Source organism: Rhizobium sp. BK312, assembly GCF_014193605.1.
In the GTDB taxonomy this organism is placed as follows: domain Bacteria; phylum Pseudomonadota; class Alphaproteobacteria; order Rhizobiales; family Rhizobiaceae; genus Rhizobium.
The window spans coordinates 612650-668987 of sequence record NZ_JACHZP010000003.1; the positions used below are offsets into that span (position 1 = coordinate 612650).

Consider the following 56338-nt stretch of genomic DNA (forward strand, 5'->3'; position numbering starts at 1 on the left):
GCTCTCGGCATGGTTATCCGCGGCGAGACTTATCATTTCGATATCGTTGCCAATGAATCCTCGCGGGCGCTGATGGATCTGGCCGTCAGCGAATCCCTCGCGATCGGCAATGGTATTCTTACCGTCGAGAACGATGAGCAGGCATGGGCGCGTGTGCGCCGTTCGGACAAGGACAAGGGCGGTTTTACCGCCCGTGCGGCGCTGACCATGATCGCGCTGAAAGAGAAGTTGGGTGCATAATACATGAGCAATCAGGATAACGAGCGACCGGCCAAGCCCGCCAATCAGCGAGGTGCCGCACGTCTGGCGGCGGTTCAGGCGCTCTATCAGATGGATATCGGCGGAACCGGCGTTCTGGAGGTGGTGGCTGAATACGAGGCGCACCGCTTGGGGCAGGAGTTGGATGGCGAGACCTATCTGAAGGCCGACGCATCCTGGTTTCGTTCCATCGTGGCGGGCGTCGTGCGCGAGCAGACGCGGCTCGATCCTCTGATCGGCTCGGCCCTTCAGGACGACTGGGCACTGTCGCGTCTCGACAGCACAGTGCGCGCCATCCTGCGCGCCGGCACCTTCGAGCTTATCGACCGCAAGGACGTCCCGGTCCCGGTCATCGTCACCGAATATGTCGAGATCGCGCATGCCTTCTTCGAGGAGGATGAGCCGAAGCTCGTGAATGCCGTGCTCGACCGAATCGCCAAGCAGGTTCGCGGCGAAGCGAAGAAATAAAACCGCGCCGGACGCTCGGATCACGGCATAACGCATTTTCGTTTCCTTCGTTCGCGCCTGATTTCATCTTCGAATATTCTTTTGAACCTTCTGCGGGTGTTTTACCCGCGGACGGTCTTGACGCGACGTTTTCCCACCATCAATCTCGCAACTGCACATCAGCCGATCTCCTGGAGGAGGGGACCGACCGTTGTTGCAGGCGGCCGGGGGAGGAGTGAACCGCCGGCTTTTTTGGAGGGAAAAAGCGAAATGTCGATTCTTTTAGGAGTAATCGCATGCGGACTGCTCTCGGTGATTTACGCCGTATGGGCAACCCGGTCGGTGCTCGCTGCCGATCAGGGCAATGCCCGCATGCAGGAGATTGCCGGGTATATTCGTGAAGGAGCGCAAGCCTATCTGGCGCGCCAATATAGAACCATCGCCATCGTCGGGATCATCGTTTTCATCGCGGCCTGGCTCCTCTTGTCGGCCGAAGCCGCTTTCGGCTTCCTGATCGGCGCAATCCTCTCAGGCGCCGCAGGTTTCATCGGCATGCATGTCTCCGTGCGCGCCAATGTCCGCACCGCGCAAGCCTCGTCGCAGAGCCTGTCCGCAGGCCTGGATATCGCCTTCAAGTCGGGTGCCATCACCGGCATGCTGGTTGCAGGTCTCGCTTTGCTCGGCGTTTCCATCTACTTCTACGTCCTGACCGGTATCCTCGGTCATGAAGCCGGTTCGCGTGACGTGATCGATGCGCTCGTCGCCCTTGGTTTCGGCGCCTCGCTGATCTCGATCTTCGCCCGTCTCGGCGGCGGTATCTTCACCAAGGGTGCGGATGTCGGCGGCGACCTGGTCGGCAAGGTCGAGGCCGGTATTCCGGAAGACGATCCGCGCAATCCCGCCACCATCGCCGACAATGTCGGCGACAATGTCGGCGATTGCGCCGGCATGGCGGCTGACCTGTTCGAGACTTATGCGGTTTCGGTTGTCGCGACCATGGTTCTCGCCTCGATCTTCTTCGCCGGCTCGCCGCTCCTTGGTTCGGCCATGATCTATCCGCTGGCAATCTGCGGCGCCTGCATCATCACCTCGATCATCGGCACCTTCTTTGTGAAGCTCGGTGTCAATGGCTCGATCATGGGTGCCCTCTACAAGGGGCTTATCGCAACCGGTGTCTTGTCGATCGTCGGTCTGGCCGCAGCGACGTCATTGACCATCGGTTGGGGTTCTGTCGGCACGGTGGCCGGCTTCGACGTCACCGGGACAAAGCTGTTCGCTTGCGGCATCGTCGGCCTGATCGTTACGGCGCTGATCGTCGTCATCACCGAATACTACACCGGCACGAACAAGCGGCCGGTCAATTCCATCGCCCAGGCGTCGGTCACCGGTCACGGCACCAACGTTATCCAGGGCCTTGCCGTCTCGCTGGAATCGACGGCACTGCCGGCGATCGTCATCGTTGGCGGCATCATCGCTACTTACCAGCTTGGCGGTCTATTCGGCACGGGTATTGCGGTTACCGCCATGCTCGGCCTTGCCGGCATGATCGTCGCTCTCGATGCCTTCGGCCCGGTTACGGACAATGCCGGCGGCATCGCGGAAATGTCGCATCTTCCGCCGGAGGTGCGCAAATCCACCGACGCACTGGACGCGGTCGGCAATACCACCAAGGCCGTTACCAAGGGTTACGCCATCGGCTCGGCCGGCCTCGGCGCGCTCGTGCTGTTCGCTGCCTATTCGAACGACCTGCAGTATTTCGCGGCTCACGGTGACAAATATCCGTACTTCGCCAATATCGGCACGATCTCGTTCGAGCTTTCGAACCCCTATGTCGTTGCCGGTCTGCTGTTCGGCGGCCTCATTCCCTATCTCTTCGGCGGGATTGCAATGACGGCCGTCGGCCGTGCCGCCGGTTCGATCGTGGAGGAGGTGCGCCGGCAGTTTCGTGAGAAACCCGGCATCATGCAGGGCACGGAGCGTCCCGATTACGGCCGCGCCGTCGACCTTCTGACCAAGGCCGCCATTCGGGAAATGATCATCCCGTCGCTGCTGCCGGTTCTGGCGCCGGTTGTCGTCTATTTTGGTGTCCTGCTGCTTTCCGGCTCCAAGGCATCGGCCTTTGCCGCTCTCGGCGCTTCCTTGCTCGGCGTAATTATCAACGGCCTCTTCGTCGCCATTTCGATGACGTCGGGCGGCGGTGCTTGGGACAACGCCAAGAAGAGCTTCGAGGACGGTTTCGTCGACAAGGACGGCACGCGTCATATGAAGGGCTCGGAAGCCCACAAGGCTTCAGTCACGGGTGACACAGTCGGTGATCCCTACAAGGACACGGCAGGCCCTGCAGTCAATCCGGCGATTAAGATCACAAATATCGTGGCCTTGCTTCTGCTTGCTATTCTCGCCGGCTAAGCAAACTGAATGCAAAAGAAAACCCGCGAGACGCCATGGCTCGCGGGTTTTTCGTTGAAGCGGTATCCCGGCTTATTGGCCCGGGTTGAGGTTGTTGAGGAAGTTCCTCGCGCCGTTGACGCCGCTGCCGCTGCCCTGGAGGATCTGCTGCAGGAAGGTGATGTCGCGGCCGCCGGTTGGGGTCGTGCGGCTGATCATGTCGAAGACCCTGCCGTCCTTAAGCGTATAGTTGGCTTCCTGCTTCACCACGCCGTCCTTGTCGAAATAGATCGCAAGAATGTTCTGGTCTACCAGCTTCGGCTTCATGAAGGCGGCGGCACGCGTGCGCTTCTGGGAGATATAATAGAAGACTTCACCGTCAAAGGTCGCTGTGGTCGAGGGCGTACCGAGCGAAAGCAGAACCTGCTCGCGGCTCGAACCGACCGGCGCAAGCGCCAGCGACTGCGGATCGAAGATGTAGCCGTTGTTCATGACCTCGCTGGTCTTGCAACCGGAAAGGCCCATGGTCGCAATCACCAGGGCGATGGCGGCAGTGCTGCTGAAAGTAATGTCAGACTTGAAATACCGTCTGGTCAACGACATCTCATCTCCCCTAATGAATCAATCCGATGGCCGGACGGCCGGTATGACCTTGCTGTACACATCATTGTGTCCTTTCCGCGATGGCAAAAGGCACAATCATGTTGTTCGGCACTCTTCGTCACCGATCATGCACAACGTGACGACGGTAAGGGCTGGAGCCTCGAAGCGGGCACAAACGGCATTGCAATTCGCGCCTGCTTCGGTAAACCAGCTTTTGCGTGGATGCAACAAGGCCAAGCAAAAACGGGGCGCTCCGAGGGAGCCAATTCCGGGAATTTTCATGATTTTTGGGCTCTTCCGCAAAAGAAATCACAATCAGATCATCGTCGTCAGGCAGTACGAAACCTTGACCTCCGTGGCGCGGCAGCCGGTTTTTTATACCGATTACAACGTGCCGGATACGGTGATGGGGCGTTTCGAGTTACTGTCTGTCATGATGATCCTGTTCTTTCGCCGCACGCGGTCTTCGGCGACAAGCGGTCAGGAACTAGCGCAGGAAATTGTGGATGCTTTCTTCGAGGACATCGATTATTCGATCCGCGAGCTTGGTATAGGCGACAATAGCGTGCCAAAGCGCATGAAGAAGCTGGCCGGCATGTTCTATGGACGCCTCGAAAGCTATGCGAGCGCCATGGATGTCGATGATCGCGCCGCGCTCGCCGTGGCGTTACAGCGCAACATCTATCCCAGGGCGAATGAGGCCGCGGCTTCCATGAGTGCATTGGCCGATTGGATGATGATCGCGGAAGCGCATCTGGCGACCGTCACGGAAGATCAGATCGCCACGGGCTCGGCGACGCTGCCAGTGCCAGACAAAGTCGGTCAACAAGCCGGTTAGGAGATAAAAATGAAAAGACACGACTCCGATGAAACGCCGTTTTCCTATCCCGTGAAGGTAGGGCATATCTCGGCCAATCCGGTGGATGTGCACATCGAGGCTGATGACCGCGAACTGGTTGGGCTCGCAGCCCTTTGGGATGTTCTCTCGGTCAGCAAGCTCGAAGCCGATCTCAAGATTTCGCGCTGGAAGCGCGACGGCGTGCGCATCAAGGGCAACGTGAAGGCAAAGATCGTTCAGGCTTGCGTTGTCACACTCGAGCCGGTCGAATCTGATATCGATGAGGACTTCGAGCATATTTTCGTGCCCGAGGATTCCAAACTGGCGCGCGCGCCTTCTGTGGATGCCGGAGAAATGATACTTGATCCCGATGGTCCGGATCTTCCGGAGACCTTCACCGGCGATACGATAGACGCTGGTGCGGCCGTTGCGGAATTTGCCGCTCTCGCCATAGATCCTTATCCGCGCAAGCCTGGCGTCGAGTTCGAGGCGCATATTGAAGATACCGGTGAAGACGACAGAAAGCCTTCGCCCTTTGCCGTTCTGAAAGATTGGAAAAAGGAATAGGCCCCGGTGCCGTTCGAGCACAATTCAGTTGTCACCGGGGGAGAAAACGGTATTTTGACGCCAAATTCGCCCGTCGCGGCGGAGAAAAAGGACTAGGGACGCGTGATCAGAATTTCTCTTGACCTAATGGGTGGCGACTTCGGCCCTGAGGTTGTTGTTCCCGGCGCGGCCAAGGCGCTGGATAGGCATCCCGATATCACGTTCGTGATGTACGGACAGAAGGAACGCTGCGAGGCGGTCCTCGCCAAATATCCCAAGCTTCGCGAGAAATCGGTCTTTCACGAATGCGAAGTTGCCATCAGTATGGATGAGAAGCCGAGCCAAGCGCTTCGCCGCGGTCGCTACGTCTCCAGCATGTGGCGCTCGATCGAGGCGGTAAAGACGGGCGACGCCGATGTCGTCGTATCCGCCGGAAACACCGGCGCGCTGATGGCGATGGCGAAATTCTGCCTCCGCACCATGGCCAATATCGAACGCCCGGCAATTGCGGCGATCTGGCCGACGCTGCGCGGCGAAAGCATCGTGCTCGATGTCGGCGCTACGATCGGCGCCGATGCCCAGCAATTGCTCGATTTCGCCCTGATGGGTGGCGCCATGGCACGCGCGCTCTTTGAGATTGAACGGCCGACGGTCGGCCTGCTGAATGTCGGCGTCGAGGAAATCAAGGGTCAGGAAGAGGTCAAGGACGCCGGGCGCCTGATCCGCGAAGCCAATCTCGAATCGCTTGAATATTACGGCTTCGTCGAAGGCGACGATATCGGCAAAGGCACCGTCGATGTCGTCGTCACGGAAGGGTTTTCCGGCAATATCGCGCTGAAGGCGGCCGAAGGCACGGCAAAGCAGATCGGCGCCTATCTGCGCGCCGCGATGTCGCGCACGCTGCTTGCACGTATCGGCTATGTATTAGCCAAGGGCGCCTTCGATCTGCTGCGCGAGAAGCTCGATCCCAGCAAGGTCAATGGCGGCGTATTCCTCGGCCTCAACGGTATCGTCATCAAGAGCCATGGCGGAGCCAATGCAGAAGCCTTCGCAGCCGCCATTGATGTCGGCTATGATATGGCCAAGAATGGGCTCACGCAGAAAATCGAAAACGATTTGAAGAGATATCATGCCAAACGGCTGCCCCCTATCGGGCCGGAAGCGGCATGAGAGACGGGGTACAAGCAGAATGATCCGTTCAGTTGTTCGCGGTTTTGGGGCGGCGCTCCCGAAACGCGTCATGACCAATGCCGAGATGGAGCAGGTCGTCGATACCAGCGACGACTGGATCGTCCAGCGCTCGGGCATTCGTCAGCGCTATATCGCCGGCGAAGGTGAAACCACGGCTTCTCTCGGCGAGCAGGCGGCGCGTGCTGCCCTTGCCAATGCCGGCATGACGCCGGATGATCTCGATCTGATCATCGTTGCCACCTCGACGCCGGATAATACTTTTCCCGCGACGGCGGTGAATATCCAGAACCGGCTCGGCATGCATCATGGCTTTGCCTTCGATGTTCAGGCCGTCTGCACCGGCTTCGTCTATGCCGTAACCACGGCCGACGCCTATATTCGCGGCGGGCTTGCCAAGCGCGTGCTCGTCATCGGCGCCGAGACATTTTCCCGCATCCTCAATTGGACCGATCGTACGACCTGCGTTCTCTTCGGCGACGGTGCCGGTGCGCTGATCCTGGAAGCCGGCGAGGGGACTGGCGCCAATAGCGATCGCGGCGTGCTGACGGCAAGCCTGCGCTCCGACGGTTCGCACAAGGACAAGCTCTATGTCGATGGCGGGCCGTCCACGACGGGAACGGTCGGTGTCCTGCATATGGCAGGCCGCGAAGTGTTCAAGCACGCCGTCGGCATGATTACCGACGTCATCCAGGCCGCATTCGATGCGACGGGTACCACGCCCGACGATCTCGATTGGCTCGTGCCGCATCAGGCCAATCGCCGCATCATCGATGGCTCCGCCAAGAAGCTCGGAATTGCTCCCGAGAAGGTTGTGGTCACTGTGGATCTTCACGGCAACACGTCGGCGGCATCCATCCCGCTTGCGCTTGCCGTGGCCGCTGGTGACGGACGGATCAAGAAAGGCGATCTGGTGATGCTGGAGGCCATGGGAGGCGGCTTCACCTGGGGCGCGGTCCTGCTGCGCTGGTAGCGCCGCATCTCTAAAAGCCGTTCCGAACAAGAGCTTGACCGTTCGGCGCAACGGCAATAGTCTCGCAAAACTTGAAGAAGATTACGCAGCAAAATGGGCGGGGAGCTATGACGGGCAAGACAGTGACGCGCGCAGACCTGGCGGAGTCGGTATTCCGGAAAGTCGGTCTCTCCAGAACGGAGTCGGCGGAACTCGTCGAGACTGTGATCGATGAAATTTGCAACGCCATCGTGCGTGGAGAAACGGTAAAGCTCTCCTCGTTCGCGACATTCCAGGTGCGCGACAAGAATGAGCGCATCGGCCGCAATCCGAAGACCGGTGAAGAAGTGCCGATTTCTCCGCGGCGTGTCATGACCTTCAAGGCGTCGAACGTTCTGAAGACCCGTATCCTCAAGGCTCATACGAGCCGCAAGGCAAAGACCAAGCCGGCAAATCCCGCCTCCTGATCATCCTCGCGATTTCGATTTCGGCTGGCCACATGCCTTGTGACGCCGTCGTTTTAGGCCGATCTGCTTGCCGATTTGTCGCAAGCTTGTGTAACGGCTGAATATCTGACTTGAATTTCCTCCGCCAAACCGTTGAAATATGGTGAGTCGTATCGTCGAGCGATACGAACGCCGAAATCCGCTTATGTGTGATCCGGCTAAACGGCACCGCATGTGCAGTGTGGGAGTATGATGATGGACAAGAGCCCGGATGCGTTCCGCACGATCAGCGAAGTCGCGGAAGACCTTGATCTGCCGCAGCATGTCCTACGGTTCTGGGAAACTCGGTTTCCGCAGATAAAGCCGATGAAGCGGGGCGGCGGCAGGCGCTATTATCGCCCCGAGGATGTCGACCTGTTGAATGGCATCCGCCATCTGCTCTACGATCACGGCTATACGATCAAGGGCGTCCAGAAGCTCCTGAAGACCAATGGCAACAAGTTCGTCATCGCCGTCGGGCATGGCGATCTCGCCAGTGTGGAAGCGCTTGCCGCTGCGCAAGAGCCCGCCGCCGTCGAGCCTCGCGTTGCCTCCGCCAATTCCGAGGAAGATCAGATCGTCGGCCGCGCCAAGGCGCCGATCAGCCGCCGCTTCTTCAATTTCGTCAGCGGGGACGACGGCGTGCCGGATGTTTCCATCGGAAAATCGAGCGTCGGCAAGGAAGATCGCGCTTTGCTTCAGGAGACGCTTTACGATCTTCTGGAATGCAAGCGCCTTCTTGACCAGGTGCGATGAGGCTGGCAGCCACGCTGGATTGCTGCTGAAGCATATTGCCTCTTCCAAATGACATTCGAGAACTGTGGCGATGGAGTTCATGCACGTATTGGATGCGCGCAAGCCGGTGGTTTTCTTATCGCGAAGGCTGAGTGACATTATTGTCACATCACTCACCCTTCTGCGCCGTGAAAATTAGTTCGTAAACCTTATTAACTTGATGAGTGGAGATCACAGGTCCAGTTTGACGGCGAAGCTTATGGCTTCGCCCTGTTTTGAGGGAACAGTCAGGCCATGGAGGGGCACGTTGTTGTCTGCCGGGAGACTCCATCTCTGACGAATAGTCGAATGGAGATATCATGAACATCAAGAGCCTTCTTCTTGGCTCCGCCGCTGCTGTCGCCGCAGCAGGCGCTGGCCATGCCGCAGACGCCATTGTAGCCGCTCAACCCGAACCGCTTGAATATGTCCGCATCTGCGATGGATACGGCACAGGTTATTTCTATATTCCCGGCACGGAAACCTGCCTGAAGATCGGCGGCAAGGTTCGCACCGAAGGCGAGTGGTATGACGCCTATAATCCGCGCAGCAGGGTCGGCACCCTTTGGCACGAGCGTGTCGAGCTCAATGTCGACACCGCGACCGACACCGAATACGGTCCGCTGAAGACCAACACCATTTTCCGCTGGGAGTGGAACGATGGGGGCGCAACCAACTCCAAGTTGCTGTTCGCCAATATCAGCCTCGGCGGCTTCACGGTCGGTAAGCTCGACTCTCAATACAATCTTTACGTGGGCTATGCCGGCGACGTCATCAACGACGACGTGATTTATGACGGCCCATACGAGCTCAATCAGTTGACCTATAAATACGAGCCAGACAATGGCTTCTCGGCTGTGATCTCCCTGGAAGATTCCAATTCCACCTCCGACGGCGAGGCCTCTTACGGCGCCGGCTGGTGGACGGATGACAAATCCAACCACTATGCTCCCGACGTCGTTGCCGGCCTTGGTTACAAGGCAGGCAACTGGGGCATCAAGGTTGTCGGCGGCTATGACTCGATCGTCGAGGAAGGTGCCATCAAGGCTCGTCTTGACGCCAAATTCGGTGGCGTCGAAGCCTTCCTGATGGGGGGCTGGAATACGGACGGCGACAAGCTGAACAAATATGCCGGCACCAACCAGGATATCTCGGCCTGCACGAAATCGAACGGCACCGTCAATGCCGCCAAATGTGGCTGGGGTGACTGGGCTGTTTGGGGCGGCGTCGGCGTTCCGGTCAACGACAAGCTTAAGTGGAACCTCCAGCTTGCCTATACCGAGTCCAAGATGTTCGAGGCGACCACGAACCTCAAGATCTATCCGGTGAAGGATTTCCTGGTCGAGCCGGAACTCACCTATGTGCATTACGACTACATCAAGGATGACACGGTCGCCGGCATCCTTCGTTTCGAGCGGAACTTCTGATCGAAAGCGTTCCCCGGCTTGGATAGTCTGCGGGTTTGCTAATCGGATACGGGCCTCGTCATCCAGCGAGGCCTTTTCATTTTGTGCTAACCCGCTATCCCGCTGTTAAGCACGATACGATCTCTGCGTGCAGTTTTACCATCATTCGGCGGATTTTCATCTTATGCTTGGTAGGGTCGGCTTGCTAAAGCTTACCTTTGGCTGTATTTCGCTTTCCTTAGGGTTGTATCTAAAATTGCCGGAGGGAACATGCGCATACGTGCCACAATGGCGGCGAGCCTCGTCGCTATATCGACCATTCTATCGAGCTGTCAGACACCGCAGGAATCGGCGATGAATGCGGAAATGACCTGCCAGTCGCAAGGGTTCCGTCCGGGAACGCAGCGTTACAATCGCTGTGTCGGCGCGACTTATCAATCCAATCGCGCCCAGGCGCAACAGGCTGAAAACCAGGCCGCCGCTTTGGCTGCCGCCGGCATCATCGGCGGCGTTCTCGTCGGCGCCGCCGTCAGCGACAATCACCACCATCGCGGCTATTATGGTCGTCCTTACTATCGCCGCTGTTATCGCTGCTGGTAAGTGTGGTCCTTATCCGCGCCATGCAATGCTCCGTCGGCTCGCGCTGACGGAGTTTTCACGTCCGGGTCACAGCGAGGCCGTTAGTCTGGCGGGCTCATTTCCTGGCGGTTGACGAGCTTCACGCTTCGGTCCGGCTGGACGATGTACGTTTCGAGCACATCCTGGCCCCACTGGTTGGTGAAATGGTGCTGGAATTGCGAGCCGGGGGGTGAAAGTGTCAGCTTCATATGCGGTTGGCCGCCGTAGGTGATGCTGCCTGGAATGGGCTGCACCGTGTCCGTTGTGTTGCACGCGGCAAGCAGCGGTGCGCATATGATGAGAGCTAAGAGGGGCTTCATTGCCTTGACTTTCCGCGCACTTCCCACCTTGCGCAATCTGTCGCGCAACAAAGGCGGAAGGGCATCTATGAGTGTGGCTTCAAATCACTATATAGACATAATGACGGCGTGCTCGGCAGCAAGGTTTGCATGCAGATTTACTTCGCAGCGCCGCCGAATTTCGAAGGAGTCGCATATGTTTACGATTGCCAGATCGATAACTGCCGCTGGCTTTGGTCTTTTACTGGCGGCTGGCGCCGTCATGCCGGCGAATGCCATCACCATGCCGGCCCTGACCGTCCCTGCAACCGAACAGCCTGAGATCATCCAAGTTCGCGATCACGGCCACGGTCATGGGCATCACCACCACCATAATCGTTGGCGCAGCGGCCACCGGCTGCACGGCTCGGACAGCTATTATGACGACGATTCGGACAGCGGCGTGCTTTTCAAATCTTTCGTGACCGGCACTCTGTTTAACAGCCAGCGCTCGCAGAGCTATTACGGAAGCCATGCGCGTGACTGCGCAAGCCGCTACCGCTCGTATCGCCCCTCGGATAACACTTATCAGCCGAGCCATGGACCGAGGCAGCTGTGTCGCTGAGCGCCAACTTTTTCTGAGCAGGCCGCTACTTTTCGCTTGCGTCGGGAAACGCTAAACTCTAAACGAAACAAGCCGTTTCGGCAGGTCGGGGCGTAGCGCAGCCCGGTAGCGCACTTGACTGGGGGTCAAGGGGTCGCTGGTTCGAGTCCAGTCGCCCCGACCATTTATCTCCTTGAACTCCCAATCGAATTTTTGAAAATCAGCTACACCAGGATGTCGCCTGGCCGGTCCAGCGGCGCGCGAGGCCTTCCGACACCATCTGGTCTCCGAGCGAGCGCCCCGCGCGCATGGCAATGCGCAGCTTGCCGCCATTCGGGTCGTCGCGGCGGTTGCTGCCGGAAAGCACGAAATTTCCATCGTTGAGAATGGCCTGGAGGCGAAGCTTTGCGGCCACGCCTCGCTGCTTTTCGCTGGGGCAGCGCGCGGTCCCGGCATCCGGGACGTCGATATCGGCCAGCTGGATTCTGATGCCGTCCTGCCAGAAAGTATTGCCGTCAACGACGCAATTGGTCCCGGAGCCGGCGCCGCAAAGCACGAAGCGACCGCCGGACTGGGCTCGCAAGCTGGGTATGGGCCGTTCGACCGGTATCTTGTTGACCGGCATCGCCACCGGAATGGCGGCGGGCGGCACTGGCAGGGAAGATTCGGCTCGAGGCTCGGGTGTGATCGCCGCCGTCTTTATCTGCGGCTTCGCCGCCGGCACCGGCGCGTCCCTAGCCATATGAGGCATGCCGGCAACTGCTCCGGCATGCGCCAGCATCGACGGCATATCCTTGCGATGCTCATAGGCGTAGAGGCCGGCTACCGTTGCCAGGCCGACAACGCCCCACAGCCACATCGAATTGCCCGCCTTGGACTGCGGCTTGCGCCGCGTGCGTCGTTTCGCTTTCGCCATGGTATCGTCCCTCAATTGCGAGGGGGATTATCGCCGCCATTTCTTACCGATCCGTTGGCTTTGGCGGAGATCATGAACTGCGATGGGCAAGGCTACTTCGCGGCCGCTGTCGGCGGCTTCAGTTTCACCGACATCGTCACCTGTCCATTGATGGAAAGTCTCGTGCCGCGATTGTCGAGATTGTTGACCGCGCTATTGCTCGACAGAGCACTGATCTCGCAGGCATCCGCAATGGTGTCGAGCAGGGTGGCGCAGCTGCCGGCCGCAATCTTGTAGAAGGATTTCAAGGCCTTCTCCTGCTGCTCCTCGCTGTCTCCATCCGCAACCGGATAGGAAATCGATATTCCGGATTGAACGGAAATATATCCTTCGGGCGGCTGGCGAGGATTGCGTAGCGGAAGGTTCGAGAAGTTTTGTGCGACTGCGGGCAGGGCCATCGTTGCCAGCGTCACGCCGAGAGCGGTCCGAATCAGAAATTTGGTCATCATTGTGCCTCCGTTTTTCCGCTTGTCGCATAAGCAGATAAAGGCTCGGTGATGCCATAACTTAAAATTGTACCTTCGCTCGACTTTCCGTAAAATTTGCGAATCAGAAATACTTCGCGCCGAAATGCTTCCTTGCCAACCCAATACGCAAGGAGCATAGTCCAGCCTTATCGTCGGAAGTGAAACGGGTGCCGGCGAAGTACTGCGTGCTTTTGCCCGAACGGACAACGAGACGCGCAAATGCTGGACACACCTATACATCCACGAGATCTGCCGCTGTTTTCAGACGATTTGGACCGTCTCGAGAAGGTACTGGACACCGTCTGCAAGGACCGTGGCATGAACCCTCGCAGCCTTGAGGCAGAGCGCCTCGGCGCGCTGATCATCCAGCTCTATCGCCAGGGCGTGAAGGATGACGCAAAGCTGCTCGCCCTTGCGCGGGCTTATTTCTGACACAGCTGCGGTTTTTTATGGCCGAAAATCTAATCGATTTAAGCTGATTTCACATAGCTGCAATGATGCATTGTGCCTGTTCTAAGCGGACAAGGTTCCTTATATTTGCTGCATTGCACAAAGAGATTCGATTTCTCGATATCACTGATTCTCGAAAGGAACAGTGCGCGTCAGCCAGCAGCGGGATAATACCGATCGCGGCTGACGTGGATGGAAAGGTCCATGATGAATTTTAAAGTTCCAAGCCGGCTTCGCCGCTTGCTTGTCGATTCCGTTGAGCTGCCGCGGCTCCAGTTTCCGATGACGCAGCCGCAATCTCAGCCGGCACGCCGTCGTGTTTCCACACGTCCTTCCGCCCAGCGGCTGACCGAAGTTCTGTGGTTCGGCCGCAATCCCGGCAATCTGCGCATGCTCGAATATGTGCCGCCTGGTGTGAAGGCGCCGATGCCGCTCGTTGTCGTTCTGCACGGCTGCCATCAAAATGCAGAGGATTTCGATCGCGCGAGCGGCTGGACGGCACTTGCCCGTCAGCATGGGTTTGCGGTGCTTTTTGCAGAGCAAAAGGCTTCGAACAATCCCAATCTCTGTTTCAACTGGTTTCGCCCGAGCCTGGTCACGCGCGATCGCGGTGAACTCGGCTCTATCAAAGAAATGATCGATTTCAGCCGCCGTCTGCATGCGATCGACGACAGCAGGGTTTTCGTCATGGGCCTCTCGGCTGGGGGTGCTATGGCCGCCGCATTGCTCGCGACCTATCCGGAGCTGTTTGCCGCGGGTGCCATCATCGGCGGTCTGCCTTTCGGCGCTGCCCGGGACGCCATGTCGGCGCTCGACGTTATGAAGCGCGGCTCAAGCCGCCCGGCCGAAAAGTGGGGCGAGCTTGTGAGCGAAGTGTCGCCCGATGCCGCTCGCTTTCCGGTCGTTTCCATCTGGCATGGCGACGCCGACGAGGTGGTATCCTTTGCCAATGCGGAGGCCTCCGTGGCGCAATGGCTTGCCGCACGCGAGCGTCCGCGCACTAAGGGTCGACTGCGTCTCTTCGAGGGCGGCGAACGGCGTGAGTGGCGCGACGACTACGGTCATCTGATTTTGGAACTGGTGACGCTGACCGACCTCGGGCATGGCCTGCCCGTCGGCTCGATCGTTGAAGGTTGGGAACCGGCCAACGATACTGAACGCTACATCTTGCCGGCTGCGCTGTCGGCGCCTGAAGAGCTTGTCAAAAGCTGGAAGCTTGGAGCCTGAGGCAGATAAGCGAAATCGTGCAGCTGTCTTACGTCCGGAATTGCTAGAAACAAAGAGGTCAAGCGGTTCGGAGCCTGCGCAAAAAGCTGATCCGCTCTGGAGGTCGCAACCCTGCCTCAGCCCTCAATCGTCATTGGTGGCATTCAGGTTCTCAGGCCGAATGCCATCATCGTCGGACCAGTGCTTGAAGCGAATGCCGGGGCCACCCGGGCCGTCGCTGCCACCAGCGAGGAAAATCACGCCATGGTTCTCGAGGACGGAGCGGATTGCCGCAAGCGCTCTCATGTCCGCCGAACTGCCCCCTGTTTCCAAGGCTTCGATCGTCGAAGCCGGTAGTTTGCTCTCACTGGCAAGCGTCTCCACCGTCAGTCCGAGCATGGCGCGCGCGCCGCGCAATTGTGCTGAAGTAATCATGAGTTAAGTCTATCGCATCGGCTCGAAAAGCGGAACCGATTTCGCACGAAAATCCGATGCGAGTTTAGAGGGCCGACGCGCTTTTCCTCCGGCCTTTGATTGCATCGCTGAAGTGGGAACTTGCCAGTTCCAGCGGGGCGGGGAAGGGTTGACCGAGCAGGTCGTAATAGATCTTCTCGGTCGCATGGGCCATGCCGGCAAGCGTATAGCCATCCTTGCGGCGACGAGCTTCAGCGGTGAAACTTGCAAGCCGTGCCGGGTCAGCAAGCCTCGCCATCGCGGCCGCCAATGCTTCAGGATCATCGCTGTTTGGCACGATATAACCGTTTCTACCATGTTCCAGCACCGTGCGCGCCCCCCCGACATCGGCGAGCAGCAGCGGCTTGCCTGCGGCAGCCGCTTCCAGCATCACATAGGACATAGCTTCGTAGCGGCTGGGCATGACGACGACATCGACGGCGTCTATGGCGGTTACACCACGCACGCTGCCATCGATGCGGGCACGATCTTCAAGCCCGGCTGCCCTGATCATCTCTCTTGTTGTATCGGCGAGCTCGCCGATCCCGATCATCAGCAGATGCGCTTGCGGCAAGTGGGGTGCTATCCGCGCAAAAGCTTCGACTAGGCGCTCCGGCGCCTTCTGTCGCGTCATCCGTCCGACAAAGCCGAAGAGCAGGGCGTCCTGTGGAATGCCATAGCGTCTACGGATGGCCGTCCGCTGGCTGATGGGCCGCGCGTTTACGCCGTTGACGACGACGCGCAGTCGTTTTTCCGGGATGCCGAGCGACAGGGCATGATCATATTCGTCCTGGGAAACGCAGATCAGCCGGTCCGTCAAAAAAGTCCCGAGAAGACGCTCGATGCCGCCATAGATCAGGCGGCCTTTCGAACCTAGCGTCGGGTCCATGGTGCGAAAGGCATGCGGTGTGTAAAGAACAGGCACATGCCGCCCCGGCGGCCGCAAGCGCGTGAGAGCGCCGGCCTTGGAGCTGTGACCGTGGATCAGATCGAACGGCCCGTGAATGGCGGCGAGCTTGCGGAGCTGCCACCATGCAGTCAGGTCCCAGGGGCCGGGAGCTCGCCGCATGGCAAGCGGAATGACATTGTCCAGGCCCATATTTTCCAGCTCAGCGACGAAGGCGGGCTCGGCACGCACCGGGGAATAGATGGCGGTCACGAAATGGCCGCGATGCTGCATGGCCCGGCACAGATCGAGAAAATGTCGTCCGGAGCCGCCGCCGCTCGGTTCGAGAACCTGCAGCAACGACAGGCGTTTGACGTTGGTGCGAATGTTCACCGCGCAGCTTCCCTTCTGCTCAAGTCACGCTGATATTTCTGTTCCAGGGCACCGCAGCCCCAGACGATGCCGATCAGCATGTAAAGATGGCGCCAATGGTCGGTATCGATGACGTTGCCGATGCCGACATGGCCGAGAATGACGATCCAGGCGATCATCAGGTAGGGCTGCCAGGGACGTTCCCTCAGCAGGTTGCGGAAGCCGATATAGATGGTCCAGCAGATCATGCTAACCCAGCAGAAGAAGCCGAGCCAGCCATAGGTGGTCAGCGTCTTCAGCCAAGTATTGTGCTCGTCTTCTTCGAACATCTGACCGAAAACCAGCGGCCCTATGCCGAACGGCCGCTCCATCGACAGAGAGAAGCCGAGACTATGGCGCTCGAAGCGGCCGAGATGTCCGCCGTCATATTCCTGCACCAGCTGGAGGCGCGTGGAAAACAGGTCGCTGACCTGCGGAAACTGCAGCGCAATGACGAGCAGGACGACCATGAGGATGATCGCCGTCAGCGACATCACCAGGATGCGCAGCCGGAACTTGTTGCTGCGGTGCTTCAACAGCATGCAGAAGATCAGCATCGCCGAGGAGAAGGCAAACAGAGCCCAGGCTGCACGCGAAAAGGACAGGAAGATGCCGAAGGCCAGGACGAGAAGGCATGCCGCCTTGATGGGAGCCTTTTTCAAATCGCCGATCAAAAGGCCGTGGACCAGATAAAGACTGGGCGCTGCCAGATAGGGCCCAAAGACATTCGGATCCTGGAAGGCGCCCTTGGCACGATCATAGAGGGTGAAGATGTCGAAGCCCGGAACGGCATGAAAATAGCCGAGGATACCGAGGCTGGCAGTGATCAGCGCCGCCACCACCCATGTATTGAAAATCAGCTTCAGCCGTCGTTCGCTATCTTCAATGATGGCCGCGTAGAAGATTGAGCTCAACGCGAGGAAGGTGGAAACGGCAATGTAGATGGGGCCACCGAGATGGTTACCGGCGGCGAGGTCATGCATCTGCGTGATCGAGAGCATCCCGCCGACATTGAACGTCAGGAACAAGGCCAGAAGCGGCGCGACGCTGCGCGAGATTTTCAACCCGAGAATGAACCATGCGCCGATCAAAAAGGCGAGCCACAGCTCGTAGGGCGCGGGCTCCGCGATGACGAAGCCCGACAGGAATACGCCCACAGCGACGCTCGCCGTGCCTATCAGTCGCAATGCAACAAGCTGCGGCTGCGCGACGCGGGGTGATGGCAGGTCGATCGCGCTCAATATGCATTTTCCGTATTGAGCAGACGGAATGGCGTCAGGAACAGGATTTTCAGATCGAACAGCAGCGACCAGTTCTCGATATAATAGAGATCGTAGGCCGTACGGAACTTGATCTTGTCGTCGCTGTCGATCTCGCCACGCCAGCCGTTGATCTGCGCCCAGCCGGTCACGCCCGGCTTTACGCGATGGCGCGCGAAGTAACCTTCGACCACGTCGGCATAGGTGCGGTTATGGCTGGCGGCAAGCACGGCATGCGGCCGCGGGCCGACGAGCGAGAGGCTTCCGAGCAGCACGTTGAAGAGCTGCGGCAACTCGTCGATCGACGTCTTGCGGATGAAGCGGCCGACGGGGGTCACGCGCGGGTCGTTCTTGGTCACGGCATTGCGAGCCGACGGATCGCTCATATGCGTGTACATCGAGCGGAACTTGAACACGTTGATGATCTCGTTGTTGAACCCGTGGCGCTTCTGCATGAAGAACACCGGTCCCCTCGAGGTCGCCTTCACGGCAATCGCAGCCCCCAGCATGATCGGCCAGACAAGGGCGAGCGCGACCACGCTGAAGAAGATGTCGAAGATGCGCTTGGCAACGCCATCCCAGTCCCGGATCGGCTTGTTGAAGATGTCGAGCATCGGCACGGCGCCGACATGCGAATAGGCGCGGGGGCGGAAGCGCAGCTTGTTGGCATGCGCCGCCAGTCTGATGTCGACGGGCAGCACCCAAAGCATTTTCAGCAATTGCAGAATACGGTCTTCGGCGCTGATTGGCAGCGCGATGATCAGCATGTCGATGCGCACGAGCCGCGCGAACTCGACCAATTCCGCTACCGTGCCGAGTTTCGGATAGCCGGCCACCATAATGGGAGAACGCTTTTCGCCACGATCGTCGAAGATGCCGCAGATACGGATATCGTTGTCCGGCTGATGTTCGAGGGCGCGAATGAGTTCCTTTGCCGGTTCGCCGCCGCCGACGATGACGGCGCGCCGCTCCATGACGCCGTTGCGGGCCCAGTGGCGAATGCCATAAGCGAAGAGCAGGCGTGCCACGAGAAGGAAGCCTGCGCCGGCTGCGAACCACAGACCGAGGAGGGGGAGAGAATAGATATTATTGATGTCGAATGGGATCAGGGCGATGACCATGACCGCAAAGGCCGCCGCCCAAGCCCCGAGAATCCTGTGCAGGTAATGGTGAGGCGAGCGCAGAACCGGGATCTGATAGGCATCCGCAATCTGCAGGAAGGCAATGGCGAGGCCGCAGAGTGCGAGCGTCACCACGCCCTTCGACAGGAAGGGATGATTGTCCGATGTGCCAAAAAGGAGAATTGCAAGCCCGAATGCGAGCAGCGATAGAAATTCGAACAACCGGTATTGTCCGACGATGATGGACGGGGACTGGTTGGTTTCGCGAAACTGTTCGGCGATTTGGCGCGCATAGATATTCATTCCGCCGGGACGATCGCCCGGCGTTTCGCCGGCACCGCGCGTGCGGATTTCCGAAACCTGCTTGCGAAGATTGTCCAAGTTGAGCTGCTCGGACTTTTCGGTAGTGTTCATGACAGCTTATCCGATCGTTATCGGACAAGGCCTACCAGATATCAGCTAAGAAACACTTACAACACTTAGCTGTATTCTAACCGTCGCTATCCAGGCCAAGTATATTTTGATACAGGTGCAAAGTATCCCGTGCCATGGCTGAGGCGGAAAAAATCGATCGGATCGTCCCGATATCGGGCATGTTGCGAGCGCCCCATAGCGGTTCTGTGATCGCTTCAGCCATGATGCGTGAGAGGTCGTCGGCATCTTCCGGTTTGGCGAGTGCGGGACTGTTATCGCCAAGCGCTTCCGCAACGCCGCCGACCCGCGAAGCAATCACGGTCTTCCCGGCTGCGAGTGCTTCCAGAACGATATAAGGCATGGCTTCGGCGCGCGAGGGAACCACGACATTCTGGGACACCGCAAAGGCTTCCTGCACGCGCATGGCCGGCAGCATTCCAATCCGGTGACCAAGCCCCCGCTCGACCATCATCCGATGATATTTGTCTCTGTCCGGCCCGTCGCCGATCATCAGCGCGGAAAGCGGCCTCCCGATCCGCCGTTCCGTTTTCGCAAAGGCGTCAACGAACAGATCGGGACCTTTGAGGTCCCGCAGCATGCCGATATAGACGAAGTGCACGGAGTCCGATCGTGTCGGTATGATGCGGAAATCTCTTTCGCTGATGCCGTTATAGATCATAACCGAGCGGGTGCGCGGTTTGCCGATCTTTGCTTCATAGGTGCGGCGTTCGAAATCGCAAATGAAGATTAGCCCGTCGGTCAAAAATTCCAGCATCCGTTCCAGACTATGGACAAGTACGCCCTGGAAGGAGCGACGGGGAAAATGCAGGCTTCCGCCATGCGCGGTGTAAAGGCGGGCTACGCGATACCTGTTGACCCGCAGGATCGAGCCGAGAACGCGCGCAAGCAGGCCGCCCTTGGCGCCGTGCCCGTGCAGCACATCTGGCCGCAAACTCTTGATTTCCTTGTAGCTGCTCCAAAGTGTCGTGGCATCCGTGAGGGTAATTTGCCGCCGGATCGGCAGGCGAACGATGCCGAGAGCGAGGAAGGGTGCTATGTCGTCGAACAGGCGATCCTCATGCTCGCCGCCCGTCAAGCTGTCGCAAAGTATGCCAACCTCGTGCCCCGCCTTGCTCTGTTCCTCCGCCAGATCCCGGACATGGCGGAAGACCCCGCCGACCGGCGACCTAAAGCAATGAAGGATTCGAAGCGGTCGGGTCATGAGCGGTCGCGGTTAGAACAACCGCTCTCTGACATAGATGGTGTCGCCCGCTAGCACCGGATCGGAAATGCCAACCCGTCCAGTCATGACATGACCGTTGATCTTGCGGGTGACATCCGCGTTGAATTGGTTGGCCCGGCTGGTGAACCCGCCTGCGACCGCGATGGCATTCTGGATGGTCATGCCCGGCACATAGGAATATTGGCCCGGCTGGCCGACTTCGCCCATAATATAGACCGAGCGATAGCGGTCGATGTCGATGGTGACGTCGGGATCGCGAATATACCCCTGGCGAAGTTTCTGCGCGATCTGGCCGGAGAGCTGCTGCAGCGTGCGACCGCGGGCAGCGACCTGGCCGATCAGCGGGAAGGCGATATAGCCGGCTTGGTCGACAGTATAGGTGTTGGTCAAGCCGGCTTGGTCGAACACGGTCACCCGCAACCGGTCGCCGCTATCAAGGGTATAGGGCTGGATCGTGGCCTCGTTGAAGGCCTTGGGAGCCGGTTGATAGGTGTTGCAGCCGGTGAGCGCGGCGCTCACGGCAGCCATGCCGAGTGCAAGGACAATCTTTGGCTTTGCGAAGGGCATTTCGCGCTCATTAGAAAGGGAAGGACACTGCTGTCGTTATCGATCCGTTAGGGTTAACGGTCGGTAAAGAGCAAATGAAAATCCGGGAAAAAATTAGCGACATCAAAAATAATGCTGGCGAAATACTATTAACGCTTGGGTTACTATAGTCGTTTACGATTAATTCCGGCTTTCTATTACGGAGTTTTGCATATGTCCGGTGTCAACAGCACCCAGCAGGATGTGGACATCGATCTCGCTCAGCTCTTTCGCGCTGTGTGGCAGCGGCGGGTGCGTGTCATCGCCATCACGCTGGCCGGCGCGTGCGCGGCATTTGCGATTGCCAAGGTCATGGCGCCGGAATATCGCAGCGAGGCCCGCATCCTCATCGAGCAGCGCGCGCCGGCCTTCGCAACGACGACGTCTGGCAATGATGCCGGTGCTGGACCTCTGCTGGACGAGCTGAACATTGCCAGCCAGGTGCAGATCCTGCAGTCGGCAGATCTGGTGAAACAGGTCATCACCAATCTCAAGCTCTACGATCGGCCGGAATTCGCCGCCGGCAACAATAGTTCCGCGATCTCGGATATCCTGATCAAGCTGCATCTGAGACAGCCGGCGGCAGATAAGGCACCGGAAGAGCGGATGCTGGACGCCTTCACCAGTCGCCTGCAGGTCTATCAGATCAACAGCTCGCGCGTGATCGGCATCAGCTTCACGTCCCGCAATCCGGATCTTGCCGCCAGCGTGCCGAATGCCATGGCGCAGGTCTATCTGTCGATGCAGAGCGGAGCCAAGCTCGATTCCAACAGCGAGGCGACCCGCTGGCTGGAGCCGGAGATCGCCAAGCTGCGCGACAAGGTCAGCGAGGCCGAAAAGAAGGTTGCCGATTATCGTTCCGCCAACGGGCTTTTGCAGACCAGCCAGAACAGCAATTTCGCCACGCAGCAGCTTGCAGATATTTCGACGCAGCTGGCGCAGGTGCGCGGCGACAGGGCCAATGCTGAGGCGAGGGCGCAGGCGGTGCGCAGTGCGCTGTCCAGTGGCCGCTCCACGGATACGCTTGCCGATGTCGCGGGATCGCAGGCAATTCAGCGGCTGAAGGCGACCCAGTCGAATCTGGAGTCGCAGATCTCCGATCTCTCCACGACGCTAATGGATGGACATCCGCGACTGAAGAGCCTGCGGGCGCAGCTCGCCGATATCCGTCAGCAGATCGAGCGGGAGACGCAGAGGATTCTGGCAAGCATCGAGAATGAAGCGAAGGTGGCGCAACTGCGCGAGCAGCAGCTCCTCGCCCAATCCAACACGCTGAAGGCCGACAGCGCCCGGGCAGGGGAGGACGAAGTCGGCCTCAACGCGCTGGAACGTGAAGCTACGGCCGAGCGGCAATTGCTCGAGACCTATCTCGCCCGTTATCGTGAGGCGGCCTCTCGCGTCGACAAGAATTCCAGCCCTGCCGATGCGCGCATCGTTTCCACTGCGGTTGAGCCGGTCGATCCATCTTTCCCGAAGGTCGGCCCGATCGTCGTCGTCGCAACACTTGCCACCTTTCTCCTGACGGCCATCGTCATCATGCTTTCGGAGCTGTTCAGCGGCCGCGCGTTGCGGCCTGTCGGTTCTGCCCGCAAAGAAGATGCCGTCCTGCTGGAGATAGCGAAGCGTGCTCAAACCGTCCCCGCGCCGGCGCCGGTTTGGCCAGTCACGCGAGCAAGCAGTGTCGAGGCGCCCACAAGCATGCTCTCGGTCCCAGCAGAAGAGATCCCGGTTCAGGTCGCGAACACCGCAGTTGCTCCGGAGGCAGCAATTGCCTTGGGTGCCGCAATCGCTCCGGACCATGAACCCAGGCAGGCTGTTCACGCAGCGGAGGAAGAGGAGGATTTCTCCATCCAATCCGTCGCCGACTATCTGATCGACAGCGGCTCGCGACTTACTATCGCGATATCTCCGACCGGTGACAATGGTTCGACAGCGACCGTGATGCTGGCGCGGACCATCGCCGATGCAGGCTGCCGCATCGTGCTGGTCGACATGACCGGCACAGGATGCCCCTCGAAGCTGATGGCCGAGCACGACGAACTTCCCGGTGTAACCGATCTGCTATGCAGTGAAGCGGCCTTTGGCGATACGATCCATCCGGATCGCCTGTCGGACGCTCATATCGTGCCCCAGGGCATGAGCGATCTTGCGCGCGCCATGCGGGGTGCCGACCGCCTGTCACTGATCCTCGATGCCCTGAACTCGGCCTATGACATCGTTCTGGTGGAATGCGGGGCGGCCGAGGTCTCCGGCGTCGCGCGGCTGACGCGCAGCAAGGAGACGGAAATCGTCCTCTCCATGCCGGAGCCGGATGAAAGCCAGTTCATTGCAGCCATGACGGAATTCCAAAAGGCCGGCTACGAACACATCATCCTAATGTCCGGCTGGCGCGAGGAGCATGATCCGGATACGCGTCGGGACGCCGCCTGATCAATCTGTGTCACCGCCATCAGCCGCTGGCGCGCCAGCTGCATGTCTCGCCCGCAGCTGCTGGATAAGGGAATAGAGCCTTCTATTGGACTTGATCGCCACTTTCGTTCGCGTCATGCTCCGGCTCGCCATTGCCGCAAGGCGTCCCACGCCTGAGACCGGCAGGAAAAGATCATGCTGCACAGTTTCCATTGGGCACCAGGAACGCTTGTAGGTCTGGTCACCGATGCCGAAGTCGAAGAGGGCGACGCCTTCGCGATGCAGCCGCTCGATCATCAGCCAGAACAGCAATTCGCCGGGGCTTGCGTCAGCAACCACAGCCTCGTCGATGGAAGCAAACTGGCAGATGACGTGACCTCCCTTGCGGGAGAGGGCGGCGATGGCTGGAATATGGCCCTCATGCTCGCCTTTGAGCTGGAGCGCATGCATCTGAAGTGTCGCGCCGATGCCATCGCTGTGGCGTCGGTGTAACATGGCGTGCAGCGCAGCCTTGATCCGGGCATCCTTGAACGCGTCAGGCAAGCCGGCATCCTTGAAGCGGGTCGCCTTCTGTCGGAAGAAAAGATCGAGAAGCGCATCTTGCTGGTCGGGACCGGCAATCAGATATTCATAACCGCCTCTTGCGTCGAGAAGCCGGCTCTGATGCTTGAACTTCTTGCGCCGACGCTTGGCATTCACCTGCTTCAGGCTTGCTTCGAAACTGTCGAGGAAGGGCAGCTGAAAAGCACGGTTCTGGTTTTCGATCATCGTCAGCGAGGCGAGGGGGCTTTTGCGACCGCGCCATTCGAGCGGGATATTGCGCAGGATGACAACATCCGCCTTGCCGCGCAAAGCCGCGGATATGGCGTTCACCTGAACGGAGGTCAGTGGACCGTCCGCCAGAAACAGGGCTGAAAACAGACCGGTATTAATATTGTTGTGGTGGCCTCCGATGAACTCGGCCCGTCTTATCCCGTGACTGCGGATGATCTCGAGCGGCAGGATGAAGGCGACATGATTTCCGATGGAGCCCCTAACGATGGCGAGAGGGCGTTTGAAGTTCTCCGCCCATGCTGCACACCAGTCATAGCTCTGATGCAGCGAGTTAAGGTCGTCCTGTTCCAGCGCGCGCCATTCGGCTTCAAGCGGTGCCATGCTGTCGAAGATGTCGACCTGCAGATGAACGGTGGGCGCAGGCTCCATCTCGATCGACGCAATCTGCTCACCGGCTGCGGCGGTGATGCTGGCGATATCTCGCGTCTGGGTCTGCATCCGATCTTCTCCGCTCCGGCGGTATTCGGACGCAGTCTGGCGGCCAACGGCTTATTTTTGGCTTAATATGAGACATTCGCGCGGGATAAGGCACGGATCAAGGTTAGCCTAATGTAAATCGCGTCGGGGCGAGCGCTATTGCGGGCGTGGCCCGGCCATCCACTTGATGATGCCCATTGCCGGCAGCACCCAGATGATGCCGCTGAGAAAGAAATACAGGAAATGTACCCAGCCGGGTTGATCTGCGAGCGTTCGCACTGCAACGATCATGGCGACGATCGCATAGATTGCAACCAGCAGCACGAGCAAGATCATGCCAATGAATTTGCGCAGGCGAAGGGGCACGGGGTTTTCTCCTCATTATGACAACATGCCGCGACGGCATGCCGCAAACTCCCGGGACTTGTTTTGCACGCCCCTATCGGGCAAATCAACAGCCTGATCGAAGGGAGAAGCCATGGCTGCCACTAATTTCACGACCGAACAGGCAATTTTGAAGGAAGTGGCCCGTCAGGACCGCAATCGCCGCGCCATCCGCATCTGGCTCGCCTGCGTGCTTCTGGTTCTCTTCGCTCTCGTGCTGGTGGGTGGTGCGACGCGCCTCACCAATTCCGGCCTGTCGATCACGCAATGGCAGCCGATCCACGGTGTCATCCCGCCGCTGAATGCGCAGGAATGGCAAGACGAATTCGATCTCTACAAGCGTATTCCGCAATTCCAGATCCTGAACAAGGATATGACGGTCGAGGAGTTCAAGATCATCTTTTGGTGGGAGTGGGCGCATCGCCTGCTGGCGCGCACCATCGGCGTCATTTTCGGCCTGCCGCTGCTGTTCTTCGTCCTGACCGGCCGCGTCGAGCGCAAGCTCTGGCTGCCGCTTGCCGGCATTTTCGTGCTCGGTGGCCTTCAAGGTGCGATCGGCTGGTGGATGGTCTCCTCGGGGCTGGAAGCACGCACCGACGTCAGCCAGTACCGGCTTGCCACCCATCTCGTCACCGCCTGTCTGATCTTTGCCGCCTGCATGTGGTTCATGCGCGCCCTGTCGCCGCATTCGAACGAGCCGCCGCCAACCCGCCATTCGGCAAAGCTCGCCGGTTTGATCGCCTTCATGGCCTTGTTTCAGATCTATCTTGGCGCGCTCGTCGCCGGTCTCGATGCAGGCCTCAGCTACAATACCTGGCCGCTGATGGATGGAGCCGTCGTGCCCAGCGATCTCTTCATACAGTCACCGGGCTGGATCAATTTCTTCGAGAATCCGAAGATGGTCCAGTTCGTTCACCGTCTCGGTGCCTATGCGCTCTTCGCCATCGTCGCCATCAATATGATCATCTCGCTGCGCGCCGCGGCGCAAACGACGCATGCGCGCCGGTCCGTCGTTCTCTTCGTGCTTGTGCTGATCCAGGCGATCCTCGGCATTTCGACGCTGCTGCTGCATGTGCCGCTGGATTTGGCACTGGCGCATCAGGCCGGCGCCCTGATCGTCTTCGGCTTCGCGATTGCCAACTGGCGCGGTTTCTATGGTGAACTGCCGCGCCAGACATCGATCGTCGTGAGAGATTGAGGCGCTTTGCGCCTCAAATCCGTTTAGCGTGCGGAAGCGACACTTGCTGCCGAAGACATCCGCGAGACGACTTTCAGCCGCTTGATTTCGCCACGCCGGAAGGCGGCGAGGAAGCGATTGTAATCCTTGAAAACCACGCAGCCGTTCGATTCGGCACGGCCGCCTCTGAGCATGTATGTGTGAGCCAGCAGGCCGTCGCGGCCGTAGACGCGAGCGCCGCCTGAGGGCGTCAGGCGCAGCGCCTGCACGCCGTGAAACAGGCTTTCCCGGTAGGTCAGGTTATAAGTTTCGGGCGGCGTCGGGCCGGTGTTTTTGCGATCGACATAGCGGGGATTGTCACGCATGTGGCCGAGGCCGGAATGGGCTTCGAGGCGCTCGCCGCTCGGCAGGTAAACAGTCTTCGCCTCGATGTCGTAGATCGCCGTGCCTGGTCCGGGGCTGATGGCGGCAAACGGATTAATGAAGGGCTTCGCCTTGCGAACGGAACTGTCATCCGGATCGGCATAGGCCATCATGCGTGATGGCGGCTGTGCGGTCGTTTCGCTTCCCGTTGCCCTGGCGATGGCGCTTGTGGCGCTGGCCCGTTGCACGGGCGTTTCGCGGGCAGGGCGCGTCATGGGAATGACGTTCAGCACGGCTTCCGCCACTGCAATGTCGGCGTCTTTCGCAGGCACCGGCTTTGCTTCCGCTATGGCGGGCAGACTGACCTCAGGAGCCGCGGAAGCAACCGCCGCCGGCTCCTCCGTGGTTTTCAGCGGGCCTGCGGCCGGCATCAGGGCGGCTGCATATTTTGCCGGACTCAGCGATTGCACTGCGGTTGCGAAATTGATCGCGATCACCTTGCGCAGATGGTCAATCGTCTCAGGCGAAGCCGCGGCTACTTCGAGACGGCCGCTCTTGATGCTGGCGGCCGCAATCTGAGCCTGCTTCATATCCGACGTCTGCTGTGCGAGTGCGTATGCGAGTTGCGCACGAACCGCATCCGTCCTGCCAGCTTTCGTTTGAACCTCTGCAGCCGCGACGTTGCCGAAGCGGCTTTGCCCATGCAGCGAAGTGGTCTGGCTCGCATAGCGGGCAGGGTGGGCCACGTGGCTTTGCGGAACGATGAAGGCCGATGCTCGCGGCGCCAGGAAGCTGTCGGTCGATGTCGCCGCGCCGGGAAGCGACAGCACCATCGATTGCGTCGTCATCAGCGTCGCAGTGACCCAGGCGAACGCCGCGACTGCGACGCCGGTGGCTAGGGTGCCGGGACGGATGCTGAGGGATTTTTTCGATCGCGAGGCGTAGCCGGAGCGCGAATTGAAGTTACCGAACGTTTCGGTCACGAACGCCATGATACTCGTTATCCAACCTACACAGACACTGAACCGGCTCAAGAACGCACACGTGCCCTAACGCGGAAATCGCGTTCGGTCGCCAACTTGCCGGCTGTCTGGAAGCATGCCGAATTATGGTAACCAATTCCTTTACGATGGCTCATTCTTGGATATTCATTGAAAAAAGGGATAGTTTGAACGCCCCACCTATTCGGACAAGCAAAGCCGTTAAAGAGCAAATCCGGCCGACAATTGGTCGCAAGCCCAACGGTTGTTCACTTTTCCGTGTAGGTTCCGCTAATTTAGGGCAACGGCAAAAATAAGGCCGAGTACGGCAGCGGAGCCTAAATTGCGCAAAACTGCTTTTGACGTGAAAAGGCCCGGTCTGAATAAACAGGCCGGGCCTATCGAATTTCAATCCGCGTTGGACTGAGCTACGCGCTCAGCATCAGATCCATATTCTGTACGGCTGCACCCGATGCGCCCTTGCCGAGATTGTCGAGCAGGGCAACGAGATTGACCTGCGCTCCGCCCGGCGTGCCGAAGACGAAGAGCTTCATCGTGTCCTTGCCGGCAAGCTCGACGGCGTTGACGCGGGGCAGGGCGCGGCTCTCATCGAGCGAAACGACCTGAACGATATCCTGACCGGCATAATGCTCGACGAGCGCGGCATGAATGCTTTCCAGCGTCGAGCCTTCTGCGAGATCGCCGAGATGCAGCGGCACCTGCACGATCATGCCCTGCGGGAAGCGGCCGACGGAGGGGGAGAAGATCGGCGCGCGCTCCAGCAGGCCGTGCGTCGTCATCTCGGGCACATGCTTGTGGGTCAGCGGCAGGCCGTAGAGGAAATGCGGCGCGGTGATCGCATCCGGATGGTCCGGATTTTCCATCTGGGCGATCATCTGCTTGCCGCCGCCGGTGTAGCCGGACACTGCATTCACCGTCACGGGATAGTCCGTCGGAAGGATGCCGGCGGCGCGTAGCGGCCGGATGACGCCGATCGCACCCGTCGGGTAGCAGCCGGGATTGGCGACGAAACGTGCTGCCTTGATCTTGTTGCCCTGGTTGCTGTCCATCTCGGCAAAGCCATAGGCCCAGTCTGGATGGATGCGGAAGGCCGTCGAGGTGTCGATAACGCGGACGTTGTTGTTGCCCGCCACCATCTTCACCGCTTCCTTGGACGCGTCGTCGGGGAGGCAGAGGATGGCGATGTCGGCGCTGTTCAGCATGTCTTCGCGCATGGCGGCATTGCGGCGTTCGGCTTCGGGAATGGACAGCAGCTCGACATCGCGGCGGTCGGCCATGCGCGTGCGGATCTGCAAGCCCGTGGTTCCGTGTTCGCCATCGATGAAGATTTTCGGTGCCATCTTATTCCTGCTCTTTCAATAGGTTGAGAATGTTTCCGGACTCAGTTTGCCATGCAGTTGATTCAATTTCATAACGGCCGCTTCGGGAACGGCAGGGCGACTTTCGAAAACCGTCGCGCCTCTCCCGAAATCATGTCTCAGCGACCGCTTGCACGTCGTTCGGCGTGGAGACCGAGCATATACATCGCCACGGTCGCTCCCGCAATGGCGGTGATGTCGGCGTGGTCGTAGGCAGGCGACACTTCGACGACATCGGCACCCCTGATGTCGAGCTGATGCAGGCGCTGCAGCACCGATAGGATCTTGGCGCTGGAAGGGCCTCCGGCGACCGGCGTTCCCGTGCCCGGAGCAAACGCCGGATCGAGGCAATCTATATCGAAGGTCAGATAAGTCGGCGCGCCCTTGGTATGCGAGATAATCGTCGAAGCGATGTCGCCGGCGCTCATATCCTCAACCTGATGGCCATGGAGGAGCTGGATACCAAAATCGTCGGGCGCATGTGTGCGGATGCCGATCTGGATGGAGCGGTCGGGATCGATCAGCCCGTCGCGTACGGCGCGAGCGACGAAGGAGCCATGGTCGATACGCCTGCCGTCATCGAACCAGGTATCCTGATGGGCATCGAATTGTACCAACGCCAGTGGCCCGTGCTTGGCGGCATGAGCCTTCAACAGTGGCCACGTGACGAAGTGATCGCCGCCGAGCGTCAGCAGGAAGGCACCGCTGTCGAGGATCGCCGTCGCCTGCCTTTCAATTGCAGCGGGCGTATCCTGATGATTGCCGTAGTCGAGCAGGCAATCGCCATAGTCGATGACGGCCATTTCGGCGAAGAGATCGCGGTTGAATGGATATTGCGGGTCGTTGTCGAAGATCGCGGAGGCACGCCTGATCGCCTGCGGCCCGAAGCGCGTTCCCGGCCGGTTCGAGGTGGCGGCATCGAAGGGGATGCCCCAGACCACGGCATCGGCGCCTTCGAGCGATTTGGTGAAGCGGCGGCGCATGAAGGAGAGCGCGCCGGCAAAGGTCGGATCGCTGGCAGCCGAGGTCAGACTTGCCGCGGTGAAGGCATGGTCAATCGATGTGCTCGGCAAGGGCCTCTCCTTTACTTGCATGAAAGTCGTAGGCCCGTTCTATCCTGCCTACGCGCACCTTGTATTCTTCATACCAGTGCTCGCGGCCGAGTTTCTGCGCGGCCAGATGCGACACGACGTTCTTCCAGGCGAGGATGCTTTCCTCGTCACGCCAGAAGGAGTTGGTGATGCCGAAGCCGCCAGGCTCCCTGACGCTCTCAATCCCAAGAAAGCCGTCCTGTGCCCTTGCCAGTTCTTCCATGCGGTCGCCCATAGAACCATAGCCGTTGTCGCCTTCGGTGCGGAGCGACGCGAATGTGACGATGTAATAGGGCGGCTCGGGAGTGGCCGCGAAACGCGATGAAGTACTCTTGCTCATGGTGTTTCTCCGGAGAGCGGTCAAATCTCGAAATTCGGGCTGGAATCGTAAACTAAGATCCGACGACTATTTGCCCGATCGAGCGGTGCATTGATACGCCTTTTTCACGCAGGCGATCTGCGGCGTCGAGCAATTGGCCTGCCCATCGGTCACGACACAATAGGAGCAGCTGTCGTTGAACTCGCGACAGTCCGCGTTTGCCTGGAGAAAATCCTTCATGCTTTGCATCTCCGCGGCCTTGTCGGTGGGGGGAGTTGGCTGGGCATCGTCGCATAGAGCCGGTGATGCTAGGCCGATCAAGAATGGAAGCGAAAAGATGAGGCTGCGCATTGAACTCCCCAGATGCTTGTAGGGGGACTCTGCCATAAAAAGCATTTCCTGCCTTGGCAAATCTGCATCATTTCCATGCTGCAAAGAAAAAGGCCGGGGAAACCCCGGCCTTTCCAATAATCCGATCTCGGATAAGCGATTAACGCTTGGAGAACTGGAAGGAACGACGTGCCTTTGCACGGCCGTACTTCTTACGTTCGACGACGCGGCTGTCGCGGGTCAGGAAGCCACCCTTCTTCAGCACCGAGCGCAGGCCCGGCTCGAAGTAGGTGATCGCCTTGGACAGGCCGTGACGAACGGCACCGGCCTGGCCGGAGAGGCCGCCGCCGGCAACGGTTGCGATGATGTCGAACTGGCCGTCACGGGCAGCTGCGACGATCGGCTGACGCAGGATCATCTGCAGAACCGGACGGGCGAAGTAAGCCGTGTAGTCCTTGCCGTTGACGATGATCTTGCCGGAGCCGGCCTTGACCCAAACGCGGGCGACGGCGTCCTTGCGCTTGCCGGTCGCGTAGGAGCGGCCGAGCGAGTCAACCTTGCGGACGTGAACCGGAGCAGCAGCTGCTTCCGAAGTCGTGCCGAGGTCCTTCAGGGAGGAGAGGTCAGCCATTATCAGGCGCTCCTTACGTTCTTCTTGTTCAGCTTGGCGACGTCGAGGACGACCGGCTGCTGAGCTTCGTGGGGATGGTTGGAGCCGGCGTAGACGCGCAGGTTCTTCATTTGGCGACGGCCGAGCGGGCCGCGGGGAACCATGCGCTCGACGGCCTTCTCAACGACGCGCTCCGGGAAGCGACCTTCGATGATCTGGCGAGCCGTACGCTCCTTGATGCCGCCGGCATAACCGGTGTGCCAGTAGTAAACCTTGTCTTCGTACTTCTTGCCGGTGAAGACGACTTTGTCGGCATTGATGACGATGACGTTGTCGCCGTCGTCGACGTGCGGCGTGAAGGTAGCCTTATGCTTGCCGCGCAGACGCATTGCGATGATAGAAGCGAGACGGCCAACGACAAGCCCTTCGGCGTCGATGAGAACCCACTTCTTCTCCACCTCTGCAGGCTTCTGGGAGAAGGTTGCCATGTTGCATACTCTCTTTTAGGACCCTTGGCCCGAAGGCGTCTGGGCGTTTCTTGTTGCTTGATTTGGCTCGCATGGATGCGCGCCAAAAAGAAAGCAGCCCGGAAAGGCTGCGATCTGAGGCGGCTTATAGATCGATTAAGAGCCAGGGTCAATATCGCCTGATCGGCACGCTGTAAAAATTAGGAAGTAAAATCAATGCGTTATATTTGTGGTAAAATAAAACCACATAATTTGTCGTCAGCCCAGCCGCAAAACCAGCACTCCGCCAGCAATAATGGCGCCGGCAATATAGCGCCAGATGTTGGACCGTTCCTTCAAAATGACGACGGATATCACCAAAGCGAAGAGGATCGAAGTCTCGCGCAAGGCGGCGACCATGGCGACCGGCGCCTTCGTCATCGCCCACAATGCCAACCCGTAGGAAGCGATCGAGCCGCCTCCGCCAATAAGCCCGCGCCACCAGTTATAGCGGACGTGGGCGGCGACGGCATTGAGGCCGCGTTGCGATATTGCCCAGGCGAATAGGAGGATGGGCGGCAGGAGCGCCATCCATAGGGTATAGGATATCGAATTGCCCGCCGCCCGCGCACCGATACCGTCGACATAGGTGTAGGTCGCGATAACAACGGCATTGGCAAGGGCCAGGACGATCGCCCGGCGGCTGCCCTTTCGGGCCTCGAAGGCAAGCGTCAATATGCCGGCGCAGATGGTCATGGTTCCGATCAATGCGCCGCCCGAAAGAGTTTCCTTCAGGATGAAACTGCTTGTCGAGACGATGATGAGGGGTGCTACACCGCGCATCAGCGGATAGACAAGCCCGATGTCGCCGGCACGATAGGCTGCCGCCACAAGCTGGAAATAGGCAAATTGCAGAATGGCCGAAGCCCCGATGAAAGGCCAGGCGGCTGAGGCCGGCAAAGGCAGAAATGGCAACAGGGGAAGGGCCGCAGCTGCGCCGCCTGCCGAGACCAGTGCCGCATCGAGCGATTTATCGGTTCCCGCCTTGATGATCGCGTTCCACGTCGCATGCAGCAGGGCGCCGAAAAGGACGAGCGCGATAACGTCGAGAGACACGGAAAACCTCGCGATTTGCAGGCGCATGGCAGCGCTTGGCATTTTGTGGGAATGCGGCCTCCATATGATCCGCGATACATCGAAAAGCAACGAAATATCGGCAACTTTGAAGGCTTATTCCACCTGCGGTGATCGATAGCTGGCATTGGGAGTCGCGTTCTCGTTGTGTTCCATATTGTTCGCGTTGATATTATAAATAACTAATTTATTAGAGTATGAAGCGCGAACAAATATCGCATGTCCTGTGAACGCGGGAGTAGCATTAGACACTTCTTACTTAAAAACGACAGAGCGCGTCGGACGGTCGCACCGCTGCTTATCGTCAGGAACAATGGTGTTCGCCATAAGATTGCTGTTGGCGGTCTGCGCCGCCGTAAATTCTCGCATGAGTGAGGATGGATAATTCTACAGTAGTTGAAAAATATTACAGTTAATAGCTGCTGTCACCAATCAGAGTCGATAAAAATCGCCTATATTCCAAGTATAGGATCGAGAAGCGGACAATTTTCTACATATCTCATTGCGCGAGTTCGAAAATTATTCTGTGGAGAACTTATGAAGTATGTAGATGTTCCATGTTCGCAATCGGTTCTCATGTGAATTCATTATTCATGCGTATTTTCTAAATTACATGTGAATAAATAGAGAACAAAGATTGCATTTCCTGAGAACGCAACTTTCCGGGCGCACAAAAGTGACTAAAAGCGCTTTGAAGAATGACCTCCGGACAGCCTCACGGAAAATACGAGGATGCCTATAGTGCCGAAAATGCACAGTGCTGATCACAATCATAGATTGTGATCGGTGGTCATCGCGACGAGCGCATGAATCGTCCACCACATCCCGTTCGGGCATACTTCGATCAGCGCCGGAAAATCAAATCGTCGTCATCCAGATCGGTCATCGGACGGCATATATAAACCGGGCACGAGGCCCGATCTTTGGTGGGCAGATAGTCCTGATAGGCATAAAAGCCCTGGTCACACGCTCCGCTGTCGGCGACATAGCGATCATAGAGCGTCATTTTCGGCGTTCTCTTGGCAGGATAGCGCATAATGACCGCGCGCTCCCGGTTGATGACAGTCCTCGCTTCGGCGCAGGTCATGGACATGGAATTGTAGCGCGAGATAGCCAGGGCTGGCGTTGCGACCGATGTAACGAGCAGGCCGAGCAGGATGATTTTTTTCATCTGAGTAATCCTCCCTGAAGTTGCTATAATATACTATACGCAGAGACCGCCATTGCGGTTTCCGTATTTATGGCAAAACGCAAGTGTGATCGGAGCGGGAGGCTTCGTGATGAACCACGACAGTTATGACGATTCCTATATTGCCGATATCCTCTTGTCCGTGAGGACCATCGCGCTCGTCGGCGCTTCGCCCAATCCCGCACGTCCGAGCAACGGCGTGATGGCCTATCTTTTGAACAGGGGCTATCGCGTCATCCCCGTCAATCCCGGGCAGTCCGGCAAGGAAATTCTGGGGCAGTGGGTCTATGCGCGTCTGGCCGATATCCCCGAGCCCGTGGATATGGTCGATGTTTTTCGGGCGCCCGAATATCTCCGATCGGTGGTCGAGGAGACGATCATGATCGAGCCGCGGCCGCCGGTCATCTGGGGGCAGCTCGGCGTGCGCGACGACGCCGCCGCGGCACGAGCGGAGGCGGCGGGCGTAAGGGTCGTGATGGATCGTTGCCCGGCCATCGAATATCCGCGCCTGGTCGCCTGATCGAGATCACAGGGGATCGACGGCATCCGGCCGTTTATCGCGCGATCTCACCGAAAGATGGCAAGTTTTTTCCGCGAGCCGAAAAGCACGGCAAAGTTCGCGGTTAACTTTCATATGCCAGGCGTTATGCTTTTCCCGTTACGAACAAAATCCGGCGGGAGGAAAGATATGCCAGCAAACAACCCAGGTTTCGACACGCTTGCAATCCATGCCGGCGCGCAGCCAGATCCGGCGACAGGCGCGCGCGCGACGCCGATCTACCAGACGACATCCTTCGTCTTTCAGGATGCGGATCATGCAGCCGCGCTGTTCGGATTGCAGCAATTCGGCAATATCTATACCCGCATCATGAACCCGACCCAGGCCGTGCTGGAAGAGCGGGTGGCTGCCCTCGAAGGCGGCACTGCGGCTCTGGCCGTCGCCTCCGGTCATGCCGCGCAGCTCCTCATCTTCCATGCCATCATGCAGCCGGGCGACAATTTCGTCGCGGCCAAACGGCTTTATGGTGGTTCGGTCAATCAGTTCGGACAATCCTTCAAGAGTTTCGACTGGCGGGTCCGCTGGGCCGATTCCGCCGATCCTGCGACCTTCGAAGCGCAGATCGACAGTCGCACCCGCGCCGTCTTTATCGAAAGCCTTGCCAATCCCGGCGGCACCTTTGTCGATATAGCCGCCATCGCGGCCATCGCGCACAAGCATGGCCTACCGTTGATCGTCGACAATACTCTCGCAAGCCCCTATCTCATCCGACCGCTGGAGCATGGCGCCGATATCGTCGTGCATTCCCTAACGAAGTTCCTCGGCGGCCATGGCAATTCCATGGGCGGCATCATCGTCGATGGCGGCACTTTCGACTGGTCCGCCTCGGGTAGTTATCCCATGCTGTCTTCACCGCGGCCGGAATATAACGGCATCGTGCTGCATGCGACCTTCGGCAATTTCGCTTTCGCTATTGCCTGCCGCGTGCTGGGCCTGCGCGATCTCGGACCAGCCATCTCGCCATTCAATGCCTTTCTGATCCTGACAGGCATCGAAACGTTGCCACTGCGGATGCAGCGCCATTCCGACAATGCGGCTGCCGTTGCGCGTTGGCTGAAGGGGCAGGAGAAGGTAGCATGGGTCAACTATGCCGGCCTTGAGGACGATCCCAACCACGCGCTGCAGCAGCGTTACTCGCCGAAGGGCGCCGGCTCCGTTTTCACCTTTGGTCTGAAGGGGGGATATGAAGCGGGCAAGGGGCTGGTCGAAGGCCTGGAGCTGTTCTCGCATCTTGCCAATATCGGCGACACGCGCTCGCTCGTCATCCATCCTGCTTCGACGACGCACAAGCAGCTGAGCGACGAACAGAAGGTCGCAGCCGGCGCCGGCCCGGATGTGGTGCGTCTCTCCATCGGTATCGAGGACGTCAAGGATATCATCGCCGATCTGGAGCAGGCACTGGCGAAAATCTGAGGACGGCACCGGCAGGAAGCCGAAAAAGCAGCAGGGATTCTTTGATCTCGGCGAATTTCATGTTTGTCTCGGTCTGCGCTCGCCGATTGGTGGTCGCGGATATTTTTTGATGTGGCGAACGTGACCGACGGGGGATCTGAGTGGCAGACTATGTGCAACTGAATGTCGATGACGTTGAGCCCGAGCTCGGAGCGCCTGCCGCGGATCGCCTCATTTCGGGAGCCCCGATCTTCCGAACGTGGAACATGGATGAGGCCGACGGCGGCCTCTATGCCGGTATCTGGGAAGCAACGCCGGGCAAATGGAGGGTCGTCTACGACGAATGGGAATATTTCCATATCCTCTCCGGTTATTCTATTGTGACGGGTGAGGATGGAAAGGCCTTCCATCTGCGTGCAGGCGACCGTCTTATCTTGAGGCCGGGCTTCAAGGGGACCTGGGAAGTTATTGAAACGACTCGCAAGGATTACGTGATCCGTCTCTGACGATGCTCTTGAATCAGAACATGAAGTTCGCGTTCATGCGCCCTTCGGCGCAGCTTGATTCACGCCGTTCCGCAACGGCCGCAATGATTGCCGCAGGTTGTGTCACTGCCGCTTCATTAAACTGTCATCAAACTGAAACAATGCGTCTTTAGAGCCAAGGCTGTCGCCGGGAGATTTCAGGCGGGGAGGTTCGTTTACCATGGCAAGCCTCGCGCCGGTCTTCTGCTCGCCATCCTTTCATTCACTTGAGGAAGTGAGTCTATTATGCTTAACCTGAAACTCCGTTCGCTTTGCCTGACTGCAGGCCTTATCGCGGCTATGTCCGCTTCGGCCTCCGCTGCCGACATCACGGGCGCTGGCTCGAGCTTCATTGCACCGGTTCTGTCCAAGTGGGCCGAAGGCTACAAGGCTGCGACGAACAACGTCGTCAACTACCAGTCGGTCGGTTCGGGCGCCGGCATCAAGCAGCTCCTCGACAAGACCATCGTATTCGGCGCTTCGGACAAGCCGATGAGCGATGCCGACCTCGAGAAGAACGGCATTGCCCAGTTCCCGATGATCTCCGGCGGTATCGTCGTTTCCTATAACGTCGAAGGCGTAAAGCCGGGCGAACTCGTTCTCGACGGCAAGACGCTGGCCGATATCTTCCTCGGCAAGATCGCCAAGTGGGACGATGCAGCCATCAAGGCTCTCAACCCGGAAGTGAAGCTGCCGTCCACGCCGATCTCGGTTGTTTACCGCGCCGACAGCTCGGGCACGACCTTCAACTTCACCGACTACCTGGCGAAGGTTTCGCCGGAGTGGAAGGAAAAGGTTGGCTCGAACACGGCTGTTGAATGGCCGGTCGGCTTCGGCGCCAAGGGCTCGGAAGGCGTTTCCACCACCGTCAACCAGACGGCTGGCTCGATCTCTTACGTTGAATATTCCTATGTCGTCGCCAACCACATCGGTTTCGCGAAGATGAAAAACTCTGCCGGCAAGGTTATCGAGCCGAGCCTGGAAACCTTCAAGGCTGCCGCTTCCAACGCCGATTGGGCCAAGGCCAAGAACTTCAACCTGATCATCACCAATCAGCCGGGCGAAAAGAGCTGGCCGATTGCCGCTTCGACCTGGGTTCTGCTCTACAAGAAGCCGGCTGATGCTGCTAAGAACGAAGAAGCACTGAAGTTCTTCAAGTGGTCCTATGAGCATGGCCAGAAGGACGCGACCGCGCTGTCTTATCTTGCGGTCCCGGACAATGTTGTCGAGATCGTCGAGAAGTCTTGGAAGACGGACTTCGGCACGAAGTAATTTGTGCTAGGCGAAAAGTTGCGGCGGACAGGGTATTTCCCTGTCCGCCTTTCGTGACAGGACAAGGGGAAATCGATGGCTGACGCGACTCAGATGGCTGGCTTCCAGGCTGTGAATACCTCCGCCGCGACCAGAAAATTCCGGATACAGGATCGGATTTTCTATTTCATGACGCTTGGCTCGGCTATTCTTGTCGTGCTTCTGCTGCTGGCAATCCTCGTGGTTCTTGTCATCGATGCCTTACCCACATTTCAGACCTTTGGCTTGTCGTTCCTTTGGGGCACCAAGTGGAGCGCGCCGGCCGATATTTATGGCGCCGTCCCTGCCGTAGTCGGTACGTTGGTGAGTTCATTCATCGCCATGTTGATTGCCGTTCCCCTGGGCATCGGCATCGCCATCTTCCTCACGGAACTTTGCCCCGGCAGCCTGCGCCGTCCCATCAGCACGGCCATCGAGCTTCTGGCGGGCGTTCCCTCCATTATCTATGGCATCGTCGGCCTGTTCATTCTTGTGCCGCTGATGCAGAACAATATCCTGCCTTTCCTGATGGCGACTGTCGGCCAGGTGCCGGTGATCGGCCTGCTGTTCCAGCCGCCGGCGCCGGGCGTCGGCCTGCTGACGGCAAGCCTCGTGCTGGCCGTCATGATCCTGCCGTTCATCACCGCGATCTCCCGCGACGTGTTCAGCACCGTGCCGCCGATGCTGCGCGAATCCGCCTACGGTATGGGCATGACCACATGGGAAGTGGCTCGCCACATCTTGATTCCCTATACACGCCGTGGCCTCGTCGGCGGCATCATGCTCGGCCTCGGCCGCGCGCTCGGCGAAACCATGGCCGTCACCTTCGTTATCGGCTCGGTGAGCCGTCTGCAATCGTCGATCATCTCGCCGTCCACCACCATTTCCGCCCAGATCGCGAACAATTTCGGCGATGCCGACGGTCTGCAATTGTCGAGCCTGATTGCGCTCGGCCTGCTCCTGTTCGTCCTTTCCTTCTGCGTGCTTGCGCTGGCGAGGTGGATGATCGGCCGCGGCGACGCGCACTGAGGAAAAAAACCATGGACAATGCAATTCGTCAGAACCTCGTGTCGAGGCGTTATGGGAAGAACCGGGTGATGATGGTCTTGTGCTTCATCGCGGCCGTCCTCGGCATCTTCTTTCTCAGCGTGATCCTTGCGACCCTGCTTTATCGCGGCATATCGGCGCTCAGCCTCGACGTGTTCACTATGTCGATCCCAGCCCAGGGCTCGCGCGGCGGTCTGATCAACGCGATCTACGGCACCGTGCTGGTCACGGGTCTCGCGATCGTGATCGCCGCGCCGATCGGCATTCTTGCCGCCACCTATCTTGTGGAATATGCCAACGGCAGCAAACTTGCCGAGGCTGCCAAGTTCCTCAACGATATCTTGCTGTCCGCGCCCTCGATCATCATCGGCGTGTTCGTCTACGGCGCGGTGGTCGTGCCCATGCATGGCAACTCCGCTATCGCGGGCATCCTTGCGCTGGCGCTGATCGCGCTTCCGGTCGTCAACCGCACGACACAGGACATGCTGTTGCTGGTGCCAAACGCGCTTCGTGAGGCGACTGCAGCGCTCGGCGCTCCGCGCTGGAAATCCATGATGATGGTGGTTTACCGTTCCGCCTGGACTGGCATCCTCACCGGCATCCTGCTGGCCATCGCCCGCATCAGCGGCGAAACCGCGCCATTGCTCTTTACGGCCGGTTACAGCAAATTCATGAATACAGACCTGACCGGTCCGATCGCCACGCTGCCGGTTGCGATCAATACGCTTGCCGCCGATGCCGGTGAGGATCTCAAACAACTTGCCTGGGCGGGCGCGCTGATTATCACCGTTGCTATCCTTGCGCTTAACATCCTTGCCCGTGTCTTGAGTGGGCGCCGCCAGTGACGCAGCCGCCGAACGATAGGAATGAGACCATGAACATGAGCGACAGCAATTTCCAGAGCGTCAACGCACAGCCGGGGAAGGATGCTGCTTCCCAGTCGGATCTCGGCCTGGCGAAACTTGAGGTGAAGAACCTCGATTTCACCTATCAGAACGGCCATCGCGTTCTGAAGAGCGTGAATATGAACATCCGCAAAAACGCGGTCACCGCCTTCATCGGCCCTTCGGGCTGCGGCAAGTCCACGTTGCTGCGCACCTTCAACCGCATGTACGATCTCTATCCCGGGCAAACGGTTGCGGGCGAGATTCTGCTGGATGGCCGCAATATCCTCACCAAGGACGTCGATCTGAATGATCTGCGCGCCAAGGTCGGCATGGTGTTCCAGAAGCCAACGCCGTTCCCCATGTCGATCTATGAGAACGTCGCTTTCGGCATCCGCCTCTATGAGAAGGTCTCCAAGTCGGAAATGGACGCCCGCGTCGAAGCGGCGTTGACTGAAACGGCGCTGTGGAGCGAAGTGAAGGACAAGCTGCACCAGAGCGGGCTTGGCCTTTCCGGCGGGCAGCAGCAGCGCCTCTGCATCGCTCGTGCCATTGCCATTCGTCCCGAAGTCCTGCTGCTCGATGAACCGACCTCGGCTCTGGACCCGATCTCGACCGCTAAGGTCGAAGAACTCGTGTCGCAGCTGAAGGGCGACTTCACCATCGTTATCGTCACGCATAACATGCAGCAGGCGAGCCGTATCTCCGACAGCACTGCCTTCATGTATCTTGGTGAGTTGATCGAATACGGCCAGACCGAGCAGATCTTCCAGGCGCCGAAGGTCAAGCGCACGGAAGACTACATCACCGGTCGTTACGGCTGATATGGCCGAACCTTGCCTCACACTTTACAAGGCGCGCTGCTAAAGCGCGCCTTTTGCATTTTTGGATAATTGCCTTGTCTGGTGGCCGCGCCACTCGGTCTGTTCAAGGCCTATGGCTGGCGGATTACCGAACAAGCCGGTCACATCCTCGCGAGCGTACCCATACGCCGCAAGGCATGGATCTGGTCGTCGAGGGTCGGCACCAGTTCGCCGTCGTCCGCCGCAGACGTTGCGTCGGGCTCCCTGGCTGTCTCGGTTTCGTTGAAGAGGATGGTGCAGTTGCGGCCCGCGCGTTTCGCGGCATATAGCGCACGGTCTGCGAAAGAGATAAGACGATCCCAGCTGACGGTATCGTGCGGCATGATCGAAACGCCGATGCTGACGGTTGCCGGCACCAGCGTGCGGCCGGCAAGCAGCGGTACCCGGCAGAAATCAGCGCGGATGGTTTCCGCCAGCGCTTCTGCCTGGGATTGATCGTCTATCGGAAGGAAGGCGACGAATTCCTCACCGCCCATTCTGCCGAATGCACCGCTGCGCGGCACGAATTGACGGGCAATGCGGGCAAACTCGACCAGAACCGCATCGCCCGCCTGATGGCCATGGCGATCGTTGATCTTCTTGAAATGATCGAGATCAAACAATAGGGCGGCAAGCATTTGCGGTTGTTGCTGCCCCTTGCCGACGAGGATCTCGTAGCTTTCCTGAAGCCCGCGCCGGTTCAGAACGCCCGTCAAAGTATCGGTGATGGATATTGCCCGCCAGCGGCGCTCGGCACGCTCCATGAGAAGCTTGCCGTTGAGAACGATGGCGATGATGACGAGCAGCCCGTAGCCAAGCGCCATGTAGCCGCGATAGATCATGGCCTCTTCAAGTGAAGGGACAGCAAGCACCATCCACAGAGCAGAACCGAAACAGAAGCAGGCGAGCGCCACGAAGACGATGCCGAGTTGCCCGCGCGCCGGCTCCCGTCGGCCGTCGCCTGGATGTACGGCAAAAGCTAGCAAGGTCGCGCCGACTGCGCCCGCGAGATCATAGACGATGACGCGATTGGCGAAATTGCCGGTGACCCAGGGAAGGCTGACGCCGATTAGCCAGATGGCGGGTGGCAGAAATGCCGACCATTCCAGCCTACGCTTGTCCATGAAGCGGAATCCGACGATCCAGGCGCTCTCGCCGAGCAGGGCCACGGCATTGCCGATCTGGATCGACCATATATCGGGGATGAGACCTCGAGCAGCCACCAACGCGAATCCTATGGCGCTGACGGTGAAGCCCAGTGCCCAGATCAAATAGGCTGGGGATTTGCGATCATGCCGCCAGGCGAGAAGGAGAACGGTCGCCAGCGTTATGGCTTCCGAGCACCAGATGGTCAGGCCTGTTGTCATATTCAGCACGATCGGACGCCTCTGCTGTTTTCGGCTACCGGCGCAAACTGCGCGACGATTTCCGTGTTCGTTTCATCCTTGCCCAATAAGATGGCAAGTTCCTTAAGTGCCTTGGTAAATTTTGCCTGTGCTGAAGATGTGCGTCGGCCCGATCCGGGCCTTCACGCTTCCTTCACCTTGCGATCTGGAAATATGGTGAGTAGCAGCTTGCGTGTCGCTGCAGCACCTTGGCATTCGAGGAGCCGCGGTTAGAAATGCTTTGTGAACGCTTCGCGGGTCATTAGAGCTTTTTGACGTTATGCTTTCGGGCGTCTTGAAGTGAAGGGCAGGGACACTCTATGTAGGAGTAAAGGATTTTTACTCCGATTCCCGGCGTTTCCGTCGCCGGGACAAGTTTGATAAAGGACGCACATGAGAAATCCAGTCGATACAGCTATGGCTCTGGTGCCGATGGTTGTCGAGCAGACCAACCGCGGGGAACGGTCTTATGACATTTATTCCCGCCTGCTGAAGGAACGCATCATTTTCCTGACCGGACCGGTCGAAGACCATATGGCGACGCTGGTGTGCGCACAGCTTCTCTTCCTTGAGGCCGAAAACCCGAAGAAAGAAATCGCCCTTTATATCAATTCGCCGGGCGGCGTCGTCACTGCCGGTATGGCAATCTACGATACGATGCAGTTCATCAAGCCGGCCGTTTCGACGCTCTGCATCGGCCAGGCTGCCTCGATGGGATCGCTGCTTCTGGCCGCCGGTGACAAAGACATGCGTTTCGCAACGCCGAATTCCCGGATCATGGTTCACCAGCCTTCTGGTGGTTTCCAGGGCCAGGCTTCGGACATCGAACGCCACGCACGCGATATCATCAAGATGAAGCGCCGTCTCAATGAGGTTTACGTCAAGCATTGCGGCCGGACCTACGAAGAGGTCGAGCAGACGCTCGATCGCGACCATTTCATGTCCTCCGATGAGGCCAAGGAATGGGGTCTGATCGACAAGGTGCTGACGTCGCGTACTGAAATAGAAGGTGAAACCGCCTCGTGATTATCCACTAGGCGGTGACTTCTACGCCACAGTTCTATCCCATTTGTGATCGAATAGGGGTTTAATGTGGAGCAGAACGCGGTAATAGTACGCATTAATGCTATGTAGCGTTTTTATGACATAGCATTCGGCATTCGAAGGGGGATCGTTGCCACGCAGTTCCGGTTTGGTTGCCTGGCCTGCGTTCAGTACCCTGAAGGGCGCCGCGATCTGCAAACGAGGGGCAGGTCCGGCGGGCGCATAGAGTGGACCGCGATTTCAAGTTGGAAATTTGCGGCGTGCTGGAAGGAAAGTGATATGAGCAAAGTCAGCGGCAGCAACGGCGGCGACTCAAAGAACACGCTTTATTGTTCGTTCTGCGGTAAGAGCCAGCATGAAGTCCGGAAGTTGATTGCCGGACCGACCGTATTCATCTGCGACGAGTGCGTCGAGCTATGCATGGACATCATCCGCGAGGAAAACAAATCCTCGATGGTGAAGTCTCGTGACGGTGTTCCGACCCCGCAGGACATCATCAAGGTTCTTGACGAATACGTCATTGGCCAGCGGCAGGCGAAGAAGATCCTCTCCGTAGCCGTTCACAACCATTACAAGCGACTCGCTCACGCATCGAAGAATGGTGACGTCGAGCTGGCGAAGTCGAACATCATGCTCGTCGGCCCGACCGGCTGCGGTAAGACCTATCTTGCCCAGACGCTCGCCCGCATCATCGACGTTCCCTTCACCATGGCCGATGCGACGACGCTGACCGAAGCAGGCTATGTCGGCGAAGACGTCGAAAACATCATCCTCAAGCTGCTACAGGCTGCCGACTACAACGTCGAGCGCGCACAGCGCGGCATCGTCTACATCGACGAAGTCGACAAGATTTCCCGCAAGTCGGACAATCCGTCGATCACGCGCGACGTCTCGGGCGAGGGCGTGCAGCAGGCGCTTCTGAAGATCATGGAAGGCACGGTGGCTTCGGTTCCCCCGCAGGGCGGCCGCAAGCATCCGCAGCAGGAATTCCTGCAGGTGGACACGACCAACATACTCTTCATCTGCGGCGGTGCGTTTGCCGGCCTCGACAAGATCATCTCCGCCCGCGGCGAAAAGACCTCGATCGGCTTCGGCGCGACCGTCAAGGCACCTGATGACCGCCGCGTCGGCGAAGTGCTGCGCGAGCTGGAGCCGGAAGATCTGGTGAAGTTCGGTCTCATCCCGGAATTCATCGGCCGTCTGCCCGTTCTGGCGACGCTGGAAGATCTGGACGCGGATGCGCTGATCCAGATCCTGTCCGAGCCGAAGAACGCGCTGGTGAAGCAGTATCAGCGCCTGTTCGAGATGGAAGATGTCGAGCTGACCTTCCACGAGGATGCTCTGCGCGAAATCGCCCGCAGGGCGATCGTCCGCAAGACGGGTGCCCGTGGTCTGCGTTCCATCATGGAGAAGATCCTCCTCGATACCATGTTCGAGCTACCGGCGCTGGAAGGCGTGCGCGAAGTGGTCATTTCCGAGGAAGTGGTTCGCGGCTCGGCCCGCCCGCTCTACATCTATGCCGACCGGCAGGAGGAGAAGGCCAACGCAACGGCCTGATCCATCATCTGTGATCACGAATCGGGGGCTCGTCATCGACGGGCCCCTTTCTGTTTGAAAAATCGCACGGTTTGCTGATAAAGTCTTGGATAAGCTTAAGGGAATGCCGTCGGAACCGGTTGTGAAGAGCCCCTGCTGCAGCCATGATGGCATGATTCTGGAGCACGAGGCGGACAGGGCGCAGGCCCGACGTTTTTCTTCGGATCTTAACGTCGCCGGCAGTGTTCGAGTTGTCGGGCTTTGGTGTTTTGTTGTTGCGTTCCTCCTTGCGGATATGCGGGATCGTTGCCTTGTGGCGGGCGTTTCCTGTGACTTGAAATAGGCAGTGTGAAGCTCCACTTGTTTACCAAGTGAGAGAGCCGGCTAACTCCCCAAGCCGGCAGAGAGCCCGGGAACGGGACGACGGAAAGGAAATGACATGAGTAAGAAAACGTCTGCGGCACACGACAGCATTGCCTATCCGGTATTGCCGTTGCGCGACATCGTGGTCTTCCCCCACATGATCGTGCCTCTGTTCGTCGGACGGGAGAAATCCATTCGCGCGCTGGAAGAGGTCATGGGTTCGGACAAGCAGATTATGCTCGTCACCCAGATCAATGCCAGCGATGACGATCCCGCGCCGGACGCCATCCACAAGGTCGGTACCGTTGCAAATGTCCTGCAGCTGCTGAAACTGCCCGACGGCACCGTCAAGGTGCTGGTGGAAGGCCGTGCGCGCGCAGAAATCGACGAATATACCGGCCGTGAAGACTTCTACGAAGCCCTTGGCCATGTCCTGCATGAGCCGGAAGAAGACCAGGTCGAGCTCGAAGCTTTGAGCCGCTCCGTCGTTTCCGAATTCGAGAGCTATGTGAAGCTCAACAAGAAGATTTCGCCGGAAGTGGTCGGTGCAGCCAGCCAGATCGATGATTATTCGAAGCTGGCGGACACCGTTGCATCGCATCTTTCGATCAAGATCACCGAAAAGCAGGAAATGCTGGAAACCACCAGCGTCAAGGCTCGCCTGGAAAAGGCGCTCGGCTTCATGGAAGGCGAGATTTCGGTTCTGCAGGTCGAGAAGCGCATTCGCTCGCGCGTCAAGCGCCAGATGGAGAAGACGCAACGCGAATACTATCTGAACGAGCAGATGAAGGCGATCCAGAAGGAGCTCGGCGACGGCGAGGAAGGCCGTGACGAGATGGCCGAACTGGAAGAGCGCATCGCCAAGACCAAGCTGTCAAAGGAAGCCAAGGAAAAGGCCGATGCCGAGCTGAAGAAGCTCAGGCAGATGAGCCCGATGTCGGCTGAGGCGACCGTGGTGCGCAACTATCTCGACTGGCTGCTGGGCATCCCCTGGCACAAGAAGTCGAAGATCAAGGCCGACCTGAACAATGCCGAGAAAATCCTCGAAGCGGATCATTTCGGCCTGGAAAAGGTCAAGGAGCGTATCGTCGAATATCTGGCCGTCCAGGCTCGCGCGACGAAGATCAAAGGCCCGATCCTGTGCCTCGTCGGCCCTCCGGGCGTCGGCAAGACCTCGCTCGCCCAGTCTATCGCCAAGGCGACCGGCCGTGAGTATGTCCGCATGGCGCTCGGCGGCGTTCGCGACGAAGCCGAGATCCGCGGTCACCGCCGCACCTATATCGGCTCGATGCCCGGCAAGGTCATCCAGTCGATGAAGAAGGCGAAGAAGTCCAACCCGCTGTTCCTGCTCGACGAGATCGACAAGCTCGGCCAGGACTATCGCGGCGATCCGTCCTCGGCTCTGCTTGAGGTGCTGGACCCCGCGCAGAACTCGACCTTCATGGATCACTACCTGGAAGTCGAATATGACCTGTCGGATGTGATGTTCATCACGACGGCGAATACGCTGAATATCCCTGCGCCCTTGATGGACCGCATGGAAGTCATCCGTATCGCCGGCTATACCGAAGATGAAAAGCGCGAGATCGCCAAGCGGCACCTGCTGCCGAAGGCCATCAAGGAACACGCGTTGCAGCCGGAGGAATTCTCGGTCACCGACGGTGCCCTGATGGCGATTAGCCAGCAGTACACCCGCGAAGCCGGTGTTCGTAACTTCGAGCGCGAATTGATGAAGCTCGCCCGCAAGGCGGTCACCGAGATCATCAAGGGCAAGGTGAAGTCAGTTGCCGTTACGGCGGAGAATATTTCCGACTATCTCGGCGTGCCGCGCTTCCGCCATGGCGAAGCCGAGCGCGACGATCAGGTCGGTGTTGTCACCGGTCTTGCCTGGACTGAAGTCGGCGGCGAGCTGCTGACGATCGAAGGCGTGATGATGCCGGGCAAGGGCCGCATGACGGTCACAGGCAACCTGAAGGAAGTCATGAAGGAATCGATCTCGGCGGCGGCCTCCTACGTCCGCTCGCGCGCTGTCGATTTCGGCATCGAGCCGCCTCGCTTCGACAAGAGCGACATCCACGTGCACGTGCCGGAAGGTGCGACGCCGAAGGATGGTCCGTCGGCCGGTGTCGCCATGGCAACGGCAATCGTCTCGATCATGACCGGCATCCCGGTTTCCAAGGATGTTGCCATGACGGGTGAAATCACGCTGCGCGGCCGTGTGCTGCCGATCGGCGGCCTGAAGGAAAAGCTGCTCGCAGCACTGCGCGGCGGCATCAAGAAGGTGCTGATCCCGGAAGAAAACGCCAAGGATCTGGCGGAGATTCCGGACAACGTGAAGAACAGCATGGAAATCATCCCCGTGTCGCGCATGGGCGAGGTGATCAAGCACGCGCTTGTTCGCCGTCCTGAACCGATCGAGTGGGATGGCACCGTGGAAACGCCTGTCATCGCAACGGTCGAAGGCGTCGACGAAGTGGGTTCTACCATCGCTCATTAAGCCCGTTCGCCTCAATTCTGTCGAATTGACATAAATGGACGAAAAGACCGGCATTTTTGCCGGTCTTTTTTTGTGAAAAGCGTATGGCAACGCTTGCTTTTCCTTGATTTGCAGGGCTTTTGGGGTTGCGGCGGGTAAGAGCATTGCTATTTTGCGCCCCGCTTACTGATAAGTCGTTTCATACCAGAGAAAGGGGTGGAAACATGAACAAGAATGAGCTCGTGTCCGCAGTGGCCGAGAAGGCCGGTATCACGAAGGCTGACGCTGCTTCCGCTGTCGACGCTGTTTTCGATACTGTCCAGGCCGAACTGAAGAAGGGCGGCGACATTCGCCTTGCTGGTTTCGGCAGCTTCACCGTTTCTCACCGTGCAGCCACCAAGGGCCGTAACCCGTCTACCGGCGCCGAGGTCGATATTCCTGCCCGTAACGTACCGAAGTTCACGCCCGGCAAGGGCCTGAAGGACTCGGTCAACAGCTAATTCGTTTCACCCGCTGCGAGGCTTTAGCCTTGCGGGGTGGACAAGATTGGGGCCCGCAAAAGCGGGCCCTTTTTTATGGGTAATTTCCGATCCGAAATCGCCATCCCGCATCGGGTCAGATGAACGCCGATGTTTTCATGCGGTACTCCAACCGGAGCTATCGGGCGCTGTCGATGATCTGGCCACCATCGGGCGTCAGACTTGAACCCGTGATGAATCTCGAATCGCTGCTGGCAAGGAACAGGACGACGGGTGCGACATCGTCTTCGGGTGAGCCGAAGCGGCCAAGGGCATTCGTTGGTGGAGGAGTGTCGGGTCTTGCGCCCCAAGTGTCGGCTACGGGCAGGAGGTTATTGACGGTGATATTGTCCGGACCCCATTCGCGCGCAGCGGATCTCGTGAGAGCGCGTACGGCCTCCTTGGCGAGGTTGTATGGCCCGTAAGGGGACATGCCGAGAATGCCTGCCAGAGACGCAAAGTTGATCACACGGCCTTCTCCGCTGGCTTTCAGGTATGGATAGCAGGCCTGCATGGTTCGCAGATATGCAATCGGGCCCATATCGAAGTTGCGTCGCAATTGTTCTACGGAGAGATCGAGGATCGAGGAGTGAACAACGGTCGGGTCGAATGCGACATTCACCAGAATATCGATCCCTCCGAATGTCCGCACCACCTTTGCCACTGCCTCGGCGATCTGCTCGCCGTAACTGAGGTCACAGACCACGCCGAGCGCGGTTCCTCCCTTGGATTGGATGTGAGCGACAACCGCATTCACGTTGGCTGGGGTGAGCGACAATACCGCGACCTTCGCGCCTTCCGCCGCAAAGAGTTCTGCCGTGGCACGTCCGATGCCCCTGCCGGCACCGGCGACGATAGCCACTTTTCCGGTTAGCTTTCCCATTCGATTTCCTTTCGGGTTCGGCAATTAGAGCGCCATAGCAAATGCGTACGGTGAGGGAATTTCGCGTCCCGCGTTCTGCGTGACGAAGGAGGTTACGAGCAATGCCAGTCCGACTATAGCCGGCAGAGCGCCTACGGGTTTTCGAACGCCAATGTGAGCAAGTCCGGAAAGCAGGAGGTGAAACAACATGCCCGCATAGGCCAGATCGCTGATGGCGACGTTGAACCGCGATAGAATAGCGGCAACGGCGGCGAGCTTCACGAAAGTCAAAAGGTGGACGAGATAGCTTGGGTAGCCGAACCCGAGGATCGTTTGCCGTACCCACTCGGTTTTGACGACGTAGGTCACGGCGGAGGCCAGGTACAGCAGGATTAGCAAGGCCGTCGCGGCCCAGTAAACATAGAATTCAGACATGGGATATCCGTTGCCGCCGAATGGCTCCGGCAGCTTGCTCCGTTTCAAGATTTTCGATGTCCGGAATGGCGATCCGCCATTTCTCCGGTCTGCAGATCGAAAATGTGATATTAAATGAATCTATACAAGTAGGATGAATTTGGCGTGGTAAGTATGGAAAACCAGACTAATGAGCCAGGCATCAATATGCATGAGGAGATGCGCCGAGCGTTCACACTGCTCTCCGGAAAATGGAAGCTGGAAATCATGTGGCTTCTCAACCAGCGGATCTATCGCTTTAACGAGCTGCGCAAGGCCATCCCAGGCATCACGCAGCACATGTTGACCATGCAATTGCGGGAGCTGGAGGCTGATGGTCTCATCTCACGCACTGTCTTTGCCGAAGTTCCGCCTCGCGTGGAATATGAAATCACGGTGAAGGCAAGGGGGCTTGGACCTACCATGGAAGCCTTGACCGTGTGGTGGAGCGAATATGGGCGAAGCATACCCGAAAGAACGACAACTCGCGGCCGAAAACAAACCTCGAAAAAATAGATGTCTGCTCCAAACCGCGGAGCCGGCGTCGGATGACTGCTTGAGGTGCGAGGCAGCGCCACGACCACAGCTTCGGCTGATGAGCTTTGCTACCGAAGTGCAGAGTCAGAGCAGCGTCCGGCCGCCATTGACCGCGAGTTTCTGGCCGGTGATGAAATCTGCCTTGCTCGAGGCGAGGAAGACGACGGCATCGGCGATATCTTCCGGCCTGCCGAAATGGGCAAGCGGCGTCTGCGCGAGATAGCCGTCCTTGGCCTGCTGCGACGCTTCTGCATGACGCTCGACCGGGATCCAGCCGGGAGCAATGAGATTGACGGTAATGCCTTCCGGCGCGAGCTCCCTTGCCCAAGAGCGCGTCATAGAGAGCATCGCGCCCTTGGCGGCGGCATAATTGCCGAAATTGGGGTTGCCGAGTTCCGCGACCTCGGAGCCAATATTGATGACGCGGCCGGATTTGCGCGCCCGCCAATCGGGAAGTACGGCCTGAAGCAGCTCCAGAGGCGCCTTGACGAAAAATTCCAGTTGATCGAGATAGGTTTGCCAGGATTGCTCCATGAGCGGCATTTCGGGCTGGGGCCCCGTCGCATTGTTGACGATCAGATCGACCGGCCCGAGCGACGCCTTGATCTTTTCCAGGCCGTCCACAAGCTGGTCCTTGTCAATCACGCTGAATTTTGCGGCATAAGCCTGCCCGCCGTGCTGTCGAATAGCGTCGACGATCTTCTCGGCCCCCTGAGTGTCGCTCGCATAGTTGACGGCGACGGCCCAGCCGGCCTCAGCAAGCTGCAAGGCGATTACGGCGCCAAGGCCGCGCGATGCCCCTGTTACCAGCGCTACTTTCATTCTCTTCCCTCTCCTCGGTTTGGCCCTCTGGCTGATCTTCGAATAGCCGGAACGGGGTCCCGACTATTCATGCCAAAATGGCCTTACCAGCGATGATGAACGTGCGGTGCAATCAGGCGCTCGTAGATTTCGCGCGTTGCCGCCATGATATCGGCCGAAAGCGGAGCGAGATCGGCCGCGGCGGCATTGGCCTTGGCCTGCTCGGCATTGCGCGCACCCGGAATGACGACGGTGACGGCGTCATTCATCAGGATCCAGCGGAGTGCAAAGGCAGTCATGCTGGCGCCGGCCGGAACCAGCTTTCGCACCTCTTCCACGGCCTGCAGACCAACTTCGAGCGGCACGCCTGCAAAGGTTTCGCCGACATCGAAGGCCTCGCCGTGACGGTTGAAGTTGCGGTGGTCGTCGCTGGCAAATTGCGTATCGCGGGTGATCTTGCCGGACAGCAGGCCGGAGGCCAGCGGTACGCGGGCGATGACGGCGACGTTCTTGCGCCTGGCCTCCTTGAAGAACAGATGATCGGGACGCTGACGGAAGATGTTGTAGATGATCTGGATGCTGACGACGCCCGGATATTCTATCGCCTTCAGCGCTTCTTCGACCTTCTCGACGCTGACGCCGTATCCTTTGATCTTGCCGGCCTTCTGCAACTCGTCGAGACCGGCAAAAACCTCCGGACGATAGAGGACTTCGGTCGGCGGGCAGTGAAGCTGCACGAGATCAAGGCTCTCGACGCCGAGGTTCTTCAGGCTGCGGTCGATGAAGCCCTCCAGGTTGGTCTTGTTATAGCCGTCGGCGACATGCGGGTTCAGGCGGCGGCCGGCCTTGGTCGCCACCATCGGGCGCGCGCCGCCGCGTGCCTTCAGTACATCGGCAATGATCTTTTCCGAACGGCCGTCACCATAGACGTCGGCGGTGTCGATGAAGGTCATGCCGGCATCAAGGGCGGCGTTCAACGCTGCGCGGCCGTCGGCCTCGCTGACATCGCCCCATGCGCCGCCGATCTGCCAGGCCCCGAAGCCGACATCCGTCACGATAAAGGGCGTCCGTCCAAAGGCATGATGTCTCATGAAAAGTCTCCTCTCTTTTATTCGTAAGATGATAGCGCAGTAGCAGCCGTCCGACAGGGCCACAAGCGCACATTGGCGATCGAGGATCGCAATCGCGTGACTGAGAAACATGGCAGGCGCTGGCCGGCTTACGAAACCGTTGGATGAAGCCGCCGGTGCGGTATTCACAGCGCCTTCGTTTCCTTAAAAGGGGAGATCGGATTTCTGACTATTATCGGAGCTCATGCCCTCTTTCAGCTTCATCCATGCCGCCGATCTGCATCTTGGCAGTCCGTTTCAGGGGCTGGCCTTGAAGGATGCCGCCGTTGCGGCGGTCTTCGTCGAAGCGAGCCGCAAGGCATTCTCGATCCTTGTGGGCTTGGCGATCGAAAAGCGCGTCGATTTCTTCGTCATTGCCGGCGATGTCTATGACGGCGACTGGAAGGACAACAAGATCGGCCTGTTCTTCAATCGCGAAATGGCCCGGCTGGAACGGGCGGGCATTCCGGTCTACCTGCTGCGCGGCAATCACGATGCGGCGAGCGTCATCACCAAAACCATCACATTGCCGCCAAACGTGCATGAGTTTCCAACCGGCAAGCCGGGTAGTGTCAGGCTGGAAGCACTGAAGGTGGCGCTGCATGGCCAGGGCTTTGCCGAGCGCTCCGCCAACGACAATCTGGCGATTGCCTATCCGGCACCCGTTTCCGGCTGGTTCAACATCGGCATTCTGCATACCTCGCTGACCGGCCGTGAGCCGCATGCGCCCTATGCGCCGTGTTCCGTCGATGATCTGCGCTCGCGCGGCTATGACTACTGGGCGCTCGGCCATGTGCACGACTTTGAAGTGGTGGCGCAGGACCCGCTCGTCATTTTTCCCGGCAATCTGCAGGGCCGCAACATCCGCGAGCGCGGAGCCAAGGGCGCGGTGCTGGTGACAGTCGAAGACGGGCGGATCGATCATGAGCGTCTGATCGTCGATGAGGCGCGCTTTGCGCAGGTCGATATCGTGGTTGGACCGGAGGACGATCAGGCGGCAATCCTGCGCCATGTGGAGCAGGCGGTGCAGCCGATTGCCGATGAGATGGCGGGTCGTATGACCGCGCTGCGTGTGCGGCTTTCCGGCGTAACGCCGCTGCAGGGTGCGATCGCTGCCAACCGCCAGCAATGGCGCGACGAGGTGGAAGCCGCCTGTCATCGCGTGCATGAGGATATCTGGCTGGAAAAGCTCGAGCTGCGGCTGGAACCGCCGCTGGAGAGAGCAGCGGGCACGGACGGCGCGCTCGATCTGCGCCAGCTACTAGCAGGCCATGCCGGCGATACCGATATTGCGGCGGAAGCGGCCCGGTTAATCGACGAGATCGCCGTGCGCCTGCCGGGTGGCCTCGGCGCGACGGAACAGCCGTTGGACGATAGCATGGATGCCCTCATCGAAGAAGCGCGGCAACTGCTGCTGGCGCGCGGGCAGGGGGCAGGCTGATGCGCTTCGCCCGGCTCGATATTCTCCGCTACGGCGCGCTGACCGATCAATCGATCGATTTTCGCCCCGATGCACGGCTGCATGTGATCTATGGTCCGAACGAAGCGGGTAAATCCTCGGCTCTGAACGCGATCTCGGATCTTCTCTTCGGTTTCCCGGCCGCTGCTGAGCAAAGCTTCCTGCATGAGCCGAATACCCTGCGGATCGGCGCCGATCTCAGCGCGCGCGATGGCGCAAGGCTGAGTTTTCGCCGCCGCCGTGGCCGCAAGGGGACGCTTCTCGCGCCCGATGACAAGGAGACGGCGCTTGCCGACGATGCGCTTTCGCCCTTCCTCGGTAATCTCAGCCGCGATGTCTTCGAGCGCGCCTTCGGCCTCGACTCCCAACGGCTGCGGCAGGGCGCGACTGCCATGCTGCGCAGCGGCGGCGAGATCGGCAGCCTGCTGTTTTCTGCTGCTTCCGGGCTTACCGGTCTGTCGCGCCTGCGCCAGTCGCTGGAAGCGGAGGCCGACGGCATCTATGCGTCCAGGCGCTCGAAGGATCGCGGCTTCTACCAGGCTCTCGACCGCTATGAGGATGCCCGTAAGGCCGAGCGGGAAAACGAGCTGAAATCCGGCGACTGGAAGAAGCTTCTTGCCGAGGCGTCCGAATTGGAAGCGGAGCTGGAGCGCCTACAGGCGGAGCGCCGCGGCACACGTGAGGCGCTGGATCGGCTGAAGCGGCTGAAGACCCTGCAGCCGTTGCTTGCCGAGATCGATGCGGAAACCCTTGCACTCGACGGTCTTTCCGATCTCGCCGCCATACCGAACGGTTTCGTCGACCGGCTTGAACAGAAGCTACACAATAAACAGGCGAGCGAAGAGGAACTGCGCCGTGCTCAACAAGCCGTTGTGCGTGTCGAGGAAGATCTCGCGCGTGTTCACGTTGATGAAGCGCTGCTCCAGATGTCGGGCGATATCACCCAGCTCTTTGCCGATACCGGCAACTACCGCGCTCAACGGCAAGACCTGCCGCGCGTCGATCAGGAACTCGCGGGCTATGACACGACGCTTTCCCAGCTTGCCCGCCGTCTCGGTCTTGCGGAGGCCGAGCTGGAACGGCAGCAGCCGAGTGACATCGACCGCGCGCGCCTGTCGGAACTGGTGGACGAAGGCCGGCAGCTCGCGCGGCAGATGCAGTCGCTTGCCGAGCAAGCTGACAGCGAGCGCAGGCAGCTTACCGCTCTGGAGAGGGACAGCCTTAACGGACGACTGATCGATCCGAGACCTTACATTGACCAACTTGAGGCTTTGGGCAGCGATCTCTCCGCCCTGGCTCGCCTTGATGGGCTGGAAACCCAGATACGCCGCACCGAGGCCGATCTTCACGAGGCGGCGAGACGGCTGCAGCCAGCGGTCAGTGACATCGATGTATTGTTTTCTGTGCCGCTGCCGGAAGCGGCGGAGATTACGGCACACCGGGATTCGATCGACGCCGCTCGATCGAAGGTGCGCGATGCCACCAGCAAGCTGCAGACCTATGACGAGCAGCTGGCGGAAATAACACGAATCCTTGCGGATGCCGAGCGCACCGGGCCGGTTGTTACGCGCGAACAGATCGTCGCCGCGCGCGAAAGCCGTGATGCGCAATGGTCCTCCATCCAGCAGAAATGGACCGAGAGCGCAGCTCCGGAAGCCAAGGCGCTTGCCGCATTGACTGTTGGGGTGGCTGAGGCCGATCGTTTGGCCGATGCCGCGCTGAGCGATGCGGATCGGGTCGCTCGTCACGCCGACTATCGTTTGCGGCAGGCGCGTCTGCTGCGGGAGCGGGAGGAAGCTTGCGGTCGGCACAAGGGTTACGAGAAAGCGCTGAAGGATGCACAGGCAGCCTTCGCAGCCCTTTTTGAGCCTTGCGGCGTCGATGCCCTCGATCCATCGACGATGCTGGAATGGCGTCGCGGAGTGGAGCTGCTGCGACGCGAGCGCAAGGCTTTGCGGGATTTAGTCGATCAACGGGATGAGAATGCACTGGCGGAAGGTCGTGTCTTGCCGGCTCTGCAGGATATCGTCGAGGCGACCGGCTACAAGAGCGGTCGCCTTCCGCCGGCCGCGATTGCGGAAGGCTTGCGCAAGCATCTGCGCCTTCTGTCCGAGCGCTGGAGCGAAAGCCGCACGCGGGAAGGTGAGATCGGGGCCGCGCGTGACCGGCTGGCTCGCTTCGACGATCAGCAGCAGCTCTTGGAACGTCAGCAGGCCGCTTGGCGCGCCGCCTTCGCCAAGGCCGTCGAACTGTTTCGGTTGCCGTCCGACACGACCCTGGAGATGGCGAATGTTGCCTTGAAGGCATGGCAGGAACTGCCCGATGTCCTAGCGGAGCGGGAGAACCGTCTGCGCCGGGTTAGCGGCATGCGCCGCGACATGGCCGATTTCGAGCGGCGGTTGGCGACGCTTGCCGCCAACAGCGGCTATGAGCTGGACCATCTGCCGCCGGATGCCGCTGCCGAGGCGCTGCATACCCGTGTCAACGCCATGCGCGGAGAGGTGAAAAAGCGCGACAGCCTCGAAGAGGAGCGGCAGCGCTGGCTGGGCATGGCAACACGCCAGGAGGCAGTGCTCGGCGCCGTTGCCGTCGAACTCGACCAGCTAACCGCGGATCTTCGCGGTGTCGACGATCTGCCCGCACTGCTCTCGCGGCTGCGCGAACGTGCGCGTCTCGCCGCACGGCTTGCCGAAAGCCGCGATCGATTCCGCCAGCAGGCTGACGGCAAAGCTGAAGACGAGCTTCGCGCCGAGCTTGCCGGCTTTGAGCGGGTTGCAGCCGATCTTGAAATTGAGCGGTTGACCGAGGAAGATCAGCGGCAGTTCGCCATGCATGGCGAGCTTTCGGCGCGGCTGGCTGAGAACCGCCGCCAACGGCAAGCCCTGGAAACCGGCGTCAGCGCAGAATACGCAGTTTTCGAGAGGCTTGCAGCTGAGCAGGAGGCGAAGGACCTCGCGCGGCAATGGGTTGTCCTCAAGATCGCAGCGCGAATGCTGGCCGGCTCGATGGAAGCCTATCGCGAAAAGCAGGCCGATCCCGTCATCAGACGGGCGGGCGAGTTGTTCTCGCAGCTGACCGGCGGTCGTTTCTCCCGTCTTGTCGAAGCGCATGATGAAAGCGATACGCTGCAATTGCTGGCTGAGCGTGCGGCAGGTGAGCGTGTGCCGCTTGACGGCTTGAGCGAGGGAACTGGCGATCAGCTTTATCTCGCGCTGCGGCTGGCATTTCTCGAGGATTACTCCGCCCGCAATGAGCCTGCGCCGCTAATCGTCGACGATATCTTCCAGACGTTCGACGACGAGCGCGTCAGCGCCGGTCTGCAGGTGCTGGCTGCTACGGCCGATCGTTTCCAGACGATCC

55 protein-coding genes, 1 tRNA gene and 1 pseudogene (2 of these 57 cut by a window edge) are annotated in these 56338 nt (G+C 59.2%); 31 read left to right on the forward strand and 26 right to left on the reverse strand.

Annotated features, from left to right (window positions below; translation table 11 throughout):
- From ribH to FHT85_RS11615, 3 genes are all read left to right on the forward strand, one after another.
- Positions 1 to 240, forward strand: the 3' portion of a protein-coding gene (gene ribH, locus FHT85_RS11605; RefSeq protein WP_112410630.1) for a 6,7-dimethyl-8-ribityllumazine synthase. It extends 216 nt beyond the left edge of the window; the window shows 240 of its 456 coding nt (coding positions 217-456); its start codon lies beyond the left edge, outside the window; the stop codon is at positions 238 to 240.
- A gap of 3 nt (positions 241 to 243) precedes the next feature.
- Positions 244 to 726: a transcription antitermination factor NusB gene (nusB, locus tag FHT85_RS11610; protein WP_112337861.1), complete on the forward strand. Its 483-nt coding sequence runs from the start codon at positions 244 to 246 to the stop codon at positions 724 to 726.
- Positions 727 to 975: 249 nt separating this feature from the next.
- Positions 976 to 3114, forward strand: coding sequence for a sodium-translocating pyrophosphatase (locus tag FHT85_RS11615; protein WP_112337860.1), 2139 nt, complete (start codon positions 976 to 978; stop codon positions 3112 to 3114).
- Between the two features lie 72 nt (positions 3115 to 3186).
- Here FHT85_RS11615 and FHT85_RS11620 read toward each other — a convergent pair whose 3' ends face one another.
- Complete coding sequence (locus FHT85_RS11620) at positions 3187 to 3696, reverse strand: outer membrane protein assembly factor BamE (protein ID WP_015339434.1); 510 nt, start codon at positions 3694 to 3696, stop codon at positions 3187 to 3189.
- 222 nt (positions 3697 to 3918) lie between these two features.
- On the opposite strand from FHT85_RS11620, the pseudogene FHT85_RS30520 reads away from it, so the two are divergent.
- The 8 genes and pseudogenes from FHT85_RS30520 (at position 3919) to FHT85_RS11660 (ending at position 10485) form a co-directional block, all read left to right on the forward strand.
- Positions 3919 to 4534, forward strand: a pseudogene (locus FHT85_RS30520) (ubiquinol-cytochrome C chaperone family protein).
- A gap of 9 nt (positions 4535 to 4543) precedes the next feature.
- On the forward strand, positions 4544 to 5101 hold the full coding sequence (locus FHT85_RS11630; protein WP_112337858.1) for a YceD family protein: 558 nt from the start codon (positions 4544 to 4546) through the stop codon (positions 5099 to 5101).
- Between the two features lie 102 nt (positions 5102 to 5203).
- Positions 5204 to 6250 carry a phosphate acyltransferase PlsX gene (plsX, locus tag FHT85_RS11635; RefSeq protein WP_112337857.1) on the forward strand — a complete coding sequence of 349 codons (1047 nt, stop codon included), beginning with the start codon at positions 5204 to 5206 and terminating at the stop codon, positions 6248 to 6250.
- A 19-nt stretch (positions 6251 to 6269) separates the two neighbouring features.
- Positions 6270 to 7241 (forward strand): beta-ketoacyl-ACP synthase III, encoded by a 972-nt coding sequence (locus FHT85_RS11640; RefSeq protein WP_112337856.1) that lies wholly within the window; start codon positions 6270 to 6272, stop codon positions 7239 to 7241.
- Positions 7242 to 7348: 107 nt separating this feature from the next.
- Positions 7349 to 7687 (forward strand): integration host factor subunit alpha, encoded by a 339-nt coding sequence (locus tag FHT85_RS11645; protein ID WP_041677339.1) that lies wholly within the window; start codon positions 7349 to 7351, stop codon positions 7685 to 7687.
- Between the two features lie 228 nt (positions 7688 to 7915).
- Complete coding sequence (locus FHT85_RS11650) at positions 7916 to 8461, forward strand: MerR family transcriptional regulator (protein WP_106997502.1); 546 nt, start codon at positions 7916 to 7918, stop codon at positions 8459 to 8461.
- Between the two features lie 338 nt (positions 8462 to 8799).
- Positions 8800 to 9906 carry a porin gene (locus FHT85_RS11655; protein WP_112410628.1) on the forward strand — a complete coding sequence of 369 codons (1107 nt, stop codon included), beginning with the start codon at positions 8800 to 8802 and terminating at the stop codon, positions 9904 to 9906.
- A 249-nt stretch (positions 9907 to 10155) separates the two neighbouring features.
- Entirely contained in the window at positions 10156 to 10485 is a 330-nt protein-coding gene (locus tag FHT85_RS11660) for a hypothetical protein (RefSeq protein ID WP_069616257.1), read from the forward strand.
- A gap of 80 nt (positions 10486 to 10565) precedes the next feature.
- On the opposite strand, the gene FHT85_RS11665 is transcribed toward FHT85_RS11660, so the two are convergent.
- The gene (locus tag FHT85_RS11665) at positions 10566 to 10823 is read right to left on the reverse strand and encodes a hypothetical protein (RefSeq protein ID WP_112337853.1); all 258 of its coding nucleotides are present in this window, start codon (positions 10821 to 10823) and stop codon (positions 10566 to 10568) included.
- Positions 10824 to 10998: 175 nt separating this feature from the next.
- Here FHT85_RS11665 and FHT85_RS11670 point away from each other — a divergent pair, with 175 nt between their 5' ends.
- Both FHT85_RS11670 and FHT85_RS11675 read left to right on the forward strand, forming a co-directional pair.
- A complete protein-coding gene (locus FHT85_RS11670; RefSeq protein WP_112410627.1) occupies positions 10999 to 11406 on the forward strand; it encodes a BA14K family protein in 408 nt (135 codons plus the stop codon).
- 86 nt (positions 11407 to 11492) lie between these two features.
- A tRNA-Pro gene (locus FHT85_RS11675) sits at positions 11493 to 11569 on the forward strand.
- A 36-nt stretch (positions 11570 to 11605) separates the two neighbouring features.
- Here FHT85_RS11675 and FHT85_RS11680 read toward each other — a convergent pair.
- The gene (locus tag FHT85_RS11680; protein ID WP_112410626.1) at positions 11606 to 12301 is read right to left on the reverse strand and encodes a thermonuclease family protein; all 696 of its coding nucleotides are present in this window, start codon (positions 12299 to 12301) and stop codon (positions 11606 to 11608) included.
- A 92-nt stretch (positions 12302 to 12393) separates the two neighbouring features.
- Positions 12394 to 12789: a hypothetical protein gene (locus FHT85_RS11685; RefSeq protein WP_112337572.1), complete on the reverse strand. Its 396-nt coding sequence runs from the start codon at positions 12787 to 12789 to the stop codon at positions 12394 to 12396.
- A gap of 237 nt (positions 12790 to 13026) precedes the next feature.
- On the opposite strand from FHT85_RS11685, the gene FHT85_RS11690 reads away from it, so the two are divergent.
- Together FHT85_RS11690 and FHT85_RS11695 are read left to right on the forward strand one after the other, a co-directional pair.
- Positions 13027 to 13239 (forward strand): hypothetical protein, encoded by a 213-nt coding sequence (locus FHT85_RS11690; RefSeq protein ID WP_015339447.1) that lies wholly within the window; start codon positions 13027 to 13029, stop codon positions 13237 to 13239.
- A gap of 222 nt (positions 13240 to 13461) precedes the next feature.
- Positions 13462 to 14484: a PHB depolymerase family esterase gene (locus tag FHT85_RS11695; RefSeq protein ID WP_246779946.1), complete on the forward strand. Its 1023-nt coding sequence runs from the start codon at positions 13462 to 13464 to the stop codon at positions 14482 to 14484.
- 123 nt (positions 14485 to 14607) lie between these two features.
- Here FHT85_RS11695 and FHT85_RS11700 read toward each other — a convergent pair whose 3' ends face one another.
- The 6 genes from FHT85_RS11700 to FHT85_RS11725 form a co-directional block, all read right to left on the reverse strand.
- On the reverse strand, positions 14608 to 14898 hold the full coding sequence (locus tag FHT85_RS11700; protein WP_112410625.1) for a helix-turn-helix domain-containing protein: 291 nt from the start codon (positions 14896 to 14898) through the stop codon (positions 14608 to 14610).
- 64 nt (positions 14899 to 14962) lie between these two features.
- Complete coding sequence (locus FHT85_RS11705; protein ID WP_112410624.1) at positions 14963 to 16195, reverse strand: glycosyltransferase; 1233 nt, start codon at positions 16193 to 16195, stop codon at positions 14963 to 14965.
- Positions 16192 to 17454 (reverse strand): O-antigen ligase family protein, encoded by a 1263-nt coding sequence (locus FHT85_RS11710; RefSeq protein ID WP_112410623.1) that lies wholly within the window; start codon positions 17452 to 17454, stop codon positions 16192 to 16194. The genes FHT85_RS11705 and FHT85_RS11710 overlap by 4 nt, the downstream gene beginning before the upstream one ends.
- Positions 17451 to 19007, reverse strand: coding sequence for an undecaprenyl-phosphate glucose phosphotransferase (locus tag FHT85_RS11715; protein ID WP_112337568.1), 1557 nt, complete (start codon positions 19005 to 19007; stop codon positions 17451 to 17453). The genes FHT85_RS11710 and FHT85_RS11715 overlap by 4 nt, the downstream gene beginning before the upstream one ends.
- Before the next feature lie 76 nt (positions 19008 to 19083).
- Positions 19084 to 20229 carry a glycosyltransferase family 4 protein gene (locus FHT85_RS11720; RefSeq protein WP_112410622.1) on the reverse strand — a complete coding sequence of 382 codons (1146 nt, stop codon included), beginning with the start codon at positions 20227 to 20229 and terminating at the stop codon, positions 19084 to 19086.
- Positions 20230 to 20241: 12 nt separating this feature from the next.
- The gene (locus tag FHT85_RS11725; protein WP_112410621.1) at positions 20242 to 20817 is read right to left on the reverse strand and encodes a polysaccharide biosynthesis/export family protein; all 576 of its coding nucleotides are present in this window, start codon (positions 20815 to 20817) and stop codon (positions 20242 to 20244) included.
- Between the two features lie 192 nt (positions 20818 to 21009).
- Here FHT85_RS11725 and FHT85_RS11730 point away from each other — a divergent pair, with 192 nt between their 5' ends.
- On the forward strand, positions 21010 to 23265 hold the full coding sequence (locus FHT85_RS11730; RefSeq protein WP_112410620.1) for an exopolysaccharide transport family protein: 2256 nt from the start codon (positions 21010 to 21012) through the stop codon (positions 23263 to 23265).
- Here the strand turns inward: FHT85_RS11730 and FHT85_RS11735 are convergent, their stop codons facing one another.
- Positions 23266 to 24516 (reverse strand): GNAT family N-acetyltransferase, encoded by a 1251-nt coding sequence (locus tag FHT85_RS11735; RefSeq protein ID WP_112410619.1) that lies wholly within the window; start codon positions 24514 to 24516, stop codon positions 23266 to 23268.
- A 135-nt stretch (positions 24517 to 24651) separates the two neighbouring features.
- Positions 24652 to 24861 (reverse strand): DUF2842 domain-containing protein, encoded by a 210-nt coding sequence (locus FHT85_RS11740; protein ID WP_015339457.1) that lies wholly within the window; start codon positions 24859 to 24861, stop codon positions 24652 to 24654.
- Between the two features lie 112 nt (positions 24862 to 24973).
- On the opposite strand from FHT85_RS11740, the gene FHT85_RS11745 reads away from it, so the two are divergent.
- Positions 24974 to 26077: a COX15/CtaA family protein gene (locus FHT85_RS11745; protein ID WP_112410618.1), complete on the forward strand. Its 1104-nt coding sequence runs from the start codon at positions 24974 to 24976 to the stop codon at positions 26075 to 26077.
- 23 nt (positions 26078 to 26100) lie between these two features.
- Here FHT85_RS11745 and FHT85_RS11750 read toward each other — a convergent pair whose 3' ends face one another.
- From FHT85_RS11750 to FHT85_RS11790, 9 genes are all read right to left on the reverse strand, one after another.
- The gene (locus tag FHT85_RS11750) at positions 26101 to 27411 is read right to left on the reverse strand and encodes a DUF2778 domain-containing protein (RefSeq protein ID WP_112337562.1); all 1311 of its coding nucleotides are present in this window, start codon (positions 27409 to 27411) and stop codon (positions 26101 to 26103) included.
- 416 nt (positions 27412 to 27827) lie between these two features.
- The gene (gene argC / locus FHT85_RS11755) at positions 27828 to 28760 is read right to left on the reverse strand and encodes an N-acetyl-gamma-glutamyl-phosphate reductase (RefSeq protein ID WP_112410617.1); all 933 of its coding nucleotides are present in this window, start codon (positions 28758 to 28760) and stop codon (positions 27828 to 27830) included.
- A gap of 137 nt (positions 28761 to 28897) precedes the next feature.
- Complete coding sequence (gene speB, locus FHT85_RS11760; RefSeq protein WP_112410616.1) at positions 28898 to 29851, reverse strand: agmatinase; 954 nt, start codon at positions 29849 to 29851, stop codon at positions 28898 to 28900.
- Positions 29832 to 30209 carry an antibiotic biosynthesis monooxygenase family protein gene (locus tag FHT85_RS11765; RefSeq protein WP_112410615.1) on the reverse strand — a complete coding sequence of 126 codons (378 nt, stop codon included), beginning with the start codon at positions 30207 to 30209 and terminating at the stop codon, positions 29832 to 29834. The genes speB and FHT85_RS11765 overlap by 20 nt, the downstream gene beginning before the upstream one ends.
- Before the next feature lie 66 nt (positions 30210 to 30275).
- Positions 30276 to 30539: a hypothetical protein gene (locus FHT85_RS11770; RefSeq protein ID WP_112410718.1), complete on the reverse strand. Its 264-nt coding sequence runs from the start codon at positions 30537 to 30539 to the stop codon at positions 30276 to 30278.
- Between the two features lie 139 nt (positions 30540 to 30678).
- Positions 30679 to 31149, reverse strand: a complete 471-nt coding sequence (gene rpsI, locus FHT85_RS11775; protein ID WP_075852256.1) for a 30S ribosomal protein S9 — start codon at positions 31147 to 31149, stop codon at positions 30679 to 30681.
- Positions 31150 to 31151: 2 nt separating this feature from the next.
- A complete protein-coding gene (rplM, locus tag FHT85_RS11780) occupies positions 31152 to 31616 on the reverse strand; it encodes a 50S ribosomal protein L13 (RefSeq protein WP_004122374.1) in 465 nt (154 codons plus the stop codon).
- A 237-nt stretch (positions 31617 to 31853) separates the two neighbouring features.
- Positions 31854 to 32690: an EamA family transporter gene (locus FHT85_RS11785; protein ID WP_112410717.1), complete on the reverse strand. Its 837-nt coding sequence runs from the start codon at positions 32688 to 32690 to the stop codon at positions 31854 to 31856.
- An 862-nt stretch (positions 32691 to 33552) separates the two neighbouring features.
- Complete coding sequence (locus FHT85_RS11790) at positions 33553 to 33879, reverse strand: hypothetical protein (protein WP_112337559.1); 327 nt, start codon at positions 33877 to 33879, stop codon at positions 33553 to 33555.
- A gap of 109 nt (positions 33880 to 33988) precedes the next feature.
- On the opposite strand from FHT85_RS11790, the gene FHT85_RS11795 reads away from it, so the two are divergent.
- From FHT85_RS11795 to pstB, 7 genes are all read left to right on the forward strand, one after another.
- Positions 33989 to 34417 (forward strand): CoA-binding protein, encoded by a 429-nt coding sequence (locus tag FHT85_RS11795; RefSeq protein ID WP_112337558.1) that lies wholly within the window; start codon positions 33989 to 33991, stop codon positions 34415 to 34417.
- Positions 34418 to 34585: 168 nt separating this feature from the next.
- Positions 34586 to 35869, forward strand: coding sequence for an O-acetylhomoserine aminocarboxypropyltransferase (locus FHT85_RS11800; RefSeq protein WP_112410614.1), 1284 nt, complete (start codon positions 34586 to 34588; stop codon positions 35867 to 35869).
- A gap of 140 nt (positions 35870 to 36009) precedes the next feature.
- Complete coding sequence (locus tag FHT85_RS11805) at positions 36010 to 36354, forward strand: cupin domain-containing protein (RefSeq protein WP_112410613.1); 345 nt, start codon at positions 36010 to 36012, stop codon at positions 36352 to 36354.
- Positions 36355 to 36618: 264 nt separating this feature from the next.
- On the forward strand, positions 36619 to 37644 hold the full coding sequence (gene pstS, locus FHT85_RS11810) for a phosphate ABC transporter substrate-binding protein PstS (protein ID WP_112337555.1): 1026 nt from the start codon (positions 36619 to 36621) through the stop codon (positions 37642 to 37644).
- 75 nt (positions 37645 to 37719) lie between these two features.
- Complete coding sequence (pstC, locus tag FHT85_RS11815; protein ID WP_112337554.1) at positions 37720 to 38691, forward strand: phosphate ABC transporter permease subunit PstC; 972 nt, start codon at positions 37720 to 37722, stop codon at positions 38689 to 38691.
- Between the two features lie 11 nt (positions 38692 to 38702).
- Complete coding sequence (gene pstA / locus FHT85_RS11820; RefSeq protein ID WP_112337553.1) at positions 38703 to 39554, forward strand: phosphate ABC transporter permease PstA; 852 nt, start codon at positions 38703 to 38705, stop codon at positions 39552 to 39554.
- Between the two features lie 29 nt (positions 39555 to 39583).
- Positions 39584 to 40417, forward strand: coding sequence for a phosphate ABC transporter ATP-binding protein PstB (pstB, locus tag FHT85_RS11825; RefSeq protein WP_081598367.1), 834 nt, complete (start codon positions 39584 to 39586; stop codon positions 40415 to 40417).
- A gap of 140 nt (positions 40418 to 40557) precedes the next feature.
- Here pstB and FHT85_RS11830 read toward each other — a convergent pair whose 3' ends face one another.
- Positions 40558 to 41811 carry a sensor domain-containing diguanylate cyclase gene (locus tag FHT85_RS11830; protein ID WP_112398618.1) on the reverse strand — a complete coding sequence of 418 codons (1254 nt, stop codon included), beginning with the start codon at positions 41809 to 41811 and terminating at the stop codon, positions 40558 to 40560.
- Positions 41812 to 42213: 402 nt separating this feature from the next.
- Between FHT85_RS11830 and clpP the strand changes: the two genes are divergently transcribed.
- From clpP to hupB, 4 genes are all read left to right on the forward strand, one after another.
- Positions 42214 to 42846, forward strand: coding sequence for an ATP-dependent Clp endopeptidase proteolytic subunit ClpP (gene clpP, locus FHT85_RS11835; protein ID WP_015339477.1), 633 nt, complete (start codon positions 42214 to 42216; stop codon positions 42844 to 42846).
- A gap of 297 nt (positions 42847 to 43143) precedes the next feature.
- Positions 43144 to 44421, forward strand: coding sequence for an ATP-dependent Clp protease ATP-binding subunit ClpX (gene clpX, locus FHT85_RS11840; protein WP_015339478.1), 1278 nt, complete (start codon positions 43144 to 43146; stop codon positions 44419 to 44421).
- Between the two features lie 418 nt (positions 44422 to 44839).
- Positions 44840 to 47260, forward strand: coding sequence for an endopeptidase La (lon, locus tag FHT85_RS11845; protein ID WP_112410612.1), 2421 nt, complete (start codon positions 44840 to 44842; stop codon positions 47258 to 47260).
- A gap of 203 nt (positions 47261 to 47463) precedes the next feature.
- Complete coding sequence (hupB, locus tag FHT85_RS11850) at positions 47464 to 47739, forward strand: DNA-binding protein HupB (protein WP_015339480.1); 276 nt, start codon at positions 47464 to 47466, stop codon at positions 47737 to 47739.
- A gap of 157 nt (positions 47740 to 47896) precedes the next feature.
- On the opposite strand, the gene FHT85_RS11855 is transcribed toward hupB, so the two are convergent.
- Together FHT85_RS11855 and FHT85_RS11860 are read right to left on the reverse strand one after the other, a co-directional pair.
- Positions 47897 to 48640, reverse strand: a complete 744-nt coding sequence (locus FHT85_RS11855; RefSeq protein WP_112410611.1) for an SDR family NAD(P)-dependent oxidoreductase — start codon at positions 48638 to 48640, stop codon at positions 47897 to 47899.
- A 24-nt stretch (positions 48641 to 48664) separates the two neighbouring features.
- A complete protein-coding gene (locus tag FHT85_RS11860) occupies positions 48665 to 49054 on the reverse strand; it encodes a DoxX family protein (RefSeq protein WP_183774083.1) in 390 nt (129 codons plus the stop codon).
- A gap of 153 nt (positions 49055 to 49207) precedes the next feature.
- On the opposite strand from FHT85_RS11860, the gene FHT85_RS11865 reads away from it, so the two are divergent.
- Positions 49208 to 49588, forward strand: coding sequence for a winged helix-turn-helix transcriptional regulator (locus FHT85_RS11865; RefSeq protein ID WP_112410609.1), 381 nt, complete (start codon positions 49208 to 49210; stop codon positions 49586 to 49588).
- A 105-nt stretch (positions 49589 to 49693) separates the two neighbouring features.
- Here FHT85_RS11865 and FHT85_RS11870 read toward each other — a convergent pair whose 3' ends face one another.
- Entirely contained in the window at positions 49694 to 50431 is a 738-nt protein-coding gene (locus FHT85_RS11870) for an SDR family oxidoreductase (protein WP_112410608.1), read from the reverse strand.
- Between the two features lie 83 nt (positions 50432 to 50514).
- On the reverse strand, positions 50515 to 51501 hold the full coding sequence (locus tag FHT85_RS11875; RefSeq protein ID WP_112410607.1) for an aldo/keto reductase: 987 nt from the start codon (positions 51499 to 51501) through the stop codon (positions 50515 to 50517).
- A 223-nt stretch (positions 51502 to 51724) separates the two neighbouring features.
- Here FHT85_RS11875 and FHT85_RS11880 point away from each other — a divergent pair, with 223 nt between their 5' ends.
- Positions 51725 to 52960: an exonuclease SbcCD subunit D gene (locus FHT85_RS11880; protein WP_112410606.1), complete on the forward strand. Its 1236-nt coding sequence runs from the start codon at positions 51725 to 51727 to the stop codon at positions 52958 to 52960.
- Positions 52960 to 56338, forward strand: partial view of an ATP-binding protein gene (locus tag FHT85_RS11885; protein ID WP_112410605.1) — the 5' portion only. The gene runs 77 nt beyond the window's last position; 3379 of the gene's 3456 nt are visible here — the first part of the coding sequence; it begins with the start codon at positions 52960 to 52962; the stop codon falls past the right edge of the window. Before FHT85_RS11880 ends, FHT85_RS11885 begins: the two co-directional genes overlap by 1 nt.

Excerpts from the sequence above, each read along its gene's own strand:
- FHT85_RS11880 (WP_112410606.1), top strand. The coding sequence starts at position 51,725 with ATGCCCTCTTTCAGCTTCATCCATGCCGCCGATCTGCATCTTGGCAGT.
- FHT85_RS11660 (WP_069616257.1), top strand. The coding sequence starts at position 10,156 with ATGCGCATACGTGCCACAATGGCGGCGAGCCTCGTCGCTATATCGACC.
- pstS (WP_112337555.1), top strand. The coding sequence starts at position 36,619 with ATGCTTAACCTGAAACTCCGTTCGCTTTGCCTGACTGCAGGCCTTATC.
- argC (WP_112410617.1), bottom strand. The coding sequence starts at position 28,760 with ATGGCACCGAAAATCTTCATCGATGGCGAACACGGAACCACGGGCTTG.
- FHT85_RS11690 (WP_015339447.1), top strand. The coding sequence starts at position 13,027 with ATGCTGGACACACCTATACATCCACGAGATCTGCCGCTGTTTTCAGAC.
- pstC (WP_112337554.1), top strand. The coding sequence starts at position 37,720 with ATGGCTGACGCGACTCAGATGGCTGGCTTCCAGGCTGTGAATACCTCC.
- hupB (WP_015339480.1), top strand. The coding sequence starts at position 47,464 with ATGAACAAGAATGAGCTCGTGTCCGCAGTGGCCGAGAAGGCCGGTATC.
- FHT85_RS11770 (WP_112410718.1), bottom strand. The coding sequence starts at position 30,539 with ATGCGCAGCCTCATCTTTTCGCTTCCATTCTTGATCGGCCTAGCATCA.
- FHT85_RS11865 (WP_112410609.1), top strand. The coding sequence starts at position 49,208 with ATGGAAAACCAGACTAATGAGCCAGGCATCAATATGCATGAGGAGATG.
- FHT85_RS11695 (WP_246779946.1), top strand. The coding sequence starts at position 13,462 with ATGATGAATTTTAAAGTTCCAAGCCGGCTTCGCCGCTTGCTTGTCGAT.
- clpX (WP_015339478.1), top strand. The coding sequence starts at position 43,144 with ATGAGCAAAGTCAGCGGCAGCAACGGCGGCGACTCAAAGAACACGCTT.
- rpsI (WP_075852256.1), bottom strand. The coding sequence starts at position 31,149 with ATGGCTGACCTCTCCTCCCTGAAGGACCTCGGCACGACTTCGGAAGCA.
- FHT85_RS11680 (WP_112410626.1), bottom strand. The coding sequence starts at position 12,301 with ATGGCGAAAGCGAAACGACGCACGCGGCGCAAGCCGCAGTCCAAGGCG.
- FHT85_RS11620 (WP_015339434.1), bottom strand. The coding sequence starts at position 3,696 with ATGTCGTTGACCAGACGGTATTTCAAGTCTGACATTACTTTCAGCAGC.
- FHT85_RS11645 (WP_041677339.1), top strand. The coding sequence starts at position 7,349 with ATGACGGGCAAGACAGTGACGCGCGCAGACCTGGCGGAGTCGGTATTC.
- FHT85_RS11650 (WP_106997502.1), top strand. The coding sequence starts at position 7,916 with ATGATGATGGACAAGAGCCCGGATGCGTTCCGCACGATCAGCGAAGTC.
- FHT85_RS11870 (WP_112410608.1), bottom strand. The coding sequence starts at position 50,431 with ATGAAAGTAGCGCTGGTAACAGGGGCATCGCGCGGCCTTGGCGCCGTA.
- FHT85_RS11795 (WP_112337558.1), top strand. The coding sequence starts at position 33,989 with ATGAACCACGACAGTTATGACGATTCCTATATTGCCGATATCCTCTTG.
- FHT85_RS11630 (WP_112337858.1), top strand. The coding sequence starts at position 4,544 with ATGAAAAGACACGACTCCGATGAAACGCCGTTTTCCTATCCCGTGAAG.
- FHT85_RS11855 (WP_112410611.1), bottom strand. The coding sequence starts at position 48,640 with ATGGGAAAGCTAACCGGAAAAGTGGCTATCGTCGCCGGTGCCGGCAGG.
- FHT85_RS11655 (WP_112410628.1), top strand. The coding sequence starts at position 8,800 with ATGAACATCAAGAGCCTTCTTCTTGGCTCCGCCGCTGCTGTCGCCGCA.
- lon (WP_112410612.1), top strand. The coding sequence starts at position 44,840 with ATGAGTAAGAAAACGTCTGCGGCACACGACAGCATTGCCTATCCGGTA.
- FHT85_RS11875 (WP_112410607.1), bottom strand. The coding sequence starts at position 51,501 with ATGAGACATCATGCCTTTGGACGGACGCCCTTTATCGTGACGGATGTC.
- FHT85_RS11735 (WP_112410619.1), bottom strand. The coding sequence starts at position 24,516 with ATGCAGACCCAGACGCGAGATATCGCCAGCATCACCGCCGCAGCCGGT.
- FHT85_RS11800 (WP_112410614.1), top strand. The coding sequence starts at position 34,586 with ATGCCAGCAAACAACCCAGGTTTCGACACGCTTGCAATCCATGCCGGC.
- FHT85_RS11790 (WP_112337559.1), bottom strand. The coding sequence starts at position 33,879 with ATGAAAAAAATCATCCTGCTCGGCCTGCTCGTTACATCGGTCGCAACG.
- FHT85_RS11640 (WP_112337856.1), top strand. The coding sequence starts at position 6,270 with ATGATCCGTTCAGTTGTTCGCGGTTTTGGGGCGGCGCTCCCGAAACGC.
- FHT85_RS11670 (WP_112410627.1), top strand. The coding sequence starts at position 10,999 with ATGTTTACGATTGCCAGATCGATAACTGCCGCTGGCTTTGGTCTTTTA.
- FHT85_RS11700 (WP_112410625.1), bottom strand. The coding sequence starts at position 14,898 with ATGATTACTTCAGCACAATTGCGCGGCGCGCGCGCCATGCTCGGACTG.
- pstA (WP_112337553.1), top strand. The coding sequence starts at position 38,703 with ATGGACAATGCAATTCGTCAGAACCTCGTGTCGAGGCGTTATGGGAAG.
- FHT85_RS11685 (WP_112337572.1), bottom strand. The coding sequence starts at position 12,789 with ATGATGACCAAATTTCTGATTCGGACCGCTCTCGGCGTGACGCTGGCA.
- FHT85_RS11765 (WP_112410615.1), bottom strand. The coding sequence starts at position 30,209 with ATGAGCAAGAGTACTTCATCGCGTTTCGCGGCCACTCCCGAGCCGCCC.
- FHT85_RS11745 (WP_112410618.1), top strand. The coding sequence starts at position 24,974 with ATGGCTGCCACTAATTTCACGACCGAACAGGCAATTTTGAAGGAAGTG.
- FHT85_RS11725 (WP_112410621.1), bottom strand. The coding sequence starts at position 20,817 with ATGCCCTTCGCAAAGCCAAAGATTGTCCTTGCACTCGGCATGGCTGCC.
- rplM (WP_004122374.1), bottom strand. The coding sequence starts at position 31,616 with ATGGCAACCTTCTCCCAGAAGCCTGCAGAGGTGGAGAAGAAGTGGGTT.
- FHT85_RS11860 (WP_183774083.1), bottom strand. The coding sequence starts at position 49,054 with ATGTCTGAATTCTATGTTTACTGGGCCGCGACGGCCTTGCTAATCCTG.
- FHT85_RS11750 (WP_112337562.1), bottom strand. The coding sequence starts at position 27,411 with ATGGCGTTCGTGACCGAAACGTTCGGTAACTTCAATTCGCGCTCCGGC.
- FHT85_RS11665 (WP_112337853.1), bottom strand. The coding sequence starts at position 10,823 with ATGAAGCCCCTCTTAGCTCTCATCATATGCGCACCGCTGCTTGCCGCG.
- FHT85_RS11715 (WP_112337568.1), bottom strand. The coding sequence starts at position 19,007 with ATGAACACTACCGAAAAGTCCGAGCAGCTCAACTTGGACAATCTTCGC.
- nusB (WP_112337861.1), top strand. The coding sequence starts at position 244 with ATGAGCAATCAGGATAACGAGCGACCGGCCAAGCCCGCCAATCAGCGA.
- FHT85_RS11615 (WP_112337860.1), top strand. The coding sequence starts at position 976 with ATGTCGATTCTTTTAGGAGTAATCGCATGCGGACTGCTCTCGGTGATT.
- pstB (WP_081598367.1), top strand. The coding sequence starts at position 39,584 with ATGAACATGAGCGACAGCAATTTCCAGAGCGTCAACGCACAGCCGGGG.
- clpP (WP_015339477.1), top strand. The coding sequence starts at position 42,214 with ATGAGAAATCCAGTCGATACAGCTATGGCTCTGGTGCCGATGGTTGTC.
- FHT85_RS11730 (WP_112410620.1), top strand. The coding sequence starts at position 21,010 with ATGTCCGGTGTCAACAGCACCCAGCAGGATGTGGACATCGATCTCGCT.
- FHT85_RS11720 (WP_112410622.1), bottom strand. The coding sequence starts at position 20,229 with ATGACCCGACCGCTTCGAATCCTTCATTGCTTTAGGTCGCCGGTCGGC.